We start from the raw sequence: 55,032 nt of genomic DNA, 5'->3' as shown, positions 1-55,032 counted from the left end.
TGCTCTGGTTTCCCAGGGCCCTGTCAGCCTGATAACATCATGCGGACACACCTGAACACATACACCGCAACCGGCGCAGAGTTCACCCTTTGAGTCAAGGATGATCGATTTACCATCCCGGACCTTGTAGATCTTTTCAGTTGACACCGGATCTACCGTGTGAAGTTCCAATGCGTCCACAGGACATGCAACAACACAATTGTTACAGCCGGTACAATGTTCTCTGTTAATATGCACTGCAAATGCCATGAGTTCATGCACCAGCTATGATCGATTCCAAAATCGATTATCAAAAGAGTGGTGGAAGAATCTAGATAAATGTTCTGAAATTTATCGCGGGGAACCGGCTATTTTATTCTTTTTTTTCAAGGTTTGTTCATATGCTCCCTGGCTGTGTTAAATATATATAGTATACTTTTCGGTCATGTTCCTGTGCGCTCTGATATCTACAGAATTGAATGGGAAAATTTATTCAGTAATAATTAAGGTACTGTTGTTATACCGGAGGTTATGTTATAATGGAAATCAACGGCGTTAAAATCGACAACACCTACGCAGAAGCATTCCCGACATGGGTCTGCCGGGTGATTATTACGGCAGTGACAAAAGACTGGGCACTCAAGGCAGCGACCGAGGCAACCGGATTTGCGACATCTGCAATTGGATGCCCGTGCGAAGCAGGTATCGAGAGCGTCCTTTCCGGCAGCGAGACTCCTGATGGAAGGCCGGGTGTTGCCATCCTGATCTGCGCAAGCAAGAAGAAACTTAAAGAGCAGGTCGTTGAAAGGCTTGCCGAGTGCGTCCTGACTGCGCCGACAACGGCAGTCTTCAACGGCATTACCAGTGCAGAAGAGAAGATCCCGGTAAAACTTCACTTCTTCGGGGATGGGTATGAGTACCAGAAGGAAGTAGGCGGCAGGAAGTGCTGGGCGATCCCGATCATGAACGGCGAGTACATCGGCGAAGAGGAATTCGGGATCGTCAAGGGTGTTGCCGGCGGCAACTTCTTTGTCATGGGCGAGAACCAGATGGCAGCCCTTATGGGCGCCCAGGCCGCGTCGGATGCGATTGCGGGAGTAAAGGGCGTTATCACGAGTTTCCCGGGCGGTATCGTGGCAAGCGGTTCCAAGGTCGGCAGCCTGAAGTACAAGTTTATGGTTGCATCGACAAACGAGAAGTATTGCCCGACGCTCCGCGAGAAAGTGGCAGACAGTAAGGTCCCGGCCGGCATCAAGGCAGTCTACGAGATTGTCATTGACGGGGTGGACGAGAAGAGTGTTGCCGCTGCAATGGGAGCCGGCATCAAGGCCGCAGTCCAGGTGCCGGGCGTGAAGTTTATCTCGGCCGGTAACTTTGGCGGCAGTCTCGGACCCTTCAAGCTTGAACTTGAGAAGGTTCTTTAAAACTTTTTTTATTCAGTAATTTCTGCAGTCATGGAATCCTATAAATACATTTATTGCCGAATAGTTTGTTAACGAAATTTTCGGCGATAACATGATCACGCTTACACCCGATGACGTGAAGAAGCGGTTCGGCCCGCTCTTCTCAAAGAAATTTCTGGTGATGGTTGACGAAACAGCAGGACTCGCAGAGATCCTTGAGCAGTGTCATGCCCGTGGAACTATCGAGTGGGACGCGATGAACCGGCGTCGCGCCGGTGGTGTCGTGGCCACATGTGCAGTCGAGGGAAGCACGATGACAATCCGGGCACATCTTGGCACCCACCCGGCCAATTTCGGGGCTGCGGCCGATACGATTGGCGGGCAGGCGCTGGAAGCGGTGGAAGTAAGTGGCAACGAGGTGATCACGACATGGGCCGGCATCGCAGGTGCCGGTGTCGGTGTAGCGGCATGCCTCCCGCAGGCACCGGGTGTCATCCGTGCAGAATATCCCACCGAGGACGACCTCAGGATAGGCGGCGCCCTGACCAATCATGTCCGGATCGTTTCGCCCCGGTACGAGAAGGTCTGTTTCGGCATTGACGATACGGACACAAAGCAGGAAGGCGCTACCTGGGTCATGGCGCTTAAGTGCGCAGAGGCCTGCCATATTGAGGGTGTGGAATTCCTGAACATGCGCCTTGTCCAGCTCAACCCGGCGGTCCCGAACAAGACGACAAACTGTGTAGGTTCCGCTCTCAACTTTGCCGCCCGTCCTGGCAGCATCGGAGCGCTTCGGGAGTTTGTCTGCACGTTTGTCGAGGAGCATACGTTCTCAAAGGATACCGGTATCGCATTCTGTCAGGGCATTGGGACGGTGCAGGATTCCCCGGTGGCGAAAGCAGTCAAGACCGAGATCGTGACCCTTGAGGAAGCGGAACGCGAGGCCCGGCGGCTTGGTATCGAGTACCTTGACCACACCGGGCGGAAGGGCAGAATCGGTGCGCTCGGGGCGGTGCTCTGGGGCAACCGGGGAATCGAGGCAGCAGGTCTGTATGGTGAGCATCTCTGATCCGTATGTCATCAGGTACCCGCAGATCGTTGCGGTTGCGGACGAGAGCGGAAGCAAGGTTGAGCTGATTGAATTCTTCGACTGCGTCGGGGGAGCGATGTGGACGCAGCATCATTACGCGCAGAGTCCGATTGTCGAGAGTGTCCGTGGTGTGGGATCGACGACCCGTTTCCTGCTCCGCCCCGGTGCCGTGGATCTGGCGCTTGAGGGATCACGCTTCCCTGCCGGGATCTCGGGTGTATCAGTAACGGAGCATGAAATCGCGGTGACCTATATCGGCATGGGAGGCGGCGGCGTAGGTGCGACCTCCTGCCGTGCTGCAGCAAAAGGAGTACTGCGGGAACGCTGCGATCCTGCCGGCGGGGGAAAAATTGCCGGTGCCACGATCTGGCTTCCCCGGCGCCAGCGGGTGCTGATCGGAGTAGACGACACCGATACCTGTGAGGAAGGAGCGACGTGGACGCTTGTCCACAACATCGCAAAAGCCGTTGAGGATGAACATTCGGTCTACCTCTCTCACACGATCGTCCAGCTCTTTCCTGTCGCATACCGGACGAAAAACTGTGTGAGCCTTGTCGTGGAATTTGCCACGACAGAACCGGGCCGCCTGACGGAGCGGTTCCACGAACTGCTTGAAAAATACACCCTTTCACAGAAGACCGGGATGGCAGTATATACCGGTTTTACCCCCTCTGAGGCACTTCTTGAGTACGGGAGGAACGTGAAACGGGGGGAAGTGGGACCGGATCTTGTATGGAACATTAACGATCCCTGCCTCCGTGTGATTATGGCCGGGAGGGGGATTACCGGGGCGGTGGCGGCCCTGCCCTTCTATACACAATACGAGGAGGCACTGGAACTATGCAGTGGAAAGACTTAAAGGCCCGCCTGCTGTCAGCAGGTTCTGCCCGGATCAGCGGCGAACCTGCAGACGATTTTATTGCAAAATCTACCGCAGGCCCGGGTGCCGGAGGGAAGGGTTCGGTTTTCTTTGCTATGGGCAGCCATAGGGTCAAGCTTGCGATCAATCCGTCATCTCCAGTCGAGATTGCCCACCGTGGCAGCGGTGTTGCTGACCTGTATTTTGAAGACCAGCAGATCCCAGGCCGGCTTATCCAGCCGGGGCTCCACTGCCCGGACCAGGCGTTTATCACGGTAACAGAAAGCTGCATATTCTCCTGCCGCTATTGTTCGGTTCCCAGTCTCTCCGGGAAACGCAAGACTATTGAAGAGATCATGAATCTCGTTGAATCGGTCCGGCACCGGGTCAGCGCAATCTCACTCACGAGCGGCGTTGCCGGGAGTATTGAGGATGAAGAGGCCTATGTCTGCGAAGTGATCCGGCACCTCTCTTTCTTTGACCTGCCCATCGGTGTCTCCATCTACCCGACTGACCAGACCCCGGACAAACTTCTTGCTCTCGGAGTAGCCGAGGTGAAATTCAATATCGAAGCTGCGACCCAGGAACTGTTTGCGGCGATATGCCCCGGTCTTGATTATGACCTGCTCTGGCGGGTGCTCGACCGGTCCGTTGAACTCTTTGGAAAGAACCGGGTTTTTTCCAATGTCATCATCGGACTTGGGGAGACCGATGCGGAAATGGAGACCTGTATCAACAAGCTCACGTCCCATGGTGTGATCCCGGTCCTGCGCCCGCTCAACCCGGTTGCCGGGTTTACCGGCACACCGCGCCCGTCAGCGGAACGGCTCAAAACCCTCTATACCATGCACGCCCGGGCGATTGCTGCCGCAGGACTTGACCCATCCGGTGCCCTTACGATGTGCACGAACTGCGCAGGGTGCGATCTCGTGCCCGGGAGGGACGAATGAAGGGCGTGGAGGCTCTTGCTGAAGCGATCTGTGCCTGTACCGACCGGCAGTACACGGTTCCGGGCTTCCCGGTAACGGAGCTTGGTGCGCTCACCCTGGCCGAGATGGTCATAAACGAGAAAACTGCTCTTGAATATGCGCTTGGGGACTCCCTGTCCGGGAAACGGGCAGCGGTCATCGTAAAGAACGTGGGCGTCAATGCCTGCGCCGATCCTCTCTGCGGGGCAACGGTTCAGGGTCTTGTCGGGGGCATTCTCCTTGTCGTGGGAGATGACCCCGGTTCGAAGGGTTCCCAGACCGCCCAGGATTCGAGGTATTACGGGGAACTGGCAGAGATTCCGGTGGTCGAACCGGACGAATCTTCATGCTACACCGGTGTTGAGGCAGCACTTGAGGCATCGGAAGAGTTTTCCCGGGTCGCCATGCTCCGGCTCACGCCGCAGTTGCTGGATGCTGACGTGACCGGAAGCGTTGTCTCCCGCAGCGACAGGAAAGGCCGGCTTGCAGAACGGGGATGGACGATGCATGGCCGGGCAATGGCGGCTGAAAATCTGTACCGGAAGATGTTTGCCTGGTCGGCAGCATCCCCATTAAACCGGTGGAAACGCGAACCGCTCGGCGCCGGGCCGGCACCGGGAGAAAGCGGGGTCGTAACTGTCCACCCGCTGCCTTCCCGTGCCGCGGAGGCTCATGAAGTGCACGAGCACGGCCGGCCGTTTGTCCGGGATCACCGGGGTATTCTGCCCCCGGACCTGCAGGAACCGCCAGAATCGAGGAATGTGCGGGGATTCTACAAGACTTTCTGTGCAGCGTGTCCCTTCAAACCGGTACTGGGCATCCTTAAAAAACGTGACATGCCGGTCATCTGCGATGCCGGGTGCTCGGTATTCTGTCTGAATCCTCCCTATGAACTGGGCGTGGCCAGTTACGGCATGGGTTCGAGTATCGCGGTTGCCGCACGGAGCACGCACGTGGCGCTCATCGGGGATTATGCGCTGCTCCATTCTGGGTTAAACGCCCTGATCGATGTGTATGAAAAGAGACTTCCGCTCCTGTGCATCGTGATGAAAAATCACTGCACCGCGATGACCGGTGGGCAGCCTGCCAGCGATCCCGTCCCCTACCTTACCTGGGCCGACCCGGTCATCTGCCGTGCGGAAGATGAATGCCGCCTCCGCGAGGTCATCTGTCACACGGATGCACCGGTAACCGTGGTTGTGGAAGCGAAATGCCCGCAGGGGGCACACCATGAAACCGTGGAATGTTGAGATCTGCGATGTAACGTTGAGAGACGGGGAGCAGACACCAGGGGTGTCGTTCTCCTGCGAAGAGAAGGTGGATATTGCCCGGACACTGGATGCCATCGGCATCGAAGTGATCGAGGCCGGGTTCCCGGCAGTCTCCGGGAACGAAAAAAGGTGCGTGAAGGCCATCGCAGATCTCGGGCTCGATGCACGGATCTGTGGATTTGCCCGGGCGCGGGAACCGGATATTATGGACGCCGTTGACTGCGGTGTCGATATGGTTTCTATCTTTATCCCGACTTCGGATCTTCACATCCGGCTCAAGTTCAAGAAACCCCGCGAACAGGTGCTTGATGATGCCCTTTCCATAATTGATTTCGCCCGGGATCACGGGGTCAAAGTACGGTTTGCTGCTGAGGATGCCTCACGGACCGATCCGGTGTTCTTAAAAGAGGTATACCGAAGGGCGGCTGAGCACGGTGCCGTCCTGCTCAGTTTTGCCGACACGGTGGGCTGTCTCATCCCAGACGAGATGCGCACGATCATGACTGACCTTGTCTCATCGGTCGACCGGCCGTTCTGCGCCCACTGTCACAACGATATGGGCTGTGCGGTTGCAAACACGATCACCGCGGCGCAGGCCGGGGCGTTCCAGCTCCATACCACCGTGAATGGTATCGGTGAGCGGTCGGGCAATGCCTCTCTTGAGGAGGTGCTCGTCATCTTACGGCAGAAGGGTGGTATCGACCGGTACGATCTTTCATGCCTCACTGCTCTCTCCCACAAGGTTGAGAAATACTCCGGTATTGCACTCCCGAAAAACAAGCCGGTCACCGGGGAGCTTGCGTTCTCGCACGAGAGCGGTATCCACATCGCTGCCATTCTTCAGGATCCCGCCACGTACGAGTATTTTTCCCCGGCACTGGTGGGCGGCGAGCGGCACTTCCTCCTCGGTAAACATACCGGGAGAAAGGCGCTTGAACATGTTGTGGCCACGCTTGGCTGCGACCTTTCTGAAGCGCAGATCTGCCGGTTGCTTGACCTTGTCAAGGAACATTCCGAACAGAAGTGCAGTATTACGCCCGAGGTTTTACAAAAACTGATCGGACGGGTACAGCAGGAGACAACCGTATGAGTACGCTCTCGGAGCGGATTCTCGGTGCTGCCGCAGGGGAGTATGTCGACCGGAAGGTCGACAGGGCATATGCCCATGACGGGACGGGTGTTCTCGCACTTGAAGCCTGGAATGCCATGGGGGGCGACCGGCTGGGGAAAGACTCTGATTACTATATCCAGTTCGACCACATCGCCCCGGCCAACAACAGCACAACGGCGACCCTCCAGCACGAGCTGCGGGAGTTTGCGAAACGTTCGTTCATGCACTTCTCGGATATCGGCTGCGGGATCTGCCACCAGCTGATGAGCGAGGGGATTGTCCTGCCCGGGGAGATCGTGGTCGGTGCCGACTCACACAGTGTCACGCCCGGGGCATTCGGGGCATTTGCGACGGGCGTCGGTGCGACCGATATGGCGGCAATCTGGCTGACAGGAGAGACGTGGTTCCGGGTCCCCGAATCGGTGGGTGTTAACCTCACCGGGAGGTTCACCGGTGCGGCCGAGGCAAAGGATCTCGCGCTTACTTACGTGGAAAAACTCGGCATGGATGGCGCGACCTACCGGGCGCTCGAGTTTGTGGGCGAAAGTGCACGTAATCTCTCTATCGATGAGCGTCTCGTCCTCTCAAACCTGTCCGTAGAAGCCGGGGCAAAGGCCGGTCTCTTCTATGCGGATGACGTAACTGTCCGCTACTTAAAAGAGCGGGGCCATGATGTCGCTCCACAGGTGCCCGAGTCCTGCACATACCGGCAGGAACTCGATATCGATCTTGCCGATGTCGTGCCGCTTGTAGCCATGCCCCACCGGGTTGACACGGTTAAGCCCGTGGAGGCATTGGCGGGTCTCCCTCTCGATCAGGTATTTGTCGGTACCTGTACAAACGGGCGGTATTCCGATCTCGCCCGGTTTGCCCGGCTGGTCAAAGGTAGGAAAGTGGCCGTGCGGACCATTGTGATCCCTGCCTCTGCAGCGATCCTTGAAAAGGCAATCCGGACCGGGGTACTTGCCGACATCGCCGAGGCGGGCTGCACCCTCGGGACGCCCGGCTGCGGCCCCTGTCTTGGTTATCATATGGGGGTGCTCGGCGAAGGCGAGGTCTGTCTCTCGACCGCCAACCGGAACTTCAAAAACCGCATGGGTGTCGGTGGGGAGATCTACCTTGGCTCTGTTGCTACTGCCGCAGCAAGCGCTTTAAAAGGCGAGATCACATCCCCGGAGGCGGCCTAATGCAGGGCAAAGGTACAGCGGTCTGCCTGCCGGCCGACATTGACACCGATGTTGTCATCGCCGGCCGGTACCTGCGGACAAAGGACCGGAGTATCTGGGCCACCCACGTCTTTGAGGATCTCGACCCTTCCCTTGCGGCCCGGCTGAAGGGATCGGTTATTGTTGCCGGAAAAAATTTCGGGTGCGGATCATCACGGGAGCAGGCAGCGATTGCGATCCGGGAGGCCGGGGTCGTCGCCATAATCGCACCATCGTTTGCACGGATCTTCTTCCGGAACGCGATCAACATCGGCCTTCCGCTTATCGAATCGGATCTGACCTGCAAAGAAGGAAGCACGGTCGTGTTCGACCTTTCACAGGGCTGGGTCGAAACTGAAGGAAAACGGCACACGATCCGCCCGTTGTCTCCCCGCATGAGTGAGATCCTCACGGCCGGCGGCCTTGTCGAATACTGGAGGGCTCACCGGTGATCTTCCCGGAGCACTGTAAAGTTGTCGGGCTTGCCTCGACAAGGCCCTGTGGCGACAAGGTCTATGCCCTGAGCCGATATCTCCTGCGGGAGACTGAAAGGGGATATGAACTTCTTGAGATCGCCCTTGACCCCGCGAAAAAAACCGTCATGCGGGATATCGTCTCGTCCTGTGTCCTTGCGATACCTGATGAGGTCTGCCATTACCCTGAAAAAGTGCAGCTCAACGACAGGACCCGGCTCGTAAGGCTTGCTCTTGAAAGCGGGTACCGGTGCACGGTCTTTACCGGGCTTGAAGAGAACATGACGTTTGTTCTCGATCCTGACATTTCGGGATTTCTTACCGTGCATGTCTACGATGTCATTCCTCCCCGGCCGACTCTCTCGGCAGCCTTAAAGGAAATGGAGGTGATTGGGCTCTTTGGGGAACTCTCGGTGCTCTTCGATCACCATATCCGGGACATCACCACGGTGCATGCCGATATCTATCCCTGCCGGGCTGCCGGGTATACGCGGACACTGGATGCCGACCCGATGCAGGGTGGCGAACGGGTGGCCGGGTGTCTTACGGCAACGCAGTTCTGCACGGAGTGCTACGGGACGAATTTCACTCTTGAGAACATCTGTCCGTTGGAACAGATTAAAGAAGAGCCGTTTATTGCCCGGTGTTGCCGGGCCGAGCGTGAAGGGGTCGGAACCTGGAACGGGAAGTTCGGGGCGATCGTCCACTGGGGTGCCAGTCCCGCAAAAATTGCCCGTTCGGTACAGGAACTGGTAAGTCAGTGGAGGACGAGATGACGCGGATCGCGATCGTTAAAGGCGACGGGATCGGTCATGAGGTGATCCCGGCCGCACAAAAAGTTCTTGCCGTGCTCCACCCCGAGTACGAGTACTTCCCGGTCGAATTGGGGTACCATCGCTGGGAGCAGACCGGCTGTCCCTGTGCAGACCGCGATATCGCGATGCTCAAAACTGCCGATGCCGTCCTGTTCGGGGCGGTCACGACCCCGCCGATGAAAGATTACCAGAGCGTTGTCCTGCGGATCAGGAAGGCACTCGATCTGTACGCAAACCTGCGCCCGGTCAAAAGCGATGGTTTTGATATCATGATCGTGCGTGAGAACACCGAGGGGATGTACTCGGGGATTGAAGAGATCGGTCCGGACCGTGCGACGACACTCCGGGTGGTGACCCGTGCGGGAACCGAACGGATCGTGAGAGCGGCGATCCGGCTTGCCCGGCAGCGGAAGGGAAAACTCACCATCGGCCACAAGGCAAACGTGCTCAAGTCCGATGTCCTCTTCCGCGATATCTGCATAGCGGAGGCAAAAAAGGCCGGAGTGTCATATAATGAAAAGTTCATCGATGCCCTCGGTCTTGACGTCCTCCAGCACCCGCAGGCATACGACGTGATCGTGACGACAAACATCTTTGGCGATATCCTCTCCGATGTTGCCTCATATCTTGTCGGGGGACTGGGTCTCGTGCCAAGTGCAAACATCGGCGACCGGTACGCCCTCTTTGAGCCGGTGCACGGCAGTGCTCCTGATATAGCCGGCAAAAACAGTGCAAATCCAATCGCCACCCTCCGGAGCGCTGCGATGCTCCTTGAGCATCTTGGCGACGCGAATGGGGCCGTGCGGGTGGAATCTGCAATCAGACAGGTGCTTGCTTCCGGTATCCGGACCCGGGACATTGGCGGATCGGCCGGGACCCGGGAATTCGGTAATGCGGTTCTTCGGGTTCTCGGGGAACCGGAATGACTCAGACCCTCTTTTTATGAAAACCGGTTGTACTGTGTGGGTCCGGCATGGTTTTTTTCACGCCTTATTGCATTGAACGGTTTCAACAGGGATTGTTACAGGCATTGTCCTGACCCCGTCGCATGCATTGCGATTATCCGGGAGGATCGGTATCGATCCGGGTTATTCCGGCAGTCCTGTCTTTGTTGTGGAATCAGCCAGAAGATGGAAGAGATATCCAAGGGCAAAGCAGGAAAGTCCATAGACAATGGATGCATGGGGAATAAGCGGCGATGGCAGGAGACTAATTGCCGCAGTTATACCAAAAATTCCTACCATGCATTTCAGCGCTCGTTTGCTGTGGAATATTCCCCGGTGTTTCCAGCTGGTCGGCGCTTCAAGGATATCCGGCATTATTGAACCGGTGGCCACTGTGAAAAATCCGAGGACGAACGTTTCAGTGGTGGTCTCACGTATGAGGCCGAGTAGGTACGCGTAACCAAAAAATGCCAGTATCCCTATTACGAGATGCACACCTTTCCTCATTCAGGTATGGTGTGATCGTTGTACGGTGATAAGCACCGGCCGTGCATGGTGAAAGTATCTTGTGGCCATTCTATCGTTGGAGTATTCTCAGGTTTTGGCTCATTCAACACTTCACATTCTGATATCCAGGTCCTCATTCGTTTCGTGCAAACTGCGGATCATTTCCGCAAGTTATACAACCGATCCGGTTCGACTATTATGGTTAGGAGCGTCACGACGCATGGATATAGGTACCTTTTGGTCAGCAGCGGCGATACCCCTCCTGATCCTCATCGCCCGGATCGCTGAAGCAAGCCTTGAATCGGTCAGGACGATCTACATCAGCAAGGGGCATTCGAACCTCGCAGCATACGTCGGGATCGTCAAGACCGGTATCTGGTTGATCTCTACCGGACTTGTACTCACCAGCCTCACGCAGTACTGGAACCTCTTCGCATACCTCGCAGGCTACGGTATCGGGACAGTGCTCGGCATGGCGATCGAGAACATCATCTCGATAGGCTACGTGATCGTCAGGCTTATCACTCCCGCTGATCCGCAGACCATCATGTCCCGTCTCTCCATGCTGGGCTATGGCATGACCCGGATAGAAGGCACCGGCAGTTTCTCCGGTTCGGTCAGTATCATCTTCATGATCGTTCCCAGAAAAGAACTCTCCCGGCTCCTCTCGATCATCTCCCGGGAATACCCGGATCTTCTCTATACCATCGAAGATGTCAGGAATATCAAGGATGGGGCGAGGATCTTCTATAAGGATCCGAAACGTCGTATCCTCGGTTTCTTTGGGATGTGACATCCCGTTGTCTATATCAGCATCAGAAAGTCTATCATCCGCTGCCCCCATCAATCAATGAGGGGAGAAGACTCCAAAATGAAGTATGGAACGTCACATGCCTCCGGTGAGGCCGGTACCATCACCATCTTCAACCCGAAAACCGGCCGTGTGGAAGATGTAGTTCCGATTGTAAAGACCGACGCCGGGTGGCAGGAACAGCTGACGCCTTTGCAGTTTGCGATTGCGCGAAAGCGGGATACGGAGTAGCATTCACCGGCAAGTATCATGACTGCAAGGCACATGGCATCTACCAGTGTGCCTGTTGCGGTACGGCGCTCTTCTTATCTGAGACCAAGTTCGATTCCGGTACCGGCTGGCCAAGTTTTTCTGCACCGGTCTCTTCACTCAATATCCGCATGAGTATAGACAGATCAAATGGCATGGAGCGTACTGAAGTCCTCTGTGCCCGGTGCGGAGCACATCTCGGGCATGTATTCGATGACGGTCCCCCGCCCACAGGCAGACGCTATTGCATGAACTCGGCAGCTCTTGTACTCCGGCAAACGCCCCTGGCGACGGACCCGGCGGGCTGACCTGGATCTGCTTTACCCTAAAAAAAAGTCAATCTGGATCTCACGGTCTTTGTTTTTCTGAAGTACGTAATCATCAGGCTATGTATTTTGGCCTGGAATCCCGTGGTTTTTTGGGAATGCCCGCCCCAGATTAAAAGTAATTCATGGATCTTTTCACCAGCCTCCTTATCGGAATTGGACTATCGATGGATTGTTTTGCGGTGTCGCTTGCGATCGGCACGACAACACGATCACAACTCCGGAAAACCGCACTCGTCATTGCAGCCAGTTTTGGTTTTTTCCAGGCAGGAATGACCATTGTCGGCTGGATTGCCGGCACATCCCTCTACACTGTAATATCTGCGTACGATCACTGGATAGCATTCCTGCTTCTCGCCGGTATCGGGATAAAGATGATCCACGACGGGATGAAGGAGGAAACCGGGACACACTTTACAGGTCTCCATGTGATTCCGGTACTTCTGTTGTCGGTTGCGACCAGCATTGACGCTCTTGCCGCTGGTGTCTCGTTTGGAGTATTGGGATATTCGGTGTTGGTACCAGCGATTGTGATAGGCCTGGTCTGCTTCGCGTTTTCTTGTACCGGAGTGATGTGTGGTATGCGGCTCGAAAAAATTCTCGGGAACAAGACAGAAATCGCCGGTGGTGTGATCCTTATTATGATCGGTGCTCAGATCTTATCAGAAATTTTCCCCGTCTGACGCGGTTGCTGCATGCCTGGGCGGCATCCGTCCGTGGTCTTTATGTGGTTATCCGCTAACGGATGAGTGGAAATTATGGAAAAAAAGGACGATCTGAGCGGGATCGAGACGATCATCGGGTACCATTTTTTTGAGCGGCAGCATCTGATCCGGGCCCTGACCCACCCGGCCTATGCAAACGAACTGATCCAGAAAAACCGGATCTGCCTCACTCAGGATGCCTACAGTACGCTCGGCGACGCGGTGCTCAAGACCAGCCTCATCCTGTTTTTAATGGAGAAAGGCCTTCAGGACAAGGGCACTATTACGCAGGCAAAGGAACAGCTTGAGGATAACCGGAGCCTTGCCAAAATCGGCCGGCGCATGAAGATCAAAAGGTTCATCCGGCTCGGGCGCGGGGAAAAGGACCTTTGGCAATCCGGGGAAGATACAATCCTTGCCGACACCATGGAAGCCATTATCGGCGCGATCTACCTGGACAGCGATGCCGGCCTGGGGGTGGTCAGGCAATGCATCGGGACATGGTTTGAACCCGAACTTGCGCGGATAAAAAGGGAAGAACTCCCAAAAAAGAAGATTAAACCTCCTCTTTCCTCGACTTCCAGACGTGCACGACCCAGATGAATGACCCGGCAGTCGCTACGATCGTCGACCCGATGAGGAGCGGTACGTACCACCACTGTGCTGCCATCTGCCCGGCCATGATCCCGCTCCCGGCGATGGTTGCGATGGTGTTGGGGACCAGAAAGGCGGTGCCGAGCACGGTCAGGTAAGCGGTAACAAGGGCAAAACGGTTGTTGAGGCTCTGGAGCTGGTTGTTGTAGATGCTCTGCATCACCTCAAGACCCGAGGCGAGCACGTTTGACATCTGCTCGGAGAGCTCGATATGGCGTTCGATGTTGTCCGAGAGGATCCCGATCCGGCCCAGCAGTTTCTCATCGTTTGTGATCAGGTCAGCGTCCCCGTACTGGAGCGAGTTTATCACGTCTTTTGTCGCCCAGAGCACGTTGAGGTAATCGATCAGCACGTGTTTCATACGGTAGATACTGTGGGCGAGCTGCCTTTTTGCGATGTTCTCCTCGATAAGGGACTTGCTGATCGCATCGCCGTGCATTTCGATCTCTCTGAGGTACTCGAAGTTACGGTCGTTATTCTCGTCGATGATCCGCTCAAGCATTAGGGTGATCTTGTCGCATGTGCACTCGGAACTGATGCGCTTAAAAAACGGCTGGGCATACCGGGAGAACCGGAGCAGGCGATTAATATCCTCGGAATGGACTGTCAGGATAAAATTTTCGCGGATCAGGACAAAGAGCGGGTGGACCGTCATATTGTCGCTCTTCATGGTCACTGACGGGAGCATGATGCCAAGTTCGGTATCATAGTCCTCGTATGCTGAGTAGAAACCCGTGGAGAGCTTGGGGATCGGGAGTTTCGTGAACCCGGCAAGCTGGGCGATCTGCTCGATATTCAGTGCATCATCCTTCGTGCTGTAATCGATCCATGCGATACTTGCACTAGGAATTGCCGCAAGGTATTCCTCCAGCGGGCAGTCGATGAGCCGGTCGATCCTGCCATCTTTGGACAAAATAATGCAAAAGTTGAGCGGAATCGGACCTGCAGCCTGCGGGGACGATGCTTTCTGGGGATCTTGCGGGGACTGGGGGGTGCTCTGCATCTTCGTGGTGGCACATCCTTTGAATATGACCGGTTCACCGGTCATTCCTGCGATAGCTGTTATTGCGAGTGGGAGTGTATAAACGTAGCCGGAGACCTACGAGACGTCCGAGCAGGCCCCGCCGTCGCAATGCGAACACTCATATCCGATGCCTGCACTACGGGTGGTACAGGTGGCATGATGGAGCAGCAGCCCATGATCCGGCCCGGTGGGCCGGCACGGAATTTCTCGCTTAAGGATCAGAACGACAGGACCTTTGATCTGTATGAGCAGTCGGGAAAGAGGGTTCTTGTCTCGTTTCACCCGCTCGCATGGACGCCCTATTGTGCCGCCCAGATGCAGTCGCTCGAGGAGAACCGGGCACTTCTCGCATCGCTGGATACCATCGCGGTCGGGATCAGTGTCGATTCTCTCCCGTGCAAGAAAGCCTGGGCAGAAAGTCTTGGGATCACCCATACTCCTCTTCTGTGCGATTTCTGGCCACATGGCAATGCTGCCAGGACGTACGGGATCTTCAGGGAGGCAAACGGTTTCTCCGAACGGGCAAATATCGTCATCGATGGGAACCAGAAGGTTGTCTTTGTGAAGATCTACCCTGTTCACAGCGTCCCCGATATCAAAAAAATCATTGGGTTCTTACAGCAGTCGAGAACGGCGTGATTGTCAGGCCGCATCCCCGGTGTACCTGTACTTGTCGCAGGAATTGCATCCTCTTTATGGTGGACTATCCCACAGGGGTGTCACTAGGTATATCCGTTCAGCAGGTGACATTCCGTCCATGAAAATCATCCGGATTATGTGTTCCTGCCTGATGGTTTTGCTTGTTCTGATCTGCGGCTGCATGGCTCCTGTTGCTTCTCCTCCAGATTCTCCCACTTCTCCGGCAACCACGTCCATTTCGACACTGGTACCTGCGGCAGCTGAACATTTTACCCTCACCGTGGACTCGGTCGCACCCGGTGCCACGCTCCCTCAGGAATTTACCTGCACCGGGTCGTCCCGGACGCCCGGCGTCTCCTGGGAAAATGCCCCGGCAGGTACCAAGAGTTTTGTCCTGATCCTTGACGATCCGGATGCACCGTCTGGGACGTTTACCCACTGGCTCGTTTACAACATCCCCCCGGATGCCATGAGTATCGATCCGGGTCAACCTGACGGGAAAGTGCTGTCCGACGGGGCCCAGAACGGTGTCAACAGCGCAGATTCACGCGGGTATTACCCGCCCTGTCCCCCGCCCGGGAAAACCCACCGGTATATTTTCCGGCTGTACGCGGTTGACATGATCATCTCCCAGCCGAACGCTGACCGCTCTTCCATCGACTGGGCACTTAGTGGTCACATGCTCGGGGAAAGTCATGTAGTTACGACCTTTAAACGATAACAATCTACGGTGCCTGACCTTCATTTTTTGGATCTGTACCCGCCGGTTCGCGGACCGACAGGATAAATATAGCACAGACTATGAGTGCGAGTATACAACTTGCAAAAAATCCCGCGATATATCCGACCATAGTGACAATAATCCCGGTTAAGAGCGGTCCACCGGACTGGCCGATATCCATGATCGATGAGAGAGCACCCATGGACGCCCCGATCTGTTCTTTCTCTGCAACATCCGCGACATATGCGCTCGTTGCGACCGTGGAAAGCGACATGCCAATACCAAAGACAGCGCTGACAAGGAAGAACTGGGCAAACGATACAGCAAGGGGGATTCCTGCGACAGCACCACCGGTAATGGCGAGCCCTGCAACGATCTGGATACGTTTGTCCACCCGGTCCGCGATCCTGCCAAAGAACGGCTTTGTCCCGGCAATGAAGACTACCTGTGCAGCAAAGATGATACCCGTCTGGTACGCACCGATTCCCAGACTGAAAAGATAGAGCGGGAGGAAGGTTTCGACAGCCCCGAACGCGAAATAGGTCGCCATGTCAACACAAGCCGTGCCCCGGAGCCGGCGGTTGGAAAAGAACGTGACAAAACTCTCGCGGAAAACACAGAACGGGAGGGTATCGAGCGGGAGCGACTGTTTTTCCGTATAGAGCAGCGTCATGATAAAGACCGGCACCGCGGCAAGCGCTGCGGCGATATACACAACCCGGTACGGCAGCAGTCCGGGGTACATGGCGAAGTACGAGATGATGGCGCCTCCTGCAAGCGGTGCAAGCGCCCGGCCGACGAGCGTTGCGGAAGAGTACTGTCCGAGCATCTCTCCCTTGGTCACCGGGAACCGCTCGGCAATAACTGCGGAGATGACCGGCCCGAGGATCGCTGTTGCCGTCCCGTGGAAAAACCTGACCGGGATGAGCCAGAGCGGCGCTGTAATAAACAGATACAGCACCGGAGCGATAAGAAATACCGCGCCTGATGCGACAAGCAGCCGCTTTCTTCCGATATGATCGGAGATCACACCTACAGGAAACGAGAAGAGGATGCCGGCGAGCGGGGAGAATGCCGCGATAAGGCCGATGATAGTACTGTCGGCCCCGATTGCCTGCGAGAAAAGAGGCAGCACCGGGTTTTTCGAGATGGTCGTCGAGAATATAGAAAAAAAGCCCAGCAGGAAAAGGTAATACATCATCCTTCGTTCAGGGACAAAGGCACGTGCCACCGCGGTATCACGCAGATTCATTGCTACCGTGAGTGGTTGGGTGCACCGTCATCATAAGGGTGTCTCTTGCGGCTCATAATCCAAAGAAGCGCCTGTGTTATTTTACTGATATAACAGGAAATAAAAAAGAAATGCTCACGGCCGGGGCTGCTGCTGGGTGGCGCAGTGGAATGTCCCGAATCCCTCGACCATCGCACGGGCATTTACACCGGTTACAGTCCGGTCCGGGAAGATTTCCTGGATGATACGGAGTGCCTCCTCGTCATGGGAGTCGTCAAAGACCGGCACTATCACCACGGTGTTCCCGATATAGAAGTTCGTGTAACTTGCCGGGTACCGTTCATCGTCACTGATAATCGGGGCAGGCATCGGGAGTTTTATAATAGTGAAGGGTTTGTTCTCCTGATCGGTCGCCCGGGTCAGGATCTCGTAGTTCTCTTTGAGGGCCGCGTAATTCTCATCTGCAGGATTTTCTTCGTACGCACAGACAATGGTTGATGGTGAAACAAACCGTGCGATATCATCGATATGGCCATCCGTATCATCGCCGGTCACACCGAGGTTCAGCCAGACGATCTTTACCGCTCCGAGATATTCTTTGAGATAGTCTTCGAGATCTTCCTGTGTGAGTTTCGGGTTCCGGTTCGGGTTGAGGAGGCAGGCGCGGGTGGTCAGTACCGTACCCCTGCCGTTGGTATCAATTGAACCGCCTTCGAGAATAATTCCCGGCCGGAAAACGGGCAGGTCAAGCCACCGGTTCATATCCTTTGGGACATTTCCATCGGCGATCTGCTCTTCGTATTTCCCGCCCCACGCGTTAAACTCCCAGCGGACCATCGCAGTTTTTTTCAAGGCCGGGTTCACCACGAATGTCGGGCCGTAATCACGGATCCATACATCGGAATAGGTGATTGTCCGAATTGTGACCCGGGACAGGTCGATACCTGTGCTTCTTAACCGTGCCTTTACCATCCTGTTTATCATGGGGTTGGGGACAAAGAGCTCGACACGTTCGGATGGCGTGACTGCAGCAATAAATCTGATATACCCATCCTCCACCTCCTTAAGGTGAGGGAATGTGTTTTTGTTATGTGGCCATGATAGCCATACGGCATCGTGCGGCTCCCACTCCGCAGGCATGAAAAAGCCCAGTTTTCTGGGGGTATCTCCTTTGCGGGGAATGGGTGCCGTCGCATCGTGTTCCGGCACCCGTGAGCAGACGGTGCCGTAAGTATCGGGACGGCGGTTCCTGAAAAACCCCCACGAGTCCCTGATTGCGGTGTTCATCCCCACATCGATATGGGCGACAACAGTCTCTTCCGTATCTCCGGCATGGGCAAGCAGTTTTCCAAACGCATCGCAGACAAACGATCCCCCGAAGAACCGGATATCTCCTTCCTGTCCCACCCGGTTGACCGCAGCTACATGCACGCTGTTTGCGATTGCATGGCTGCGCTGGATCAGTTCCCATGCCTCCTGCCAGTCTCCTTCTCCCGGTGGTTCCGTACAGAGGTTTCCGATCGCTGTGGGGTAGAATATCATATCCGCCCCGTCAAGGGCCACGCACCGGGCCGCCTCCGGGAACCATTGGTCATAGCAGATGAGGACAGCGATGCGCCCGTACCGGGTGGCATGCACTGCATAGTAATCTCCCGGATAGAAGTAGCATTTTTCAAAGAATCCCGGATCCTGCGGGATATGGACCTTGTGGTAGGGTGCATGAAGGCTTCCGTCGGCATCGATCACAACCGCTGTATTGTAGAACCGTCCGGATGGGGTTCTCTCGAAAACCGGGACGATGATGACTGCTGCATATCGCCGGGCGAGCCGGGCAAATGCCTCTGTCGATTCACCGGGAACGCTCTCGGCAAACTGATCCGCAGGTATCCCTACCTGCTGCGGGAAGTACCTGGTACGGAACAGTTCGGGCAGGCAGATGATCTGTGCCCCGTTCTGTGCAGCAGTCTCCACACGTGCAAGCGCCGTTTTAAGGTTCTCATTCATGTCCGGCCTGATCTCCATCTGGATGAGCGCGACCGTAAGAGTGGTGTGATCCATGCGCGTATGCTCTTGCTCTAGAGGGTTATTGCTCCATAAATATCATGCTATCCAAAGATGACCATTTCGCGGGCTTCCTCTCGTGACGGCAGGGCATCAGTTAAGGTTATATGGTATCGCCATTATCCGTCTTCTGCGAGGTTGACTTCCTCTTCTCGAGCCACTCGGTGAACTGGCCCATGAGGGAGAGCACAGCCGGCATGATGAAGATCGCGCCGATGAGGGAGAACCCGACCGCGATCAGGGTTGAGACCCCAAAGTTACTTGTGATGGGGAAACTGGCGAGGCAGAGTGCCGAGAACCCGAAGAAAGTAGCGAGGCCCGAGACCGTAATCGCGGTTCCGATTCTGTTTACACTTTCCTGGATTGCGGCAACATGGTCGTGGAGCCGCTCCTCCTCCTCGCTGTACCGTTCCATCACGAGAATGGTATACTCAGCAGCCACTCCGATGGTCATGGAGCCGAGAGTTGCAGTCAGCGGAGAATACGAGATACCCAGAATATACATCGCCACCGAGTTCCAGCCAACGACCAGAACGATCGGAATGAGCGGCGAGATTGCGTGGATATGCCGGTACACGAGGGCAAGGAAAACAAAGATCAACCCAAAGCCGAGATAGGTCATCTCATCCTTGGAGGATGAAAGACCCCCAATCAGAGTGGTAAAGAGATCAAAGCTCCCCACCGGCTGGACAGTGATGCCCGGGAGCGGTTGGAGGAACGAGATATCATTCACCATCACTTTCTTGAGGTTCTCCTCCTGGGGAATCTGGAGATTGATCATTCCAAACTGGATGACGCCCCTCATCGAACCACTGAGGTATTGGTCTTTCACACTGGAAGGTATTTTATCAAGCGCGGCATCCAGCTGGCTCTGGGTCTGGGGCATCTCCCCGCCATTGTAAGCGAGGATGTACGTGACGATACTGGTCGATGAGGTCAGTTCCGCGTGTCTGGAAAGTTCATAATCCTGGAACGATTTCATCCATTGTATCGTATCGAGGTCCGTGACCCTGCCACCCTGGACGTAGAAATCGGCGGTACTCATTGCACCGAGGACACGTGTGACTTTGTCCATCTGGATCTTTGCCGGCATGTCGCTGGGGACGAAATTGTTCTGGTTAGCCTCAATGGCGATGAGCGGGTCGAGCTGGAACCCGATTGCTGCGATGAGCGCTGCAATAAGGAGAATCGGGACCGGGTTTTTTGCGATCTTGACGGAGGTGCTGGTGAGGAACTGGCCATATGACCAGGATTTCTTCTTCGGGGCCGGGAGCGTATCGCAGGCCTCCTCGCCGACTGCATAGCAGACCTGTGGAGCCTGCTGCTTTGGCTTGTAGTGGATAACCTGGGCGACGGCCGGTATGCCCACGAGCGAGATGCAGTAACAACTCATGATCCCGATCATGGCCACCAGCCCGAACGACTGCACCATGGGAACGGTGGAGATGAACATTGCCGTAAATCCGAGCGACGTGGCCAGCATGGCGTACATCACGGCCGGCCCGGTGCGGGTGATGGTCATATAGACCGCATCATCCAGCGAACCTTTCCGGGACTCCTCGTCCAGCCGGGCGTGGAACTGGATCGCGTAATCAATCCCGAGTCCGATCATGACCGGGAACGCCCCCATCACCGCCATGTTGAGCTGGATGCCAGCCAGGCCCATCAGGCCAAGGGCTGTGCTGAGACCCAGGCCCACAAAAACGACCGGCAGGAACCGGTAGCTGACGTAGGAGAAGAGCAGGCCCATGACGATGACCATCAGAATCATGGCGGCACCGATCAGGACCCCCATCTGGGATCCCATCGCCGCTTTCATCTGGGCGGTGAATGCAGGACTCCCCGAGACTGATACTTTCACGCCAGCCGGTGGCTGGGAGTTATCGACAAGGGACTGGATATTGTTGAGGGTGGCAGTTTTGGTATCATCCGAGAGGCCCTCACTCATTGGGATCTGCACGAGTGTCAGGACGTTTGAGGGAACGGCAACCTCCCGGGTCGCTTCGGGCATCTGCCGGACGAGTGCATCGATCTCCCCTTTCGACTGGGGAAGCACGCCGTTATTCTCACTTTTAAGGATATCCACGACGCTGGATGCGCTGGCAATGTTTTGCTGCTGCCGGATATCTCCTTCCAGCCGGTTCATGTAGTTGAGCACGTCAGGATTCAGGGGATCGCTGGTCTCGACGATCAGGATAAGGGAATCTGCTGCAAACGTATTGGTGTACTGGGTGTTCGCGATGCCTTCCGGTGAATTCTTGTCCAGGTAGGTATCGTTGCCGGTCGCCATGGTGATCATGGTCATGCCAACAAGGGCAATGATGAAAACCACACCGATGATACCGACCACCAGTCTGGGCCGGTGGTTGACCGTTCGCGCAATTTTATCAAAGATCTGATCGATCATGGTAGTCCTGTTTTATGGGGGGTTACCGGTCTTCCGGAACTCGTTATCTTCTCCCGTGGTATCATGGGAATATACCTGTACCAATTTTTCCCCGGTGGAGCCAGTGTAGAAAAGGTGTTACTGGGGTTTGAACCGCTTTGTGTAGATCAGGTAACCAGCAGCGGCAAGCACAACCAGGATGATCGCGATAATAACCGGCAGGCTGAACAGGTCAGTAACACTTTTTGCCGGGACGACATGAACGTTGACTTTCATAGGGTCGGAAGTAAACTGGTTATTAAGCGAATCGCGGTAGATAACCTCGGAATCCAGCCCGTACTCTTTTGCCGTTGCACCTGCATCGACCGAGACATCAAACGCCGCTTCGCGGATGTCGCCAGGAGCCATCGTCCCTAAAAAGGCGGTATCGTCATTGCTCGTGAACGGGTCGACAGCGCTGATCCGGGCCTGCGCGTTATAGGCAATCGCCCCGCCGGTGTTCTGGTACTGGACCGTGAGCACGGATTTATCCCCCGGAGAGATGGTGGTCATTATTGGGGTAACGCTGAAGTCCACTTTTTCACCGACCGGAACCCCGACGGTCTCGATCGCGGAATCCACGTAGTCTCCTTCAGAATTCTTGTAGTTTACCAGCACATCGAGCGGGTACGTCTTCTGCTGGGCATCGCTTGATACCATGACCCGGAACCGGCAGTCGGTAACAGCGCCAATGGGGAAATCCCCGATATAGACGCTCCCCTCCGTTGGCGTAACCGGGCTCTGGCCGTTTTCCTGGATCCGGACTACCGCGTTCTGGCCATCTTCATACCCGACATTCTTTACCGTTAAATTGATGTACCCCTCGTTCCCCGCGTTCAGGTTCTCGGTTTCAACATCAGGAACCGCAATCTGGACTTCGGCTTTTATTTTGATCGGGATGCTGACACTCTCGTTAATATTCTTGTACTGATAGGTGAGCAGGTCGGTGCCTTCCTGTTCTGCCTGGTACAGGTAGGTGTAATTCAGAACGACCGGGATCTGGTAGGTTCCTGCAGGGGCATCCTGGTTGACCTTGATATGGAACGTCGCGGTGGCGCTGGTGCTTGCCGGAAGATCCCCGACGACCTGCGGGTCAGCCTTGACAACGAGGGGTGCATCGGCCGCACCCAGGGTCACCGTCAGCTGTTTTGCCGTGTTGGAGAGGTCGTTGGGGTCGACAATCCCGGACTGGACGATCTTGAACTGGTTGAGCCCCGTGTTCTCGATGACGACCTGCAGGTTGATATCGTCGCCCGGGGAAAACTCGTTGGTCCCGGAGATATGCGCGTTCAGCTCAGGGCTGCCGGCCATGTATTTTGTCCCGGCAAGGGCCGGGGTGACCGCTAGCACTGCAAGAACGATCGATACGAGGCACAGAAACCACAGGGCGCTGATGCGGCCCCCCGAAGAACGACTTCCAGTTCTTGCAACATCCCTGTTACCGGGAGATATGTATCCGTTTATTTCACTCATGCCGATCCTCGAAGAGGTTATACAAATCTTAGTGCAGTTTGAAATTCTTACCATATATATCCCGATCCTAACCTATACATTTATCATCAGAGATTTCTCCTGGCACGCAGTTTATACCATAAATTTGTCTTCCTTTAGCTATTTTTTGGGTATCGCATCCGTTAGGAAAATCCGGTATACGATCCTTGGTATCCCTGTAGAGTGTCTTTTCCTGTGCTTCCTCCAATTTATTCGAGAGTGCGTCTGAAAGTGACGATTCCTAATATGATCATTGCCGTTGAAAAGATCAAAAGGGCAATGAGATCGTTCCCGATCACGTTGAATCCCTGGTTCCTGAGAATGATGCTTCTCAGGGCATGGATGCCGTAGTATTCGGGGTTGATGATCGTAATCCAACTTAACCAGCCCGGCATCCCGATCACCGGGTAAAAAGCACCCGAGGTCATGAACAGGACCATGTTGAGGAATGCGATGACCGATGCGTACTCCTGTTGGGTTGCGAACCGGGATGCAAAGGAAACAACAAGGCTCGTCACCCCAATACAGGCTATCAAAATCACCAGCAGGACCAGCAGAAAGTCCTGAAAACTCTGGAGGATGATGCCGGTGATCAGCAGATCGATCCAGAAGATGGTACACCCCGCGATGAAGGCCCGGACGGTGCCGCTTAAAATGATCCCCATGATGATACTGGAGCGTTTGATCGGAGTGACCAGGTAACCTTCGTGGATGCCGTTCTCCCGGTCCTTGATGAGCGCGATCCCGCCGCCGAACATGGTCGCGCTAAAAATTGCCATCATGATCACACCCACGCTAAAGAACTGGATATACTTGATATCCCCGTAGATCTTGTCAACAAGGACAGGGTTATGAGCCCCAAGACCCAGCATAACCTGGTTTACCGCCGCTTCAACAAGCGCGGGTGTTATGGAGTCGGAACTATCGAGGTAGACTCGTACAGCATTGTCGTTTGAAACCGATGAGGGAAAGACGATCACTGCCGATAGTTTCCCGTTATCCAGATCCTGTTTGGCCGCGGCCTCGTCTGCATAAACGGTGACATCCAGCATTTTCTCGGCATCTGTCTGGTCGATATGGTTGAGCTGGTATGCGGCGCTCGTAAAGAGCGGCGTGTCGTTGTAGGGTGGGACTTCCTGTACCACCCCGACCGGGATGTGGGTGATGGTGCCGCCCATCGCATTCCCGAAGATGACCAGGTACATGATGGGCATAAGGAGCGTCATCATGATGATGAACGGGTTGCTCAGGAACTTCTTGAAGTCCCGTTTGAAGATCGCAAAAGCGCTTCGTAGCATCATGGGCATCACGGTGATCGCCTCCTGCCAGTACCCGGCGTCTCGTTTCCATCGCCGTTGCCGCTGTCAAGGCCCTTACCTGTCAGATAGATGAAGATATCCTCAAGCGAGGGAGAGTGGATCGAGATCGAGATAATGGGGATGGCGTACTGCTCGAATGCGGCAAGTATGGCGGGGATCACCCGGCTGCCGTTGGTCGCCGAGATCTTCACATTGTGCTCGACGACCGATACCGCATTGACGAGGTTGATTTTCCGGATCGCTTCTTCTGCCAGCGGGTCCATGTGATCTACACTGATCTCAATGAGGTCGCCGGCCGGGATCAGATTCCTGAGGTTTTCCATGGTGTCAAGAGCGATGAGACTGCCGCGTTCGATAAAGGCGATCCGGCCGCAGAGTTTTTCCGCCTCGTCCATATAGTGGGTGGTGAGAATGATTGTCGTATGCTCTTTGTTGAGCAGCATGATCTGCTGCCACACCTCCCTGCGGGCCTCGGGATCGAGACCGATGGTCGGTTCGTCCAGGAAAAGGATGAGCGGGCGGTGGATGAATGCCCGGACAATCTCGAGCTTGCGCTTCATACCCCCCGAGAACGTGCCAACCGGCATATATGCCCGATCGGCAAGACCGGCCATTTTTAAGAGTTCCCAGATCCGGTCCGGGAGGATGCTGTCCGGGACATTTTCGAGTTTTCCGTAGAACTCGAGATTGTCGTACGCGGTCAGTTCGGAGTCGCTGGTGTAGTTCTGCGCGCAGACGCCGATGATTTCCCGGATCTTCTCGGGATCTTTGAGGATATCGTAGTTGTCCACGAATGCCTGCCCCGACGTCGGGGAGAGGAGGGTCGTGAGGATCCGGATAAGCGTACTCTTTCCTGCGCCATTTGCCCCAAGAAGCCCGAAAATCTCTCCCCTCATGACCTCAAAGGAAACGTCGTTTACAGCAATCACGTTTTTTGTCTTGCCGGTAAAGACCTTGGAGAGGTGATCGATCCGGATGATAGCTGTACCGTCAGCCTGCTCACCTCCCTCTGATTCTACCGGTGTGCTGTATAGAACACCCTCCGGTCTGTTCAGAGTCCCGTTGTGATTTTTTCCATCGGGAACAGGATCTTTTTCGTGACCGAACAGATGCACTTCGTCACCCCTGCTGGAGTTTTGTAAGGATCTGGTACGCATCTTCAAGTGCCGTACATAGTTTCCCGATCTCGTGGTCATCGAGATTGGCTAAGCTTTCTTTGAGATCCTTTTTGGACCATGAAATCAATTCTTTGAGATATTTTTTACCCTTCTCTGTTATTGCGAGATTGATCACCCGGCGATCGGTTGGATCGGGCCGGCGCTCTACCAAACCGTCAGCGATCATCAGGTCGGCTAGCCGGGTCATGTACGGCCGGGAGATATAGAGGTGGCTTCCGATCTCCGACATTGGCATTGATTTGCATTTCATGAGCACCCCGAGCGTATGGAGCTGTGCCACTTGAACCCCGGTGATTGTATGCCTCTGTCGCATCACGTTCTTGTAGTAGAGGGGAATAAGGGCAAGCAGCGCATCCGCCGCCCGGTCCCGGATATCTTCCGCCATATCGTTTCAAATCCCGGAATAGTTTTGCCACTTAATAGTTTAATAAGTGAACTATTCTACCAGTGAAGTATCTGCAAAAAAACGGACGGCTCGTGATCATCGATATCATGGCGCTGCATGATACACCAGAACCTGGAAGAAAATAGATGCACCAGAGAAGCCCCCGGTGGAGGGGCAAAAACGAGCGCGGCTCCGATGTCACACGAGTTACCTTGTCACGATCAGTGTGGCAATCAGCACCACACCGAACGCGGTGATCACGAGACCGGCGAGCCGGTTGATCAGATGCAGTCGCTCTCTTGTAAGATAACTTCGCATGGAACCCAGTGTCCCGCACAGGAAGATCCACCAGCCCATTTCTCCGATAAATACTCCGACCACAAAAATCGCGGGGGTTACCCAGGTACTACCGCTGATCACCACACCGAAACTTGGGATAATGATAGTAAAGAAGAGGATGGTGAGCGGGTTTGCCAGCGTGAAGGCAAGCATCGTGGTATAATCGGCAAGGTATGACTCCTTCTCGGGATCTGTTGTAACCTCCGGGGGCGCGGTAAAGACGATACGGAGACCCACCACAATAAGAGCGAGTCCCCCGAACAGCCGGAAGAACCACTGGCGGGTGAGCAGGAAGTCAGAGATGAGCGCCAGGCCAAACGCTGTTACCGCTGCATAGAAGGCATCGGCTGTGGCGATCCCGAGGCCGGAAGTGATGCCGTGCAGGTGTCCATGGGCGAGCGAGCGCTGGATGCACACAAACGCGATCGGGCCGACCGGCGCGGCAAGTGCAATGCCGATGATGATGCCATGGATGAACAGTCCGGTCTCCACTTACATGCACCTTTTTTAGCACTGCCTGTTGCCGAAGTTGATATCACAGCAGGGACGGCGCACGAGCGTCTTTGAGAAGCGGGCATGTCTGGGCACCGGATTTTTGTCCCTGCATGGACATTGTACCGTTACTTGTTGCATGTCCCCCATCATCAATATGTTACATGCGGGATGCCCTTTTTGTACCGTGTCCTGTCCCCGGAGCGGCAGATAAATAAAAAGCGCGGGCACCGGTACGGCTGCGGCGATTTTATTTCAGAAGAAAGCGCCACGCAAGACCGGCGATGCAGATCGCCGAGCAAACCACGATGAGCGCAATGTTAACCGCTTTCTCGCGCCCGGTCATATCAGACCAGCGGGACCGCTGCTGCTTCATGATGTACCCGATGAAAAGGCCGATTGCGGTACCTGCCAAAAGGCCGATAATGGTAACCATGGCAAGGGACAGGAAATCAGTGTACATATGATCATCGTTGGTTTGTGCTGCAGGGATATAAATCACCGCGAGGGGATGCAGGTTCCGCCCTCTCCCGTACATTCACCCCCAAACGGGGGGAAACCTGTTTTTCTCCCAAAAAAACCGGTGGATACAATGGCATTGTACTGTCGGTGTGAGAGTTTATGATGATTTAAGGTGAAATAATACAAGCATACGATCCCGGGTCTTTACCGGGAAAGGAGAAACTATTATGATCTCACTGCGGTTTTACCGCATCTATGATATCGGCCGGGAGATCGATATCGACTGGCTGGAGAAGTCTCTGGCCCGGAATTACTTTACGGCCCGTACCAGTTTTGTCAGGGTCAAGCCGAAATCCATTATGATCGAGTCGGTCCCGCTTTTGATCCGGATGCTGCCGGTCACGGTGGAACGGGAGGGGCGCTCGTACGAGTTCTCCGCGGTCGCCCGTGTCTACGATATCGGCGTTATCAGCCTCTGTTTCATCTACGATGACGAGAATGCCGACCACCGGGAACTCGAAGATATCGCGTTCCGGTTCGCCGGCCAAGAAGGGCTCTCGGACTTCTTCCTCCAGTATCTCAATACCCTCGGGGAGATCATCAAGCCGCACATCAAAAATTTTGCCATTGACCCGGACTTTTACGAGGATTACACGATCTACGTGACCGACCGGCGGGACGACTCGATCGACCCGGTACCCCTGCTCCTTGGGGACCGGACCTGCGTGTCTCCCCAGATCCGGGAGGATATCCTAAAAAATTCCCTCAGTTACTCAAACGAGGATCTTGCGCTTATTTCCTGGGACTCGGCCCTGCTGTGCGGCCCCGAGAGCCCGACCGATATCATCGATCTGATCGAGTTTGCAAACGTGCAGGTGCTCGAGCTCCGGTACTATGACCGGGAGCTGACTCGTGAAATGGCGCGGATGTATGACGATATCGAGCACGCGGATCGTCTCTCATGGTTCAGCAGGAGCCGTCAGTACCATGCGATCATGAAACACCAGATGAAGATCTCTGCGGAGATCTCGGAGACGATAGAAAAGGTTGACAACCTGATCAAGGTGACCGAGGACATCTATTACGCCCGGGTCTATGCGACGGCGTTAAAGATCTTAAGAAGCGGGCAGTGGAGCGAGAGCGCGAGCCGGAAGATCGCGGTGATCCGGGAGAACTACTCAATGTTGTCTGATGAGGTGCGGATACAGCACTCGAATTTCCTGGAATGGGTGGTCATCATCCTCATCGCCTTTGAGATTGGGGTGATGCTCTGGCAGAGTATCCGGTGAGGGTCAAACGCCAGCATGCCCTTTTTTGCAGTATGTCTTGGTAAGCCCTCTCTCATTTCTGTTTCAACCCTTATGAAACACCTCACACAGCACACTCGCTGGTTTCTCTCCAGACCGACACCTTCATGTTCCTGAAAATCCTCGGAACAATTATGGTTCCTCGCACCTTTCGCACCTGGCTCCTGCCCCTGCTCTGCATCGCCCTCCCCCTTATCGTAGGGATCGTCGGCTCGTTTTTTACGGCGGGAAGCATCCCGGGCTGGTATGCCTCGCTCAACAAACCCGCGATCAACCCGCCGGGCTGGATCTTTGGTCCGGTCTGGACCGTGCTCTACATCCTGATGGGGATCTCGCTCTACCTTATTCTCCGCGATGGTACGGAGCGCGCCCCGGTCCGGCAGGGTGTCATTCTCTTTACCGCCCAGCTCGCCCTCAACCTCCTCTGGTCGATCGTCTTCTTTTACGGGCACGCAGTAGCGGCCGCTCTCGTGGTGATCCTGCTCCTCATTGTCCTGATTGCAGCAACTGCGATCTCGTTCAGGCGCATTTCAGTACCGGCTGCATGGCTGCTTGCCCCGTATCTCGCATGGTGCTGTTTTGCCGCAGTACTCAATGCACAGATCTGGCTGCTCAACGGATTTCCAGTGTGACGTGCGGGCGCTATATCCCGGTGGTAACAATGGCACCCGGCCCAATACAGGTTCAGACCCTGCGGTATGGAGGCAGCGGAGCGCTAAAAACACATCATCGGATTACGGATGATCTGATATGGAATGTCTTAAAAAAGAGGAAATAATTATAGGGTTATGTACTTAGAACCGGGGTTTTCTGTGTTTTGGCAGGCATTCCTGACAATACACTGGCCTTCCTTCGGTTGGCTTAAACGGTACTTCGCACTCTTTTCCACAATCGGAACAGGTGACCTTTGTCATTTCACGTGGGCCGGAGTCTCTGGGACCGCGACCGCCAAAATTGGATGATCCATACATAGCTTTCACATACAGTCAAAAAACTGTGATAGTAAACATGCTGTCCCGGCTTAAGTACTTCTGTATGGTAGCACAGGAAAAACCGGTGAATTTGAGCGCAAGGAATGCACGAGGACATTCCCCAACGAGGATCTTTTGGAAAAAACCAGCGTGATCGTCAGGTCTGAGGCTGCCGGGGCTTCTGGACACTGCAGAGCTGGCCGATGTTATTGATACTGTATGATGCGAGAATCATCTCATCGCTCATGCTCCGCTCCCCGATTCCGATTCGGGTCAACCGGTCGCGGATCAACCGGATCTTCTTCTCGTTTGTCAGCATAGATGAGAAGATACTCTGCCGTATGAGACGATGAAACAATGGTTTGCCGGCACTATTTGCCAGTGAATATGTGAATAAAAAAAACAGCAGCGGATTAGAGGTACCGGTTCTTCCGCAGCCAGTCCACCTGGGGCGGCAGGTACCGGTAAATAATATCGCACTTATCGTCCTGGAAACTCCACGGGACAATGATCAGGGTATCCCCTTCCCGGATCCAGACGCGCTTTTTTATCTTTCCCTTGATCCGCCCCATACGGGTGACCCCGTCAAAACAGCGCACCCGGATATGGTTTGCCCCCATCATCAGGTCGGCGGAACCAAACATCTCGTTGTTCCATTTCTTGGGCAGCCTGACCCGGACAAGTGGCGTCCCGTCAGGATTTACTGCATTGGGATCGAACTCGTTGTTCCCCTTTCTATGGTTATTATCGGTGATGCCAACAACTCCGTATATATTAACGGCGTCAGGAATCATTAACATATCCATCAGGGTCCCCCCAAATGTCCCAGTCTGTGTTTTTTTCCTTGAGCCGGATACCCGATGCCGGTTCCGTGCTGAAGTCCCGTATATTTTTCCCGTTGTACTCCCTATAAAAAAAGTATGTCCGCACAATCTACTCCCACTTCTGTTTCTCATGACACTATAATATCAGTCCTTTCGGGACTTTTTGGGGGATTTCTTGGAGTGGCAGCTGCTCTTGCTCTCGCGCTTTTCATCGTTCCTTCCAGCCAGTACCTGTCATTCGACAATTATCTCCAGATTATCACGGCGTTTACAGGAGCGGCCGTATTCCTCTGGCTCTATTTCCGGCACGGGCGCGGGACCGGCCTGCTCTTCGCTGCCGGGGCGTTGGCCCTCTGGGGCATCGCAGATGTTGCATGGTATACAGCCGTGCTTCTCGGGGCAGGGAACATCACCTTCCCCAGCCTCATCGATATGGGTTTTGTCGCCGCGATCCTGCTCCTTTCCTCGGCTTACAACCGCATCTACCCGAGAAAGCAGGTCCGGGGACTGATCCTGCTCGCGGTTCTGCTCCTGATGCTTGTCGTGCCGCTCGCCATCCTCGCCACGGGAGGCATCACCCGGCAGGCGCTGATGATCCTGCTCTACTTCTTTGCCTGTGGCTTGCTCATCATTACGGGGCTCAACCACTCGCTTCCCGATCACCCGATGGCCCTTGCCGGGACACTCCTCTTTGCCCTCGCGTTCATGGTCTATCCCATACGGGAGACGTTCTTTGCCGGCAACCCGTATCTTTCCATCATCGGGGCGTTCGTGGCTGCCGGGTTTTCCCTGATTGTCCTGGGCATCCTGACGTCAGCAACATGTGTCTCCCAACCGGAACCTGCACAGGCAGAACCGCCCCTCGATCCCTGAACGGTACGTGCAGCGGGGAACATCCCCTTCCCCGGATATCCCTGTCACCTCCTATTTTATAATCTCAGTTTTTCCCACTCCCCATCAGGTTCCCCTTCCTGTATCCCGAAGTCTCCCGTATCAAAAAAGCACCTGCTGCCGGGTATCCGGCTTCCACAACCCGGAGAGCCGGAGGCCGAGCCGCCGGATCTTCCTGCCATCATAGAGTTCCCGGAGAAGTTCATGCGCACAGCCACGGATCGTGGCCTCGTCGTTATGATTATGAGGCAGGGACTTTGCCTTAGTTTTTGTCACAAATCCTTCGTACCGGATCCTGACTGTAACGGTTTTAAAATAGAGATTTTCTGCGGCAAGAGACCGGTACACCTCCCCAATGAGTGCCTCCATAGTGGCGACAATCTCACCTGAATCACCGGTATCCTGCCCAAAGGTCGTCTCCTTTGAGATGGATTTTATCCCGTCGGGCTCCACGACTTCGCTCTCATCAATGCCAAGAGCCGCTTCGTGTAGTGCCACTGCGGAGCGTCCAAAGCGCGCTAGCAGGCCCTGCACGTCGTATGCGGCAAGGTTGCCGATGGTCTGAATTCCCAGGGCATGCAGTTCCATCTCTGTTTTGTTCCCGATCCCCGGGATCCTGCGGACCGGAAGCGGTGCAAGAAACGCCGGCACATCCCCGGGTTCGACCACGGTCAGGCCATCGGGCTTGTGGAAATCCGAGGCGATCTTTGCAACAATCTTTGTCGGGGCAATACCGAGCGAACAGCTGATCCCGCATTGGATGCGGATCTCGTGTTTCATCTCTTCAGCCCGTTTCTGCGCCGCAATAAAATTGCCGAGAGGGCTTACGTCCAGAAATGCCTCGTCGATACTTACCTGCTGGAACCGGAACCCTGGCGACCGTAGGATCTCCATGATCTCTTCGGATACCTGCACGTACCGGGTCATATCCGGGCGGATGAAAACGGCGTCCGGGCAGAGTCGGTAGGCCTGCGATATGGGCATGGCAGATCGGATGCCGAACGCCCGGGCCTCGTACGAGCAGGTGGAGACAACCCCCCGGCCTGTTCCCCCCAGCGGGTCGGCGCCAACAATAACCGGTTTTGCAGCATATTGAGGGTGGTCGCGCATCTCGACTGCTGCATAGAAACAGTCCATATCCGCATGCAGGATAATCCGGGGGGACGTGATCCCCGCATCGTAGGTCATGGTATTCTCCCCCTCCCTATGAGTGTGCCCCCGTCCTGCTTGACCAGATCCATGTCTCGGTGCAAAGGTACCGGTTGCCGGCCCGCGTTTAACCTGCGGATACGGCGAAATCGCTTAAAGTGCACTGCCGCTGTTTAATACTCTCCTGGAGCAACGTGGTCTCTGTGATGAACCGCTGCACCGGCAAGGTGAACCGTTCTGAGATATGCGCGAGGGCAGACCGGATATCCTCGAACTCGGTTGCCGGTTTACGCATTGCGCTCCTGACATTTTCCCGAACATTGAAAACGCCCATGGGCACATAACCGGGCAGCGCCTCGCGCAGGATAATGGCGCCAGCCTGCCGGTGCTCCTGTGCAAGCGCTTCGAGTACCGCCATCTTGCAGGAATAGTAACACCCGCCAAGGGGCGAATAGCCGGTTTTGCCTCTGAATCCCTCATGATCCGAGAAGACATATTCCTCGTTTCCGAGCACGTGCAGGAACGCCTCGGTCCACTCGTACTGCCACGCGGTCGGCATCAGGAGCACTGCGTACCGGTTGTGCAGGCTGGAAAACTCGTGGAGCCGCCAGGTATCGATCACCGGGCACTTTTTCACTTCGGACAGGTACCGGTCTCCAATCATCGTGTCGCAGGCAGTGATCGACCATCGGGTGGGAACGAGGCGGCGGTTCGGTCCCCGTCCCATCGTCCCGGCCGAGAATGCTTTCTGGATGCTGGAGAACGGGAGCCCGGTGCGGTGCAGATCGAGAACAGCATTGCGGGCAGTCAGGTCCGTATCGTAAAAAACTTTTTCAAGGGAATGATCCCAGTTTTTTGCCTCGATCTCGAAACGTTCGAGTGGGGCGCTCGGTCCAAACGGGGCATGCTCTTCTGAAAATGAGTGACCGACCGGTGTGCTTTCAAACGCCGCTTCGCTCTCTATTGAGCCATTGGCAAGGACGATCTCCTGGAGTTTCTCGACAAACCGGTTGTCGAGATCACAGGCATTGGTCATGCGCTTGCCCCGGACAAGGTTCATCCGGTACCCTATGATCTCTTCCTGGGTCCGGTGGCCGGAGATCCACTCCTCGGGCCGGTCTAGGATCCTGGTATCCCCGTGTATGGGGGCGATCATCGGCCCGGCGTATACATCTGGATAGTTCCAGCTACCGATAAAGACTGAAGGCGGGGAGCTGCCGGTCATCTCTTTTCCCACTTCAACCGACTTCATCTGCATCGTTGCAGCGGTTAACTGCTTAAGATACGCCCCTTTGCCAAGGATCATAGGTTATGGACTCATCGGCGCCGGGGTATTAAAGAAGGAGGGTGCGCGGGGAGAAAGTGAACGATGCCCCCCTCCCCAGATGTTACCTGACAAACATTTATGTGCGCCGCGTACGGGATATCTTGTATCCCGTCCCTAACCTGTCGGGATCTTCCAGAGGCTCATCGTATGTCTGGCATTCTGTTCCCGGCGACATGGTCGCCCTATGCAGCCGGCGTCGGTATCGGTGTCCTTGTCTGCCTCTCGTTCCTGTTGTGCAACCGGCCCCTTGGGGCATCCTCTGCCTACGTGAAGGCCCGGGGGCTGCTCGAAAAAGCTGTCGATCCACATGTCGAAGAGAAGAAGGAATATTACCGTGAGATCGCGCCCCGGGTCGACGGGGTGCTGATGATCCTGCCTGGCATCGTTATCGGTGCATTTATCTCGGCCGTTCTTTCCGGTCAGTTCCATCTCTCATGGGTACCCGGCCTCTGGTCGGCAACGTTTGGCGATAACGCCATCGTCCGGGTTCTCGCTGCGTTCGCCGGTGGTATCATCCTTGCGTTCGGGGCGCGGTGGGCAGGCGGATGTACGAGCGGCCACGGCATCAGCGGTACCAGCCAGCTTTCGGTTGCAAGCATCGTGTCCGCGGCCTGTTTTTTTATTGGGGGCATCGCTGCAGCATTCGTAATATTCCATGTTGTGGGGGTGTGATGCTGCCATGCCTCTATTGACCCGGCTTCACCAAAATGGAAGGGCCCAGATCGTGATCGGGCTTGGTATTGGAATTGCGTTCGGGTTTTTCCTCCAGAAAGGCGGTGTGACAGATTACAATGTGATCATCGGCCAGCTGCTGCTGGAAAACTTTGTCGTGGTAAAAGTAATGCTCTCCGCGGTCATCGTTGCCATGATCGGGGTCAACCTGCTGGTTCATATCGGTTACGCACAGCTGCATGTCTCCCCGGGTTCGCTGGGGTCGAACATGATCGGAGGGCTCATCTTCGGGGTCGGGTTTGCCCTGCTTGGTCTCTGCCCGGGAACGGTGGCAGGGGCGGCCGGCACAGGGGCGCTCGATGCGCTCTTTGGCGGTATCATTGGGATGCTTGTCGGTGCAGGGCTTTTCGCAGATTTCTACCCAAAGATAAAAGCCCGTTTCCTTTCCTGCGCCCCGCTTCCGGCGCAGACGCTCCCCGAACTTCTGCGCCTGAACCGATGGGTGGTGATCGGCATCGCGGAGATCGTCATGATTGGCATCCTCCTCATGCTTGCATACCTTGGCTGGTGAACACGTCCGGAGTTTACGGGTACATATCGGGACACCTCCTCTTTACCCGTGTATCCCCGTCTTTTTTATGGCTGATTTCTGGTAATTACCATAGTAGGTGAGGATGTCTGTGACCGTCCTGTTGATAGTACAAGCAGTCGTAACCTCGGTGTCAGTCGTGACATCTGTCCACTGCGTTCCTGGTTCAAGGGCAATCGTCTGGTTATGGTACGTGAGGTACATCGTACCGTCAGAGGTGAACCCGTTAACCGTAAGATTCCCTGAGGTGTGCGGCATGGCATAAATCCCGGTGAGCATACCGGAACTCCCATTACCGTAGTCCCCCGACAGGCTCGTGCTCTCCCCATAGATGAGGAGAAGGGAGTCGTTTACCTCAAAGGGGAATATTCCTTCAAGGCTCCCGGTCTCCGTTTCCAGGCGGTACGTGGAGAAGTTGATCACCGCAGGGTAACATTTTCCGTTCACCAGCGTACCGCTATAGTACGTATGGTGGTCGAGAAACGCGTACTGGTCAGCCTGCGGTATCCCCGCAGGCCGCTGCTGGGAAAGGACACAGCCGGAAATCCCGACAAAAGCCAGTGCGATAACCATAGCTGCATATGCAAGGGATCGGAAACCCGGGCCGCTTTTCATACCCATACATTATGCAGAATGCCACATCTCCCTTGTGCTCGCAGGCTCTCTCCTTTTATCAACCCTTAATCCCAGATAAAATAAATGAGATGCCGGAATGATCCCGATTTCCGACGGCCTGGTCGTCATCGCACTTTACGCGCTCGCCAACAACGCCGTGTTCTGCCTGTACGCGTACGATAAACACGCGGCCCGCACTGATGGGTGGCGGATTCCCGAGCGCATTCTTATTGTGGCGGCGCTGTTCGGGCCGTTTGGCGCATACGGGGCGATGCTCTTGTTCCGGCACAAGACGCAGAAGATCAAATTCTGGCTCGTGCCGTTCTTCCTTGTCCTGCATATCGCAGGAATCATATACATCACGGTCCGCCTGCTTCACATGATTTCCTAAAAGTGACGGGTGTCCAAAACCGGAACCATGCCACTTTAATACCGGGCTTTGCCATAATTCTTTGATGCGGACCAACAGGCACCAGTATTTTCTTGATCTCGCGCAGCGGTGCGCCAACCAGGGCACCTGCCTGCGGCGCAACTTCGGTGCGATCATTGTTGATGAATACAATACGATCGTGTCCACCGGCTACACCGGCGCGCCGCGCAAGCAGATGGACTGCACGGAACTCAACCGCTGCTGGAGAAAAGAACACAATATTCCCTCCGGCTCCAACTACGAGAGATGCCGGAGCGTGCATGCTGAGATGAATGCGTTACTCCAGGCAGGAAAACTCGCCCGGGGCTGCACGCTCTACCTTGCGGGGTTCGATGTTACCACCGGCGAACTCACCCAGATCTGGCCGTGCTTTTTATGCTCGAAGATGATCGTCAACAGCGGGATTACGAATGTCATCATGCGGACGACCCCCGACGAGTACAAAGAGATGGACCCGATGGTGCTCTACCAGATGCGGAGCAGAGAGTCGCTTGGGGAAGATTCCCCGTCGTAATCCTCCCTTGGCACCCTGAATCCTGGCCCAGTGCAGGAGCACCGACCCCCCCCTTCTCCCACTTCCAATGCCCTGATGGAGGGGGGGCCCCAATCCCACAAAAACTATGCTCCCCCGCACCCCATATTTCCCTGATAATGCCCTCTCAACCCATCCCCGTCGTCCTCGTTCACGGCTGGAAGAGTCATCCCGGCATCTGGAACCGGCTCACCTCACGGCTGAACGAGGAGGATATCTCCTTCTGGAGTTTCGATTACACGTCCCTCAACGGCGCCTCCATGGAAGAGATCGCAGGAGCCCTGCGGGACTACACCGCTACGCAGCGGGACGTGCAGGGATATGCCGGCAGCATCGATGTGGTGTGCCACTCCATCGGCTCCTGCATCGCCCGCTACCTGCTTGAAGTACTGGACGGCAGTGCCCGGCACGAGCAGGTGCGCCAGCTCATAGCGATCGGCCCGCCCAACAACGGTTCTTCCCTTGCCGAACTTTTCTGCGACCCGGTGATCGGGCCGGGGATCACCGGTAGGTTGTGCGGCACTTTCGTTCCCCGGAACTTCGATCCGGCAGCCGATGTCATCGTCCAGGCCTGTCGGCCGGGAAGCATAACCATGGCCGCTCTGCGGAAGGCCGGCATCCGTCCCGATATCAGGTACCGGGTCCTCTGCGCGGAAAACATCACCCGTACACCTTCATTTTTTCCCTGCTTTGATGGAAAGACCTGTGAATTGCAGCCGGACGGCAGCTGGTGCATGACGTACGCCGGCGACGGCATCGTGCCGCTTGCCGACTCAGTCCTTCCCGGTGCGGTTATTGAGGTCCTGCCTGTGGATCCCGCGACGTTTGACGGGGATGCCGCCCAGTACTGCCATATCCGGCTGCCCCGGGCACCCGAAGTCGTGGACCGGGTCGTGGAGTATCTGCGCCACGGGCCCATCAATATGGGATGATGTGTTCAGGCACTTCTCTTTGCCTCGTTGTAGAGCGACACAAGCGAGATGCTGATCAGGTTGAGCGTGGTTGCCGCGTACCACAGGTACGCTTCCGGTTGCGTCAGCTGCAGGATCCAGCCTGACCAGAGCATGAGACAGATAATCGAAAAGGAGAGCAGCGTATCCACCGCGAGAAAGACCATCGGGCGGCGCACGAGCCGCCCGAGTTCAGCAAGCGTGCAGTATTCCAGCGGGGTGGGGATATGCAGGAGGTCTCCGGCTGCACGCACAGCGTTCATGGTAAAATCAATGGACGCCCATGCAATTACACACCACCCAAAACCTGCGAGAATGGGATTTGACGGAGTTCCGACACGGATGGCGGCGAGACCAAAAAGCCCTTTGAAGATGCAGAACGGGATGCCAATCGTCAGCGTGAGAAAGAATGGTCGGATGAAGAATTTCTGGATGCGGTCGGCTGGATGAAGGACTGGGCAGGTTTCCCCGTAATTCTGTTCCGGGTTCTGTTCTCTGGTCATGAGTGCGGGACTATTGAGATTAGCAATATCCGATTTTACAAAATCTGTGGGGCCTTGTCGCTTTTCCACACCGGATCCGGGTGGGAGTCATCGTGTATTCCGGTGAGCATTAGGTCGGGGAAGAATAAGAAGGATTTTGGTAAACAAAAAACGAGTACCGGTCACGCATGAGAACACCGGTCCACTTGTATCTGCAGGCTGGTATGGGCATGGCTTTATTACTCCACAGCGATGAAACCTTGGCTATGTCACCAGCACGCAAGCCGGTACCCCCCCATAAAAGCGGCCCTGCCAGCCCGGACAAGAGCCGCCATGCCGAACACCATGAGCACCACCCTGTGGCAGCTCCTGCCGTCCATCCCCCCCATCACCCACAGAAAAAGGCTGTCCTTACTCCCCGGCACAACCCCCACACCGGGCCGGAAAACAAGGCCTTGAACCAGGACCACGGAACGCACGAGGATCGGCCACGGCCCGGGAAGATTGCAAAGAAGGGAGATCCCGACAGATCCAAAAAAATGAAACAGTAATCGCATAGCGGTGCGATCACTGCACATTGCCATGTTTCCTGTTCCGGGGGAGGGGATGGGTTATGAATGGATTATCATACCTGCCTGTTTCCGGGGGTATCCCTGCCGGATTAAGCGCGTCTAAAAGAGGAAAACTTACCGGTGCCGTGCTGCACAGAGCGCTGCCCCAAGTGCAATTATGACGATGGCGGTTTCCACCGGTACCATGGGTGTCGTGGCGGGTGTGGTGACCGGCACGGTGACTACTGTCGTTTCTGGTGATGTGGGAACCGGGCTTTGCGTCAGCGTCGGTATGGTTGTAGGCGGGACGGTTGGTTTTGTCGGCCGGGTGTCAATTGCCTCGATCGATATCAAACCTCTGGTTACCGTTGTATCCCCGCGCTGCACCAGGAGCGTCTCGTTGTTGATCGATGTGGGGTTTTCGACCCGGACGGAATACGAGCGCAGGGCAGTATTCATGGATGTCCCGAATGCTACAACCGCCTGTCCTGATGCATCGGTCGTGACCAGCGCGTAATAACTGGTTTTGGGCAGAAGTGACGAGGACGGCGCCACGTCATCAAGGATCGTACGGCCGCCCCCGTTATAGTACTGGTACGAGCCGATCGTATACGGCCCGTTCTCCGGGTCCTGCTGTACATTCCACTGGTTGGCGACAACCACCGGTGGCTGATCGCCTGCCTCACCCGACAGCGGCCAGGTGCCGGTCAGCCAGATGTAATATGCCGTGTTTGGTCTTCCCGTGATATCAACGATGAACTGGTGACCCCGCACCAGCGAGCCCCCGAGGTCTGATGTCGTATAGATCGCCAGCGCGGGTACCGCAAAAAGGCACATACAGCAGGCTGACAGGATAAGGATAAAAACAGCAGACTTTACCGACATATCGTTACCCTGAGGTAGATTTTTTCCGGTGAGATGACGTTCTACCCTGTGCGGGATAAACATATGCGTTGTGATTTTTTAAAAGGGGGCACTGTCTCGCTAACGATCGTTTGCAGATTTTTCCTGTCGGATCCCTAACACGAGCTTTAAACATCACCTGCTCCTATCCGGGATCATATGCACGCAATAGAGGTTTCACATCTGACCAAGAAGTTCGGCGCCCTGACCGCGTTAAACGATGTGAACTTCTCGGTAGATGTGGGAGAAACGTTTGGTTTTCTGGGCCCCAACGGTGCTGGGAAGACCACCACGATCAGGATCCTGACGGGCATTTCTTACCCCACTTCTGGGACGGCGACCATCTTCGGCCACGATATCGGGAGCGACACGATTGCGGCGCGGCTGTCCATGGGGATCGTTTCCGAGACCTCAAACGTCTACGATGACCTGACCGCGTGGCAGAACATGATCTTTTCCGCAGAGCTTTATCATGTGGGCCGGGTCGAGCGGGAGAAAAAAGCGGCCGAATTGCTCACCACCTTTGACCTGTATGAGCGGCGCAACGACAAGGTGCATGGTTTTTCCAAGGGTATGAAACGGCGGCTGACGATAGCCATGGGGCTTGTCAACAGCCCGCGCCTTCTTTTCCTTGACGAACCGACATCAGGTCTTGACGTCCAGAGCAACCTCATTATCCGCGATGTGATCACGGGTCTTATTCATGAGGGGGTGACCGTATTTTTGACAACCCATAATATTGAGGAGGCAAACCTGATGTGCGATCGGGTGGCAATCGTCAACAGGGGACATATCGCCGCCATTGACGCCCCGGAACGGCTCAAGAAGACGATCCAGAGTGCGCAGTCAATTGTGGTCTCATTTGACCGCGTATCTGCCAGACAACTCGAAGAGGTTCGCAGCCTTCCGATGGTCAATGATGCCATAAAGGAAGGGGACAAGTTCCGGCTCTATACGGAAGATCCTGCAACGGTCATTGAATCGGTGATGGAATATGCCCGCACAAGAAATCTCCGGGTGATCAGCATCTCCACCCTGGGACCAAGCCTTGAGGATGTGTTCATAAAGTTAACCGGCCTGCAGAGAACGGGAGGGGCGATCCATGCCATCGACTGAGGAAGGGAAAGCCGGCGCATGGTTTGCGCGGGTCAGTCATGAGATCTCCGCAGCATGGGCGATCTCGCGCAAGGACATGATCACCTACTACATCAAGCCCAACATTATCGTGATGGGGATCCTCTTCCCGTTCTTTATGTTCCTCGCGTTTGCTATTGGGAAGAACGCCCCGCCCGGCACCCTGATCCCGGGCCTCATCGCGATCACGCTGCTCTTCTCGGCATCCTCGATCGAGCCGGTATCGATCCCCATCGAGCGGCGGGTAAAAACATTCGACCGGTTGCTCTCGGCACCAATTTCGCTTCATTCACTGGTTTTCGGTGAGAGCCTCAGCGGTTTTCTCTATAGTCTCGGTATTGCATGTTTCCCGCTCATAGTTGGGATCATCCTGTTTGCCACGCCGATTGAACATGTACCGGTTCTCGTGATTGCGATGGCACTGACTGCGTTCTGCTTTGCGACACTCGGAACCCTCTTTGCCGCGTACCCCACAGAGAACGTTGGGGAAGTGATGTCGATGCTCAACACGGTCCGGCTGCCGCTCATCTTCATCTCCGGTGTCTTTATCCCATTATCCGCCATGCCGCAGATCGGTCAGGATATTGCACTTCTCTCCCCGCTCACGTATGGAAATGACATGATCGCGTACGCGTATACCGGCACGTCGCTCTTTTCGCCACTGCTGGATATCCTCGTGCTGGTGATCTTCATTTTGATCTTCCAGTTCGCGGCAAACCGGCTCTATAAGAGATTCAATGAATAAGCAGGTTCTTATCGGTGGGGCACAAAAATACGGAATCCTTCAGATCCGAACGTGAGGCAGAGTCGAAACGAACAAAAAAAGATGGGGTGTGTGATACGGTCACATCTTCGACTGGTCAAAGGTAATGTTTGCCCCCGCTGGGACGTTCCTCTTTTTTCCCTTGGCGTCCGGGAAGAATCCCTTGGATTTTTTAGCCTTGTGAGTTTTCCGGTCGGTATCCTCCTGCTTTGCGGCTTCCTCTTCTGCATGGATGCCAAGGAAACAGTCCACCGGGTTTTTCCCGCCCTGGCAGAGATTATTCTTTTTGTCCTCGCATTCGCTGCACCCGGGAACATGGGACGGGAGAATATGGGGGAAGTGGATCTGCCAGAGGTTGGGATCGATCTTCCCCTCTTCGAGGAATTTTTTTATGTGCCGTGGCGTATACTTCATGGTTCGTACTTATTGTACCAAGGGTATTTTATCAGTATCTCAAAAGCCGGATGCCGGAAGCCAGGTTTGCCAGTTATTATGATCTGGTTTGCGGTACCGATCCGGGGAGGGAGCGGATGCCCGGCGTTATTTTGGTTTTTACCCTATCCTCTGCAGAAATTCAGAAAAGTTTTCCGGTCAGCGCAAAGACCGAGAGATTTGCATGAGTCTGGGCGAGATCCCGCGCACTCTTCTCTATAACAGGCTGGAATTTGACACGGTTCTTGAAGATCTTCTGCTGGATTGTGTGCAGTTTTTCAATACCGATTAAAAGTTCGCGCTCCACCGGCCGGATCTTTGGCTGGAACGTATGGATCAGACCCTGGACATCGGACGCGGAGACACCTTTTTTTTCGTCATAGATAAACCAGCTTTCCTGCTGCATTCGCCAGTTCATCAGTTCATTGGCAAGGACACTGTCAAAACCCGGGATGCTCATGATCTTGTACGGGGCGATATCTGCTGCGGTCTCGATACCAAATGACCGGAGCGCAGCCTTCCGGTTCTCGCTTAATCTGGGGATGGTGCAAGTGTCGATAAAACAGTTCTCCAGGAATTTCTTCTGCTGGCGCTCCCGTGACGTGTGCTGAAGGGTACCAAGCGCGTTCTTGTATTTCCGCTCGATCGCCTCGTACCTGCCTTTGAGGGCGGTGAGCGCCCCAAGCTGGGCGGTAAATTCCGCATCTCCGGCCTCGGCTTTCCATTTTCTCTCCCAGAGCCGCCAGCTGTACCGGGCGTCTTCAAACTCTTTTTTCCGGCGTTTCTTCTCTGCCGTGTCCTGTCCCGGGTACATCAGGAGAATACCGGCAATCGCTGCCGGGACAAGACCTGCAAGGTCTTTGGTACTATAGGTTCCGGACCACAACCACCACGTGAGACCGGCACTTATGGCCAGAAGCAGGGCAGCCGCCGCCTGCCGTACCTTCCTGAACCTGAGCGCCCGTGCAATCTCCGGGGTGAGCGGTGCCGGCAGACACCGGTACTTCCGCGGGCTGATCTCGGGGATGGGACCCGGGGGCTTTATCGCCAGCACCTTCTGCCACTCTGCAGCAACATCGATCTTCGTGATGGTATCCGAACTCAGAAAGAGCAGGATACCGGAACTGTTTTCGAGAGTGCACCACGGGCAGGCGGTAAGATCGGTATAATAGGTGTGCACGGATTCCGTGGGGCACTTTTTGAGCCGTTTTTCGAGCGCATCGAGCACATTCCACCAGTCGTTTGCACTCGGGCGCCCCCATGACTGGAGGCCCGATTCGGTAAACGCCTGCTCAAAGAGGCTGGAGACCTCTCCTGGCACGATGGAGAGTCCGACGGAGTTTGGCGGCGGCGACATCGCCTTGAGTGCTGCACTCCTCCCAAACGCAAACCGGTGCTCTGCAATCGCCCGTTCGATCGGCATATCGTCGGTTCCCTTGTAGACCCCCGAGAAGGGATGCCTCCCCATAAAGAGCAGCAGAAAGATCAGGATGGCAAGCCCGAAGTTATCGTGATTCTGCGTACGTAGCATCTTGAAATCCCTTGACTTCTGGAGTTCTGGCGGCGTGAACTGGGCGACCCCTACTTCGCAGTGGTAGATTTTGTCACGGGTCTGTACCTGGAACGAGTCGCAGTCGATCAGCCGTACGCATGCCTTTTTTGTGACGAGAATGTTTCCCTCGTTGACGTCCCCGACCACGTACCCGTACTTGTGGATGATGTAGAACGCAGCAGCGAGGTTTTTGGCGGTTCGTATAAGGAATTTCCAGTCTGCGTTCGGGAAGGACTCTTTCCGGTGCGAGGGACCGTACACCTTATGGATCGGTTCGCAATCGGTGATCCTCGGCATGACAAACCCGCAGACCGGGCCGTTCTTGCCGGTGTGGAGCAGGTCGAGCGGCCATGCGGCAAATTCCTTTAAATCATCGTTGCAGCCGCTCACCATCAGCCGGAGTTTTTCCTGCCTTTCCGTGGTAAGCGGCTTGTGGTAGATCTTGGCGAGCACATCCATGCGGTGGGGTGCAATCTCGTAGACGTCACCTTCGCCACCGCTCCCTACTTTTTTTCCGAGTAAAACGTGGTTCCCCCGGCTGTCAAAGAGGTTGTGGTGCGGCGGCTGGCTCATGGTTTTTTTCAGCTCACTTGCACATTTACCGCGAGGATCAGGGTCTTGTCGTCATCGCTTCGTGCATTCACATCGTCCCGGGAGAGCAGTGCGGTCAGGTGGGTCGTGAGGTCAGCAAACCCGTTATCGGGTTTTTTCCTGAGCGCGGCAAACAGGGGCCGGAAGAATCCGTCGTGCACGGTCCGCGTGGAAAACGAGAGCACGAGGTTCTGGAGGCCATCGGTGAAGAGTGCGATCTCTTCAGGTGCGGCCTCGTAACGGTCGATCTTTATGTGCGCGAGAAACGTGTCGTCTGAGATAAAATAGGTCGAGTTCGCATATTCGCCCTGCTCCGGCCAGAAGATGGTGCGGTACCCGGTACCGTTGCTGGTCACGATGCAGCCATCGCCGATCTGGAAATAGAGCGCCTGGTCGCTTGTGGCAACAACACCGATGAGGGTGCAGGCGTAGTCTTTTATCCGCTTTCCATCGGCCTGTGCCCGAGTGGCGATCGTCTCCCGGGAAGCGGTGACCCATGCCCTTATGTCATCGTCTGTGATGGAAGAGATATTGTCTCCTTCGCGGATCACGGAAAGGATCCGGAGGTACAGTGTTTCGCAGGCGATCTCCGCGCCCACGCCCCCGTGGGTGGTGCTCCCCGCCCCGTCGGCAGCAAGTCCGATGAAAAAATCGCGGTCAGAGAACCGGAGTGCGCCGGTACGACAATAATCCTGGCCCGGCTCGTTCCTGTCACTGTGCGATTTTCCCGTGACCGACAAAGAGAGGTGTTTCCAGGTCATATCTCGCTCCACCCTGACGGTGGAGAGAGCAGGATCCTGTCCCCCGGGTTACTGCGGGAGGCAGATTTCATGGAATTGGAGAGCCACTGGAAGAATTCGCGGAACCTGAGGCCCTGGAGTTTGAGCGGCTGCCGTACCGTGATCTGCCGGAGGACGGACATGTCCGCGTTCTGGACGCCGACCGCAAAGAAGGCAAAGGACTTCGAACTCTCGCCCTCCCGGACCGCTGCCGCCGCACGCTGCCACTCGTCTGTCGGTGAACCGTCGGTGATTAAAAAGATCCAGGGCCGGTAAAAGGAGATCCCGTTTGCCCGGTACTCGTCTTTGCGTTTCCTCACCAGATCGATCCCCTGGAGTATGGCCTCGCCAAGGGGCGTGTCGCCTTCGGCTTCGAGCGTGGGGTCGAGGAAGAAATCCGCGGTGTTGAACTCGGAGATGACCCTGACCGGGCCAAAGGAGACGAGCGCCACCTCGACACGTTTTACTGCGAGCGAATCGCCCTGGAGTTCCTCGTAAAAGGATCGCAGGCCGGCGTTGAGTTCTGCGATTGGCTTTCCCGACATGGAACCGGAAGTATCCAGCAGCAGGAGGCAGGGACACCGGGGTTCGGGATTTTCTGCGAAGGTAACTGGCCCCAGCGGTTGCTGGTCAAACATGGTGTCGTCGCTCATCTGGTGTCTCCTGTTTGTGTACTCATCATATCAACGATTAACTGTATATCTTTGTTGAGGTATTTTTGTATCCCGGGACGGTTTTTTAATGAACGTCAGCAACCTCATTCTATATCGTTGGATGATGTAAGAATGCCCTCGTTATCAGATCCGTTGGAATTTCCTATTTCCCTGGTGCAGTTGGGCTCATGATGACTACGGGAATTTTTGCAGTCAAATAAATCCATAAATAATTACGGGTTGCACCATGAACCAGATATTTGTCTGGAGTGAATTGTATGAATTTCCCACTTACTTTTATGGGCATGGGCATCCTCTGCCTTGCCGCACTTGTTGTTGCCGGGTGTATTGGCACCGGTTCGCAGAACCCATCAGGACAGACGCCGACATTGACGGGAACGCCCGTTATGGTGGGGCATGTTGTTGCCACTGAGAGCCAGAACGGGGCGACGGTGTATGTGAACCGGACCACGGATATCACGCTCAAACTTAAAGAGAACCCCACCACCGGCTACCAGTGGAACCTGACCGTAACCCCCGGTCTTGTGATCACCAATGATACGTTAATACCATCGGATACCACCGGCAAACTGGTGGGTTCGGGCGGCACCCGTGTCTGGGAGATAAACGCAGCCAGCACCGGAACGCAGATGATCCACGCAGTGTACATACGATCATGGGAACCGGTCACCGGTAATGAGACTGCGTTTTCGATGACAGTGATCGTGCAGTAGGCAGTATTTCTGGTGCTTGAGAGATCCCATCAAGGGATCAGCACCTTCCTCTTTTCTGCATATGTGGCGTATTACTTTCCACATTCCTGTAGTATTCGTCTGATAGAATCTGTATCTTAGTGGCCTGTATCAGAAAGAACCCGCTCTCTCTCAAAAATCCGCAGAACTGAGCCGTTGAAAAAAAATTGATTACCGTTATTTGTTGATCTCCCGACCGTGAACATTCATGGTGAGGATCGCTTAAAAACAAAGGGCCGGTCAACTCCTGCCGCACAGGGTAATGCCGGCAATAACTCCACAGCCAATGAGTGCAGAGAGAATGTCATACCCCGGTGACTTTGTCGTTGGGGATACTGTGGCCACTTCAGCATTTTGCTGTGCAAGCCATGTATCAACCGAGGATCCGGTTGCAGTCCGGGCAACCGTGATGGCATAAGTTGGCACAAGGGGTGTCACGGTCTGTGCCGCATTCACTGATATAAAATTGGTCTTTGTGGCAACATTGCTGCCATCTGCATTAATGGCAGTGAGGGTGACAGTGTAGGTTCCTGCAGTCATATACGTATGCCTGGGGTTCTGGATTGAACTTGATTGCCCATCACCAAAGTCCCAGCTCCACGAGGTAGGAGACCCGGTAGAAGTATCCGTAAACTGTACCGTGAGCGGTGCAGTACCTGATGTCATGTCGCTTGTGAAGGCTACGGTTGGCCCCCCTGAGGTCACCGTTATAGTGGTAGTCTGAGTGCTGGTATTGCTGCCACCTGCATTAATGGCAGTGAGGGTGACAGTGTAGGTTCCCGCGGTTGTGTAGATGTATGACGGGCTCTCGGTAGTATTTGAATTTCCGTCCCCGAAATCCCAGTCCCATGATGTAGGTGAATTAGTGGAGGTGTCGGTGAACTGAACGGTGAGTGGTGCGGAGCCCGAGGAGATATCGTTTATGAAACTGGCGACCGGCACGTCTGAGGTCACCGTTATAGTGGTAGTCTGAGTGCTGGTACTGCTGCCCGCCGCATTTGTTGCAGTGAGGGATGTGGTATAGGTTCCCGCGGTTGTGTAGGTGTATGACGGGTTTTGTTCAGAACTGGTACCTCCATCACCGAAGTCCCAACTCCAGGAAGTGGGGGTGTTTGTAGTGGTGTCGGTGAATTGAACGATGAGTGGTGCGGAGCCCGAGGAGACATCTGTTGTGAAACCGGCGACCGGTACCGTCACCGCTGCATTCACCGTTATTGTCTGGGTGTAGGTAGTGCTGCTGCCCGCCGCATTTGTGGCAGTGAGGGATGCGGTGTAGGTTCCTGCGGTCGTGTACGTGTATGACGGGTTCTGTTGAGAACTGGTACCGCCGTCACCGAACGTCCAGCTCCAGGATGTGGGTGAATTGGTGGAGGTGTCAGTGAACTGAACAGCTGTAACGATGGATACTGAAGTTGGAGTTGCCGTGAATGCGGCCACCGGTACTACTGCAGCCATTGTAGTGGTTGTGGTCACCGTCACTGTAGTTGCCACGGTAGTAGGAACGGTAGTCGATGAAGTAGTTGCCACGGTTGTTGTGTTGGTACTACCATCCGCGGCAACCGGAATAACGATGCCGGCGATAAAAACCAACATTATACATCCTGTGAGGAGTATGAGACATTTGGTCACGGGGTATCACCAGTGATTTCATCTTTCATTCAATGCTCCCTGATCAAGCGGACCATAATGTTTGCATCCTTGTGCGGAAGATCTGACACATACCCGGGGATACATACGGATGCTGGGAAGCAGCGGTAACTACCATTTGTGGGGGGGGCATGGTCTCTTTCCCGCACCTTTTTGTCATTCAAACATTACATTTTGTACTATAAACATTCTATGGATCAGGATGTTTAAATGCCGTCGGTCCTCAACCGGTAGTCTAAAAGGAGGACACCTGACCCCCTCCTCTCGATCATAGAGATCCAGAGGACGCATCAACCTGCAGGTTCAACCCAAAAAACCCAATTCGGCAGGTGCGCGCCCGACATCAGGTGCTCACAGGTACCGGCCAAATTTCCTGCATGCGCGCTGTTTTTTTTATTTTATACTTGTATATTGAATATTATGCCAATCCGGCAAATTGATCATCTTTTTATACCCCTTTATTTCCACTGGAGATAGCGGCAATTCTTGCCCTGTTTTATTTATAAAGTCCAGATCTTCGTTTCTTTAAATAGGGTTTAAATCTGGATCTACCTGAAGATACGGGCCGTGTCAAGTGCATGTTGGGGTATGCGGGATTGTATCCGGTTGTACTTATAAACAATTTTGTGTTAATGGAAGTGGCAGAGATGGTCTGGTCAAATCGCAAAAGTGTTTGAACACCTGCGAGCTCCCTTTCCTGAGGTACGTGAATATTCGCCCGTCGAAGTGGGTCCAGATGGGTGATGATACCATCCGCGGGCACCTGCTCTCATACGAGCTCCCCCATCCAAACATTAACAAAAACACCCGACACAGGTTCTCTTACTAAAAAGTGGTACCTGTGAAATATCCCTTTCTCATCTCTATTCCCCACGGTGGTGTTGAGGTCCCGGTAGAGGTTGCCAACCGGATCGCTCTTTCTTACCAGGAACTCCACTGGTACTGCGATCCAGCGACCCGGGAGCTCTTTAATTTCGGCCGGTCCGTTGAAGCCACGATCGATACACCTGTATCCCGGATGGTCATCGATCTCAACCGCCCGCCGCTGCCACTTCCTCCAAAAGACCCGGATGGAATCATCAAGGTACGGACTATCGATGGCCGGGATGTCTACCTGCCGGGTCAACTGCCGGACCTGCCGTTTATCCACCGACTGATGATGAAGTGGTATTTTCCCTATCACCAGCGCATCGACGAGCTCATCGACCGGTACCCCGTGCGCATAGCCTTTGACTGCCATTCGATGCTGCCGTATGGATCGGCAGAACAGAGCGATGCCGGGAAACGCCGGCCGCTGATCTGCCTGGGAAACTACGGAGACCGGAACGGACGGGTAAAGCCCGGGAGCATTACCACGTGTCCTGCTGACTGGATCGTCCGTCTCGCAGATGCGTTCAGGGAAGAATTTCCCGGGGCTGATAATGTGGCGATAAATACCCCTTTTTCCGGGGGTTTTATTTCGAACGCCCATTACTGGCGTAAAGGCATCCCGTGGATCCAGATCGAGGTGAACCGGACGCTCTATGAACGTTGCGGCACGCCGACCCGTCTTCCAGAAGTGATGGAAGAACAGATCCCGGCGTTGCGTAACAGGATTTGGCCGGTGCTGGCCCGGTTCTGGGATGGGATCGCCGCTGCCGCACCCTTTGATGGTGGTGAGTCTATGGGATCGTATGAATGACGATATAACCGATGGATTCCCATCTTTCAGGAGGAATCCCGATGACTGCACTGGCCATGGAAAAAGTCGGCAGTACGAACTTTGACGAATTTGTAAACCTTATCGAAAAACTGGCGGAATACGAGAAACTTTCCCCGCCCGATGCCGGTGCCAAAGAGCGGCTCGCGGCCGATGCTCAGGGTGAAAATCCGAAATACGAAGCGTACCTGGGAAAAACCGGTGATACGGCGGTCGGGTACATGACATTTTATTTTACGTATTCCACGTTTCTTGCCCAACCGACCCTTTTTCTGGAGGATATTTTCGTACGCGAAGAATACCGGGGACAGGGTCTGGGCCGGCAAATGCTGGATTTCTGCCGGAAGGTGGCACGGGACCGGGGGTGCGGGCGGATGGAATGGATGGTTCTTGACTGGAACCTTCCTGCGATCCGGTTTTACGAGAAGACCGGGGCCCGGCGCCTTGCCTGGTACGTGTACCGGCTCGACCACGATCAGCTGTGACTTAGCCTGGTTAACCAGGCCCGTTTTTCCGGGAATGCCACGTCCGGGTGGGTAAATCGTCAAAGGGGGAGGGTCTGGGCGCCGTGCGAGACAAACAGGCTTGGAAAAGAATTTCAGCTCATGATCAACGCATGGCTTGATGACAAGTGGTCTCTAGTCTCACGTATCGGCACATGGGTTGTCGTGATGTCCGAGGTACCCAGGAAACCCGCGCCTGCCCACCTTATCCACCGGGCAGGTAACTGACCAGTGTATCCATGAACCGCTCCATGGCTGTGTGCGGGATCGCAGGAGTCCCATATCCGATTGAAAGTGTGAGCCGGTCCTTAAACGTGGTCACCCCCAATGCAACCCCGGGGGGATCGATCACGATACCGGCCACAAATGCGTTTGTGACGGGAATGTCCTGCGAGAAGGCCACGATCTCTTCAGGGATGATACCAATGTTTCCCAGGAAAGGAGGGTTTGCGTGGCAGGCAGCGTATGTGGCTTTCATCATCTGCACCCGCTCGCAGATGCGGGTGAACCCTGTGTATCCGAACGTTTCCATGTCGATAGCAGAGGCAATGCCCGGGTTATGGGCCTTGTACGCCTGCATCGCATCGCGTACACATGCGATCATCCCGTCATGTGACCTCATGTCTGGTTTCATCATAACCGCAAAGGCTACCGACTGATTGCAGATCGTGTTGTTCGGGGAAACGGATCGGGAACCGTTGAGATACCGCCTGAGGTCAATGGAGACCATAACGGGCACCGGACAGCCCGGTGAGGGGCCGATTGTGGTGCAGAGCGCCACAAAATATGCCGCAAGAAGGACGTCGTTCACTGTGGCCCCCTGCTGTTTTCCGGCATGTTTTATCGCGTCGAGACGGGATGCAGGAAGCGTCCGTATCGCAAAATCACGGGTACAGCAGTCCCCGGGCCCGACGGGAAATGCCCATCCGGCCGGTGGATCTTCCGGTGCGGGCCGATCGCAGAGGAGTACCGTCTCCGGGAACTGTGCAAGTACCGTGGCGAGAGAGCGGTCTATTGTTTCTGTCGGCGGGAGAGTTTTGTAATCGGGGTTCCGGTAGCACTCTGCCAGTAGCCGGGTGCAGGCAAGCAATCCGTGGGCGTCCATTACCGCGTGATGCACGGTGATACAGAGCGTATCGCTGCTTTTGGTGCGGATCAGGTGGATACAGATCTGCGGGCCAGCTGCTGAATCAACCGGTATGGCAAGAACCTTTGGAAGATCCTGGTGTGGATCAACGGATGGATGGATACAGACGAGTGTGTCGCGGTCAGTTTCGGGCAGGAGTTCCCAGTACGGTGCGCCGCAGTCGACAAACCGTGAACCAAGCACGGGGATTTCGGAGAGCACCGTTGATGCGGCCTCCTGCAGGCGCCTCTCATCGAGCATTCCCTCGAATGCGATCACCATGTGCATGGACTGATCTCCGAGGGCCTGGAGCGCGTAGTTAAACTGGTCCATCGGGGACGCGGGAATGCGGCAGGGCGAGGGATTATTCATGGGTGGGATCCTCCTTTAGCAATCATATATCCAAAAAAACCCTGAAGACCGGATCCCGGCAGATCGCGGGTGACCAGCATTAAGGAGATGTGAAAAGATCTCGATGTCCCGGCTCAAATGCATGGCGGTGACCAGGTTTTTGTACCCGCCCCAAAAGAACGCGGTGAGCCGGTGTCAGCCCCACATTTTATCACCCTCACGCACAATAACCACACATCATGATCCGTGAAACGCCGCAGGAGTTCCTGGATATCCTCAAATCCTATGTTCCCGACCCGCAGAAGCCGGTCGGGGTGGCCCGGCAGGAGTTCTCGGAATTTTTTGCAGAATTCCAGACCGATGAACGCCCGGCAGTGGAACAGATAGCGATACGGGATGATCTGCAGGGGGTATGGTGCTCGGTGCCCGAGGCAGTGCCGGATCGGACCCTTCTTTTTTTCCATGGTGGAGGTTTCACTGTAGGGTCAACGGCTGACCACTTGGGACTCTGCGCAGAGCTCGCACGAGTCGCGCAGTCCCGTGTCTTCTCAGTCGATTACCGGCTGGCACCGGAGCATGCCTTCCCAGCGCAGGTTGAGGACGCGGTTGCCGCGTACCGCTACCTTGCAAGCCACGGATATCCGCCACACCGGATTATCCCGGTCGGTATATCTGCGGGTGGCACGCTCGTGCTCGACCTGCTGCTCACGCTCCGCGATCAGCACCTGCTGATGCCCCCGGCAGCCGTCTGCATGTCGCCGATAGTGGATCTGGCGTTTGGCGGGGAATCGGTTACAACAAACCGGGACAACGACTGGCTCACCGCAGCCCGCCTTGCTGCAATCCGAACCCTGTATCTCGGTGGCAGGGACCCCGATGATCCCCTCGCCTCTCCGGTCCATGCAAACCTGTACGGGCTTCCCCGTCTTTATATCCAGACCGGGACCGGCGAACTCATGTATGACGATATTTCAGCATTTGCAAAGAAGGCAAAGTGGGCAGGGGGACAGGTTAGTTTTGAGATCTGGGAGGGCATGTTCCATTTCTGGCAGATATTTGGCAAACAGGTGCCCGAAGCCCGTGCAGCGGTTGCTCATGTGGGAGCATTTGTACAGGAAACGTCTGGCCGGTAAGGTGGGCCCTGGCGTGGGATCTTTATTTAGTGCCGTCGTAAATGGATCCTGGATATCCAGTTTTATCCGGAAGAATCCTCTTGTTGCTCCGGTGCGCGACGAACGTGCCGGGATCAGCGTCTTTTTTTAGTACACCTTCGCTCGCCGGTGACCCCCTACGGCGGGTCAATACTAAAAAAACATTCATCCCTTGAAACTGCCAACACAAAACTATGTTCGAACGGATTATGCGTAGTTTCGAGCTGGTAAAGGCGAGCTGGCGGATCCTGATGGAGGACAAAAAACTCCTCGCATTCCCGATCATGTCCGGTATCGTTACCTTGCTTGTGATCGCAACCTTTGTTGTGCCGCTGATATTTACAGACGGTGCGTACTCGCTTGCCACCAACAGCGTCACCGGGATCATTCTTTTGTTCCTGTTCTATCTGGTCAGCTACTTTGTCGTGATCTTCTTTAACGTGGGATTGATCAGCTGCGTACATGCAAAACTGAATGGGAAGAGCATGACGGTTAGGGAGGGTCTCTCTGCCGCAGGCCGCCACATCGGCTCCATCTTTGCCTGGGCGATTGTTGCTGCGACCATCGGCCTGATCCTGCACATGATAGAAGACCGGGCCGGGTTCTTGGGCCAGGTTGCCGCCGCAATTGTCGGTGGGGTCTGGAGCCTTGTCACCCTGTTCGTGGTACCGGTGCTTGCGTTCGAGGACAAGGGTGTGTTTTCTGCGATGAAAGAATCGCTGGGACTCTTTAAGAAGACCTGGGGCGAGAGCGTTGTCGGAACGATCTCGATCACCCTGATCTTTGCCGCGATCGGAGTCGTCGGGTTGCTCCTTGTGCTCGGCACGCTCTTTATCGGCAACACAACGCTCTTTATGGTTGCGCTCGCGCTCTTTATCGTGCTTGTTGCCGTCCTTGCAATTCTTTCCTCTGCCATGCAGGGAATCTTCACCGTAGCGCTGTACACCTATGCAAAGACCGGCTCGGCACCGGGCATCTTTGCACCCGGTGTGGTCGAGCATGCGTTTGCCCCCGCAAACCGGCAGCAGTTTGGCCCGGGCAATATCTGAACAGAAACCTTACTTTTTTCTCCGCGTTTACACGGGAGAATGCCGTAACATGACGGCATCACCCTCATGGTGCTTCGCGCCGTGTAGAGATGATCACCTGTTACCAAGACTGGGCGCCGATATCTCTGGTCTGCTCCGGTGTTCAACCGGGACGGGTTTTTCCCTAATCCCGCAAACAGGCTTTGCATCAGTACGGGCACTGTTTACGGATTGAGAAGGTGTTTTTCGAAATGTCCGTCAGTGTAGACCATAACGGTGACCGGTGCTCCCTTCCTGTACTGCCTCATGTGGTCATCGTAGATTTTCTGGACATGCCGGAGCCGGTGCTGGGTAAAATATTCATGGAGGCATTCGAGAAACGCAATCTGGTGGGCAAGGAACGCGTGCTCGTATTCCATGGTTTCGCGGGCGATGGCAAGGCATTCCCCATCCGTGATCTCCGCACCGTATTCACCGTGCCGGTCAAGACCGGATATCTGGCGCCAGTCCACTTTTCCTCTTTCATCGGGTTCACGGTGGAGCATGTACGGGTAGATGCGGCAGATAGCAAACCGCCGGTCATAGATCCGGCACCTGTCGTTTTCAAGAAACCAGCACGACCCCTTCGTATCGTCTTTTACCCGAAGCGCATAACCGGAGACATAGAATGTACCGTTCTGATCGCAGAACTCAGGATCCGGGGCCGGCTCGAGCGCCGTAGGATCGATCTCCCGTACTGCGGATACATCCCGGTCGAGCAGGAAGACATGGCCGTTGAACGCCCGGGTACAGCACTTCGCGCAGGTGGTGCACCGGAACCCGACGTCCCTGATCACATCAGCGAGACGTTCTATCGGGTACTCAAAAAGGGCGTGCTCTTCCAGCGTGAGTGCGGCAATGCGGTAGGGGATAGCGATGAGGGAAACGATAACCACCGGTATGTACGAAAGGGTAGGGCGGCACGGAATATTGTTTTTATGCCATCTCTCCGTGTTCTGCCGGTATTTCCTGTTGATTCCGGTACGGGGTTAACTCCCGTCCGGCGCACAAAATTACAGTCACTATGGTGGAGTCTCTCAAGAAAATAACGGGGATCTAAACAAAAAACACTACCCGGAAAAAGGACAAACCAATTGTCTAAATTATTCCAATAACTCTGATAAATTTTCCCGGCAAAAATTTTTCAATCGGGTTTTCAGATCACGGTACGTAACGCGGCGATGTTCTTTTCCAGTTTTGCGAGGATCTTCTCGCCGGACCGGTTCCGGGGGGCCTTGGTTTCTGCGATGACGTTTTTATCCAGTCCGAATTTCACAAAAACTTCACCTTCAGTGCTGACATAAATATTATTGAGGATCTGGGGATCACGCAGGTGTTCAAAATCCGTGATCCCTTTCTGGTTCAGGATCTCACGTATTCTTTTTACTTTTCCGCGTTCGTACGCACTTAGATTCCGTGAGCCTTTTGGTCGTCCTCGTGGCATGTACAAAAAGTTTTATCTGGATCTATATATAGGAATAGGGTTCTTTGAGGGGGTAAATG

Annotated in this window: 61 protein-coding genes (1 of these 61 only partly in view); 33 read left to right on the top strand and 28 right to left on the bottom strand. The window is 55.1% G+C overall.

The genetic code is table 11. The features are described 5' to 3' along the window. Positions 1-249 carry the 5' portion of a 4Fe-4S binding protein gene (locus QZN75_RS08405; protein WP_292427326.1) on the bottom strand. Its footprint begins 18 nt before the window's first position, so only the first 249 of its 267 coding nucleotides appear in the window; its start codon is at positions 247-249; its stop codon lies off the left edge, out of view. 269 nt (positions 250-518) lie between these two features. On the opposite strand from QZN75_RS08405, the gene fhcD reads away from it, so the two are divergent. The 10 genes from fhcD to QZN75_RS08355 all read left to right on the top strand — a co-directional run bounded on the left by fhcD (position 519) and on the right by QZN75_RS08355 (position 10,100). Then, positions 519-1,403, top strand: coding sequence for a formylmethanofuran--tetrahydromethanopterin N-formyltransferase (fhcD, locus tag QZN75_RS08400; RefSeq protein ID WP_292427324.1), 885 nt, complete (start codon positions 519-521; stop codon positions 1,401-1,403). Between the two features lie 91 nt (positions 1,404-1,494). After that, positions 1,495-2,451, top strand: a complete 957-nt coding sequence (locus tag QZN75_RS08395) for a tRNA(Ile)(2)-agmatinylcytidine synthase (protein ID WP_292427320.1) — start codon at positions 1,495-1,497, stop codon at positions 2,449-2,451. Beyond that, the gene (gene mmp11, locus QZN75_RS08390) at positions 2,435-3,331 is read left to right on the top strand and encodes a methanogenesis marker protein 11 (RefSeq protein WP_292427317.1); all 897 of its coding nucleotides are present in this window, start codon (positions 2,435-2,437) and stop codon (positions 3,329-3,331) included. Before QZN75_RS08395 ends, mmp11 begins: the two co-directional genes overlap by 17 nt. Further along, positions 3,313-4,281, top strand: coding sequence for a radical SAM protein (locus tag QZN75_RS08385; RefSeq protein WP_292427314.1), 969 nt, complete (start codon positions 3,313-3,315; stop codon positions 4,279-4,281). The genes mmp11 and QZN75_RS08385 overlap by 19 nt, the downstream gene beginning before the upstream one ends. Beyond that, positions 4,278-5,549, top strand: coding sequence for a thiamine pyrophosphate-dependent enzyme (locus QZN75_RS08380; protein ID WP_292427311.1), 1,272 nt, complete (start codon positions 4,278-4,280; stop codon positions 5,547-5,549). Before QZN75_RS08385 ends, QZN75_RS08380 begins: the two co-directional genes overlap by 4 nt. After that, the gene (locus QZN75_RS08375; RefSeq protein WP_292427308.1) at positions 5,530-6,660 is read left to right on the top strand and encodes a homocitrate synthase family protein; all 1,131 of its coding nucleotides are present in this window, start codon (positions 5,530-5,532) and stop codon (positions 6,658-6,660) included. Before QZN75_RS08380 ends, QZN75_RS08375 begins: the two co-directional genes overlap by 20 nt. Then, on the top strand, positions 6,657-7,868 hold the full coding sequence (locus QZN75_RS08370) for an aconitase/3-isopropylmalate dehydratase large subunit family protein (protein ID WP_292427305.1): 1,212 nt from the start codon (positions 6,657-6,659) through the stop codon (positions 7,866-7,868). Before QZN75_RS08375 ends, QZN75_RS08370 begins: the two co-directional genes overlap by 4 nt. Further along, positions 7,868-8,338 (top strand): 3-isopropylmalate dehydratase, encoded by a 471-nt coding sequence (locus QZN75_RS08365; protein ID WP_292427302.1) that lies wholly within the window; start codon positions 7,868-7,870, stop codon positions 8,336-8,338. Before QZN75_RS08370 ends, QZN75_RS08365 begins: the two co-directional genes overlap by 1 nt. Then, positions 8,335-9,135 carry a hypothetical protein gene (locus QZN75_RS08360; RefSeq protein ID WP_292427299.1) on the top strand — a complete coding sequence of 267 codons (801 nt, stop codon included), beginning with the start codon at positions 8,335-8,337 and terminating at the stop codon, positions 9,133-9,135. Before QZN75_RS08365 ends, QZN75_RS08360 begins: the two co-directional genes overlap by 4 nt. Continuing rightward, the gene (locus QZN75_RS08355) at positions 9,132-10,100 is read left to right on the top strand and encodes an isocitrate/isopropylmalate dehydrogenase family protein (RefSeq protein WP_292427296.1); all 969 of its coding nucleotides are present in this window, start codon (positions 9,132-9,134) and stop codon (positions 10,098-10,100) included. Before QZN75_RS08360 ends, QZN75_RS08355 begins: the two co-directional genes overlap by 4 nt. Positions 10,101-10,262: 162 nt before the next feature. On the opposite strand, the gene QZN75_RS08350 is transcribed toward QZN75_RS08355, so the two are convergent. Beyond that, positions 10,263-10,613, bottom strand: coding sequence for a metal-dependent hydrolase (locus tag QZN75_RS08350; protein ID WP_292427293.1), 351 nt, complete (start codon positions 10,611-10,613; stop codon positions 10,263-10,265). Between the two features lie 232 nt (positions 10,614-10,845). Here QZN75_RS08350 and QZN75_RS08345 point away from each other — a divergent pair, with 232 nt between their 5' ends. The 5 genes from QZN75_RS08345 (at position 10,846) to QZN75_RS08330 (ending at position 13,318) form a co-directional block, all read left to right on the top strand. Beyond that, the gene (locus QZN75_RS08345) at positions 10,846-11,418 is read left to right on the top strand and encodes a DUF2179 domain-containing protein (protein ID WP_292427290.1); all 573 of its coding nucleotides are present in this window, start codon (positions 10,846-10,848) and stop codon (positions 11,416-11,418) included. A 78-nt stretch (positions 11,419-11,496) separates the two neighbouring features. Beyond that, the gene (locus tag QZN75_RS10040; protein ID WP_394339497.1) at positions 11,497-11,667 is read left to right on the top strand and encodes a hypothetical protein; all 171 of its coding nucleotides are present in this window, start codon (positions 11,497-11,499) and stop codon (positions 11,665-11,667) included. Continuing rightward, the gene (msrB, locus tag QZN75_RS08340; protein ID WP_394339496.1) at positions 11,607-11,993 is read left to right on the top strand and encodes a peptide-methionine (R)-S-oxide reductase MsrB; all 387 of its coding nucleotides are present in this window, start codon (positions 11,607-11,609) and stop codon (positions 11,991-11,993) included. The genes QZN75_RS10040 and msrB overlap by 61 nt, the downstream gene beginning before the upstream one ends. 143 nt (positions 11,994-12,136) lie before the next feature. Next, a complete protein-coding gene (locus tag QZN75_RS08335) occupies positions 12,137-12,694 on the top strand; it encodes a manganese efflux pump MntP family protein (protein ID WP_292427287.1) in 558 nt (185 codons plus the stop codon). Positions 12,695-12,769: 75 nt separating this feature from the next. Beyond that, complete coding sequence (locus QZN75_RS08330; RefSeq protein WP_292427285.1) at positions 12,770-13,318, top strand: ribonuclease III domain-containing protein; 549 nt, start codon at positions 12,770-12,772, stop codon at positions 13,316-13,318. On the opposite strand, the gene QZN75_RS08325 is transcribed toward QZN75_RS08330, so the two are convergent. Then, positions 13,272-14,417, bottom strand: a complete 1,146-nt coding sequence (locus QZN75_RS08325; protein WP_292427283.1) for a CorA family divalent cation transporter — start codon at positions 14,415-14,417, stop codon at positions 13,272-13,274. The genes QZN75_RS08330 and QZN75_RS08325 overlap by 47 nt on opposite strands. A gap of 132 nt (positions 14,418-14,549) precedes the next feature. Between QZN75_RS08325 and QZN75_RS08320 the strand changes: the two genes are divergently transcribed. Both QZN75_RS08320 and QZN75_RS08315 read left to right on the top strand, forming a co-directional pair. Next, complete coding sequence (locus QZN75_RS08320) at positions 14,550-15,032, top strand: redoxin domain-containing protein (protein ID WP_292427280.1); 483 nt, start codon at positions 14,550-14,552, stop codon at positions 15,030-15,032. Between the two features lie 118 nt (positions 15,033-15,150). Then, complete coding sequence (locus tag QZN75_RS08315; RefSeq protein WP_292427277.1) at positions 15,151-15,753, top strand: YbhB/YbcL family Raf kinase inhibitor-like protein; 603 nt, start codon at positions 15,151-15,153, stop codon at positions 15,751-15,753. A gap of 4 nt (positions 15,754-15,757) precedes the next feature. Here QZN75_RS08315 and QZN75_RS08310 read toward each other — a convergent pair whose 3' ends face one another. The 9 genes from QZN75_RS08310 to QZN75_RS08270 all read right to left on the bottom strand — a co-directional run bounded on the left by QZN75_RS08310 (position 15,758) and on the right by QZN75_RS08270 (position 27,137). Beyond that, positions 15,758-17,005 (bottom strand): MFS transporter, encoded by a 1,248-nt coding sequence (locus tag QZN75_RS08310; protein ID WP_292427274.1) that lies wholly within the window; start codon positions 17,003-17,005, stop codon positions 15,758-15,760. Between the two features lie 114 nt (positions 17,006-17,119). Further along, entirely contained in the window at positions 17,120-19,042 is a 1,923-nt protein-coding gene (locus QZN75_RS08305; protein WP_292427271.1) for an agmatine deiminase family protein, read from the bottom strand. A 106-nt stretch (positions 19,043-19,148) separates the two neighbouring features. Further along, positions 19,149-21,452, bottom strand: a complete 2,304-nt coding sequence (locus QZN75_RS08300; protein ID WP_292427269.1) for an RND family transporter — start codon at positions 21,450-21,452, stop codon at positions 19,149-19,151. A 117-nt stretch (positions 21,453-21,569) separates the two neighbouring features. Beyond that, complete coding sequence (locus QZN75_RS08295; RefSeq protein WP_292427266.1) at positions 21,570-22,943, bottom strand: COG1361 S-layer family protein; 1,374 nt, start codon at positions 22,941-22,943, stop codon at positions 21,570-21,572. 227 nt (positions 22,944-23,170) lie between these two features. Continuing rightward, positions 23,171-24,262 carry an ABC transporter permease gene (locus QZN75_RS08290; RefSeq protein WP_292427264.1) on the bottom strand — a complete coding sequence of 364 codons (1,092 nt, stop codon included), beginning with the start codon at positions 24,260-24,262 and terminating at the stop codon, positions 23,171-23,173. A gap of 5 nt (positions 24,263-24,267) precedes the next feature. Then, a complete protein-coding gene (locus tag QZN75_RS08285; protein WP_292427262.1) occupies positions 24,268-25,395 on the bottom strand; it encodes an ABC transporter ATP-binding protein in 1,128 nt (375 codons plus the stop codon). Positions 25,396-25,399: 4 nt separating this feature from the next. Continuing rightward, positions 25,400-25,843 carry a MarR family winged helix-turn-helix transcriptional regulator gene (locus QZN75_RS08280; protein ID WP_292427260.1) on the bottom strand — a complete coding sequence of 148 codons (444 nt, stop codon included), beginning with the start codon at positions 25,841-25,843 and terminating at the stop codon, positions 25,400-25,402. A gap of 207 nt (positions 25,844-26,050) precedes the next feature. Beyond that, positions 26,051-26,674, bottom strand: coding sequence for a LysE family translocator (locus QZN75_RS08275; protein ID WP_292427258.1), 624 nt, complete (start codon positions 26,672-26,674; stop codon positions 26,051-26,053). A gap of 250 nt (positions 26,675-26,924) precedes the next feature. Then, positions 26,925-27,137, bottom strand: a complete 213-nt coding sequence (locus QZN75_RS08270) for a hypothetical protein (RefSeq protein ID WP_292427256.1) — start codon at positions 27,135-27,137, stop codon at positions 26,925-26,927. Between the two features lie 226 nt (positions 27,138-27,363). Between QZN75_RS08270 and QZN75_RS08265 the strand changes: the two genes are divergently transcribed. Further along, positions 27,364-28,425: a hypothetical protein gene (locus tag QZN75_RS08265; protein WP_292427254.1), complete on the top strand. Its 1,062-nt coding sequence runs from the start codon at positions 27,364-27,366 to the stop codon at positions 28,423-28,425. A gap of 152 nt (positions 28,426-28,577) precedes the next feature. After that, entirely contained in the window at positions 28,578-29,075 is a 498-nt protein-coding gene (locus QZN75_RS08260) for a TspO/MBR family protein (protein WP_292427252.1), read from the top strand. A gap of 162 nt (positions 29,076-29,237) precedes the next feature. On the opposite strand, the gene QZN75_RS08255 is transcribed toward QZN75_RS08260, so the two are convergent. The 3 genes from QZN75_RS08255 to eif1A form a co-directional block, all read right to left on the bottom strand. Continuing rightward, positions 29,238-29,414 carry a CxxC-x17-CxxC domain-containing protein gene (locus QZN75_RS08255; protein ID WP_292427250.1) on the bottom strand — a complete coding sequence of 59 codons (177 nt, stop codon included), beginning with the start codon at positions 29,412-29,414 and terminating at the stop codon, positions 29,238-29,240. A gap of 157 nt (positions 29,415-29,571) precedes the next feature. Further along, complete coding sequence (locus tag QZN75_RS08250; protein ID WP_292427248.1) at positions 29,572-29,733, bottom strand: hypothetical protein; 162 nt, start codon at positions 29,731-29,733, stop codon at positions 29,572-29,574. 94 nt (positions 29,734-29,827) lie between these two features. Continuing rightward, entirely contained in the window at positions 29,828-30,220 is a 393-nt protein-coding gene (eif1A, locus tag QZN75_RS08245) for a translation initiation factor eIF-1A (protein ID WP_292427245.1), read from the bottom strand. Between the two features lie 198 nt (positions 30,221-30,418). Between eif1A and QZN75_RS08240 the strand changes: the two genes are divergently transcribed. Beyond that, positions 30,419-31,111, top strand: a complete 693-nt coding sequence (locus tag QZN75_RS08240; RefSeq protein WP_292427243.1) for a hypothetical protein — start codon at positions 30,419-30,421, stop codon at positions 31,109-31,111. Between the two features lie 120 nt (positions 31,112-31,231). Here QZN75_RS08240 and dinB read toward each other — a convergent pair whose 3' ends face one another. Further along, positions 31,232-32,317: a DNA polymerase IV gene (gene dinB, locus QZN75_RS08235; protein WP_292427241.1), complete on the bottom strand. Its 1,086-nt coding sequence runs from the start codon at positions 32,315-32,317 to the stop codon at positions 31,232-31,234. Positions 32,318-32,405: 88 nt separating this feature from the next. Further along, positions 32,406-33,584: an Nre family DNA repair protein gene (locus tag QZN75_RS08230; RefSeq protein ID WP_292427238.1), complete on the bottom strand. Its 1,179-nt coding sequence runs from the start codon at positions 33,582-33,584 to the stop codon at positions 32,406-32,408. A 168-nt stretch (positions 33,585-33,752) separates the two neighbouring features. Between QZN75_RS08230 and QZN75_RS08225 the strand changes: the two genes are divergently transcribed. Both QZN75_RS08225 and QZN75_RS08220 read left to right on the top strand, forming a co-directional pair. Beyond that, entirely contained in the window at positions 33,753-34,277 is a 525-nt protein-coding gene (locus tag QZN75_RS08225; protein WP_292427236.1) for a YeeE/YedE thiosulfate transporter family protein, read from the top strand. Between the two features lie 7 nt (positions 34,278-34,284). Beyond that, complete coding sequence (locus QZN75_RS08220; RefSeq protein ID WP_292427233.1) at positions 34,285-34,848, top strand: YeeE/YedE thiosulfate transporter family protein; 564 nt, start codon at positions 34,285-34,287, stop codon at positions 34,846-34,848. A gap of 42 nt (positions 34,849-34,890) precedes the next feature. Here QZN75_RS08220 and QZN75_RS08215 read toward each other — a convergent pair whose 3' ends face one another. Beyond that, positions 34,891-35,481, bottom strand: coding sequence for a hypothetical protein (locus QZN75_RS08215; protein ID WP_292427230.1), 591 nt, complete (start codon positions 35,479-35,481; stop codon positions 34,891-34,893). Between the two features lie 97 nt (positions 35,482-35,578). On the opposite strand from QZN75_RS08215, the gene QZN75_RS08210 reads away from it, so the two are divergent. The 3 genes from QZN75_RS08210 to QZN75_RS08200 all read left to right on the top strand — a co-directional run bounded on the left by QZN75_RS08210 (position 35,579) and on the right by QZN75_RS08200 (position 37,375). After that, a complete protein-coding gene (locus QZN75_RS08210; RefSeq protein ID WP_292427227.1) occupies positions 35,579-35,872 on the top strand; it encodes a DUF1294 domain-containing protein in 294 nt (97 codons plus the stop codon). Between the two features lie 64 nt (positions 35,873-35,936). After that, the gene (locus QZN75_RS08205) at positions 35,937-36,425 is read left to right on the top strand and encodes a deaminase (RefSeq protein WP_292427223.1); all 489 of its coding nucleotides are present in this window, start codon (positions 35,937-35,939) and stop codon (positions 36,423-36,425) included. 137 nt (positions 36,426-36,562) lie between these two features. Next, the gene (locus QZN75_RS08200; RefSeq protein WP_292427221.1) at positions 36,563-37,375 is read left to right on the top strand and encodes a triacylglycerol lipase; all 813 of its coding nucleotides are present in this window, start codon (positions 36,563-36,565) and stop codon (positions 37,373-37,375) included. Between the two features lie 5 nt (positions 37,376-37,380). On the opposite strand, the gene QZN75_RS08195 is transcribed toward QZN75_RS08200, so the two are convergent. After that, a complete protein-coding gene (locus QZN75_RS08195) occupies positions 37,381-37,896 on the bottom strand; it encodes a hypothetical protein (protein WP_292427217.1) in 516 nt (171 codons plus the stop codon). 245 nt (positions 37,897-38,141) lie between these two features. Here QZN75_RS08195 and QZN75_RS08190 point away from each other — a divergent pair, with 245 nt between their 5' ends. Next, positions 38,142-38,426 (top strand): hypothetical protein, encoded by a 285-nt coding sequence (locus QZN75_RS08190; RefSeq protein WP_292427213.1) that lies wholly within the window; start codon positions 38,142-38,144, stop codon positions 38,424-38,426. A gap of 135 nt (positions 38,427-38,561) precedes the next feature. Here the strand turns inward: QZN75_RS08190 and QZN75_RS08185 are convergent, their stop codons facing one another. Beyond that, on the bottom strand, positions 38,562-39,311 hold the full coding sequence (locus QZN75_RS08185; protein WP_292427211.1) for a hypothetical protein: 750 nt from the start codon (positions 39,309-39,311) through the stop codon (positions 38,562-38,564). 177 nt (positions 39,312-39,488) lie between these two features. Here QZN75_RS08185 and QZN75_RS08180 point away from each other — a divergent pair, with 177 nt between their 5' ends. Together QZN75_RS08180 and QZN75_RS08175 are read left to right on the top strand one after the other, a co-directional pair. After that, the gene (locus QZN75_RS08180) at positions 39,489-40,445 is read left to right on the top strand and encodes an ATP-binding cassette domain-containing protein (RefSeq protein ID WP_292427208.1); all 957 of its coding nucleotides are present in this window, start codon (positions 39,489-39,491) and stop codon (positions 40,443-40,445) included. Beyond that, positions 40,432-41,208, top strand: coding sequence for an ABC transporter permease (locus QZN75_RS08175; RefSeq protein WP_292427205.1), 777 nt, complete (start codon positions 40,432-40,434; stop codon positions 41,206-41,208). Before QZN75_RS08180 ends, QZN75_RS08175 begins: the two co-directional genes overlap by 14 nt. Before the next feature lie 99 nt (positions 41,209-41,307). Here the strand turns inward: QZN75_RS08175 and QZN75_RS08170 are convergent, their stop codons facing one another. The 4 genes from QZN75_RS08170 to QZN75_RS08155 form a co-directional block, all read right to left on the bottom strand. Then, entirely contained in the window at positions 41,308-41,640 is a 333-nt protein-coding gene (locus QZN75_RS08170) for a hypothetical protein (RefSeq protein WP_292427202.1), read from the bottom strand. 160 nt (positions 41,641-41,800) lie between these two features. Continuing rightward, complete coding sequence (locus QZN75_RS08165; RefSeq protein WP_292427200.1) at positions 41,801-43,783, bottom strand: helix-hairpin-helix domain-containing protein; 1,983 nt, start codon at positions 43,781-43,783, stop codon at positions 41,801-41,803. A gap of 8 nt (positions 43,784-43,791) precedes the next feature. Continuing rightward, on the bottom strand, positions 43,792-44,562 hold the full coding sequence (locus QZN75_RS08160; RefSeq protein WP_292427197.1) for a PP2C family serine/threonine-protein phosphatase: 771 nt from the start codon (positions 44,560-44,562) through the stop codon (positions 43,792-43,794). Beyond that, complete coding sequence (locus QZN75_RS08155) at positions 44,559-45,233, bottom strand: VWA domain-containing protein (protein ID WP_292427194.1); 675 nt, start codon at positions 45,231-45,233, stop codon at positions 44,559-44,561. The genes QZN75_RS08160 and QZN75_RS08155 overlap by 4 nt, the downstream gene beginning before the upstream one ends. A 278-nt stretch (positions 45,234-45,511) precedes the next feature. Here QZN75_RS08155 and QZN75_RS08150 point away from each other — a divergent pair, with 278 nt between their 5' ends. Then, positions 45,512-45,967 (top strand): protease inhibitor I42 family protein, encoded by a 456-nt coding sequence (locus QZN75_RS08150; protein WP_292427192.1) that lies wholly within the window; start codon positions 45,512-45,514, stop codon positions 45,965-45,967. A 258-nt stretch (positions 45,968-46,225) separates the two neighbouring features. On the opposite strand, the gene QZN75_RS08145 is transcribed toward QZN75_RS08150, so the two are convergent. After that, entirely contained in the window at positions 46,226-47,578 is a 1,353-nt protein-coding gene (locus QZN75_RS08145; protein WP_292427190.1) for a PKD domain-containing protein, read from the bottom strand. Positions 47,579-48,473: 895 nt separating this feature from the next. Between QZN75_RS08145 and QZN75_RS08140 the strand changes: the two genes are divergently transcribed. Beyond that, the gene (locus tag QZN75_RS08140) at positions 48,474-49,313 is read left to right on the top strand and encodes an N-formylglutamate amidohydrolase (protein ID WP_292427185.1); all 840 of its coding nucleotides are present in this window, start codon (positions 48,474-48,476) and stop codon (positions 49,311-49,313) included. Between the two features lie 41 nt (positions 49,314-49,354). Then, a complete protein-coding gene (locus QZN75_RS08135; RefSeq protein WP_292427183.1) occupies positions 49,355-49,816 on the top strand; it encodes a GNAT family N-acetyltransferase in 462 nt (153 codons plus the stop codon). A 223-nt stretch (positions 49,817-50,039) separates the two neighbouring features. Here the strand turns inward: QZN75_RS08135 and QZN75_RS08130 are convergent, their stop codons facing one another. Beyond that, positions 50,040-51,332: a hypothetical protein gene (locus QZN75_RS08130; RefSeq protein ID WP_292427181.1), complete on the bottom strand. Its 1,293-nt coding sequence runs from the start codon at positions 51,330-51,332 to the stop codon at positions 50,040-50,042. Between the two features lie 218 nt (positions 51,333-51,550). Between QZN75_RS08130 and QZN75_RS08125 the strand changes: the two genes are divergently transcribed. Together QZN75_RS08125 and QZN75_RS08120 are read left to right on the top strand one after the other, a co-directional pair. Continuing rightward, positions 51,551-52,444, top strand: a complete 894-nt coding sequence (locus QZN75_RS08125) for an alpha/beta hydrolase (RefSeq protein ID WP_292427178.1) — start codon at positions 51,551-51,553, stop codon at positions 52,442-52,444. 212 nt (positions 52,445-52,656) lie between these two features. Then, positions 52,657-53,511: a DUF6159 family protein gene (locus tag QZN75_RS08120; protein ID WP_292427176.1), complete on the top strand. Its 855-nt coding sequence runs from the start codon at positions 52,657-52,659 to the stop codon at positions 53,509-53,511. 203 nt (positions 53,512-53,714) lie between these two features. On the opposite strand, the gene QZN75_RS08115 is transcribed toward QZN75_RS08120, so the two are convergent. Both QZN75_RS08115 and QZN75_RS08110 read right to left on the bottom strand, forming a co-directional pair. Beyond that, positions 53,715-54,425: a YkgJ family cysteine cluster protein gene (locus QZN75_RS08115; RefSeq protein WP_292427173.1), complete on the bottom strand. Its 711-nt coding sequence runs from the start codon at positions 54,423-54,425 to the stop codon at positions 53,715-53,717. Positions 54,426-54,685: 260 nt separating this feature from the next. Then, a complete protein-coding gene (locus tag QZN75_RS08110; RefSeq protein ID WP_292427170.1) occupies positions 54,686-54,973 on the bottom strand; it encodes a hypothetical protein in 288 nt (95 codons plus the stop codon). Positions 54,974-55,032: the final 59 nt, after the last annotated feature.

Origin of the sequence: Methanoregula sp. (assembly GCF_003170075.1) — an archaeon.
In the GTDB taxonomy this organism is placed as follows: domain Archaea; phylum Halobacteriota; class Methanomicrobia; order Methanomicrobiales; family Methanospirillaceae; genus Methanoregula.
This window is presented reverse-complemented; position numbering and strand designations above follow the sequence as displayed.

What these genes read in the sequence shown, in the direction of transcription:
- fhcD (WP_292427324.1), top strand. Translation starts at nt 519, where the DNA reads ATGGAAATCAACGGCGTTAAAATCGACAACACCTACGCAGAAGCATTC.
- QZN75_RS08395 (WP_292427320.1), top strand. Translation starts at nt 1,495, where the DNA reads ATGATCACGCTTACACCCGATGACGTGAAGAAGCGGTTCGGCCCGCTC.
- mmp11 (WP_292427317.1), top strand. Translation starts at nt 2,435, where the DNA reads ATGGTGAGCATCTCTGATCCGTATGTCATCAGGTACCCGCAGATCGTT.
- QZN75_RS08385 (WP_292427314.1), top strand. Translation starts at nt 3,313, where the DNA reads ATGCAGTGGAAAGACTTAAAGGCCCGCCTGCTGTCAGCAGGTTCTGCC.
- QZN75_RS08380 (WP_292427311.1), top strand. Translation starts at nt 4,278, where the DNA reads ATGAAGGGCGTGGAGGCTCTTGCTGAAGCGATCTGTGCCTGTACCGAC.
- QZN75_RS08375 (WP_292427308.1), top strand. Translation starts at nt 5,530, where the DNA reads ATGAAACCGTGGAATGTTGAGATCTGCGATGTAACGTTGAGAGACGGG.
- QZN75_RS08370 (WP_292427305.1), top strand. Translation starts at nt 6,657, where the DNA reads ATGAGTACGCTCTCGGAGCGGATTCTCGGTGCTGCCGCAGGGGAGTAT.
- QZN75_RS08365 (WP_292427302.1), top strand. Translation starts at nt 7,868, where the DNA reads ATGCAGGGCAAAGGTACAGCGGTCTGCCTGCCGGCCGACATTGACACC.
- QZN75_RS08355 (WP_292427296.1), top strand. Translation starts at nt 9,132, where the DNA reads ATGACGCGGATCGCGATCGTTAAAGGCGACGGGATCGGTCATGAGGTG.
- QZN75_RS08345 (WP_292427290.1), top strand. Translation starts at nt 10,846, where the DNA reads ATGGATATAGGTACCTTTTGGTCAGCAGCGGCGATACCCCTCCTGATC.
- QZN75_RS10040 (WP_394339497.1), top strand. Translation starts at nt 11,497, where the DNA reads ATGAAGTATGGAACGTCACATGCCTCCGGTGAGGCCGGTACCATCACC.
- QZN75_RS08335 (WP_292427287.1), top strand. Translation starts at nt 12,137, where the DNA reads ATGGATCTTTTCACCAGCCTCCTTATCGGAATTGGACTATCGATGGAT.
- QZN75_RS08330 (WP_292427285.1), top strand. Translation starts at nt 12,770, where the DNA reads ATGGAAAAAAAGGACGATCTGAGCGGGATCGAGACGATCATCGGGTAC.
- QZN75_RS08325 (WP_292427283.1), bottom strand. Translation starts at nt 14,417, where the DNA reads ATGACCGGTGAACCGGTCATATTCAAAGGATGTGCCACCACGAAGATG.
- QZN75_RS08320 (WP_292427280.1), top strand. Translation starts at nt 14,550, where the DNA reads ATGATGGAGCAGCAGCCCATGATCCGGCCCGGTGGGCCGGCACGGAAT.
- QZN75_RS08315 (WP_292427277.1), top strand. Translation starts at nt 15,151, where the DNA reads ATGAAAATCATCCGGATTATGTGTTCCTGCCTGATGGTTTTGCTTGTT.
- QZN75_RS08310 (WP_292427274.1), bottom strand. Translation starts at nt 17,005, where the DNA reads ATGAATCTGCGTGATACCGCGGTGGCACGTGCCTTTGTCCCTGAACGA.
- QZN75_RS08305 (WP_292427271.1), bottom strand. Translation starts at nt 19,042, where the DNA reads ATGGATCACACCACTCTTACGGTCGCGCTCATCCAGATGGAGATCAGG.
- QZN75_RS08300 (WP_292427269.1), bottom strand. Translation starts at nt 21,452, where the DNA reads ATGATCGATCAGATCTTTGATAAAATTGCGCGAACGGTCAACCACCGG.
- QZN75_RS08295 (WP_292427266.1), bottom strand. Translation starts at nt 22,943, where the DNA reads ATGAGTGAAATAAACGGATACATATCTCCCGGTAACAGGGATGTTGCA.
- QZN75_RS08290 (WP_292427264.1), bottom strand. Translation starts at nt 24,262, where the DNA reads ATGATGCTACGAAGCGCTTTTGCGATCTTCAAACGGGACTTCAAGAAG.
- QZN75_RS08280 (WP_292427260.1), bottom strand. Translation starts at nt 25,843, where the DNA reads ATGGCGGAAGATATCCGGGACCGGGCGGCGGATGCGCTGCTTGCCCTT.
- QZN75_RS08270 (WP_292427256.1), bottom strand. Translation starts at nt 27,137, where the DNA reads ATGTACACTGATTTCCTGTCCCTTGCCATGGTTACCATTATCGGCCTT.
- QZN75_RS08265 (WP_292427254.1), top strand. Translation starts at nt 27,364, where the DNA reads ATGATCTCACTGCGGTTTTACCGCATCTATGATATCGGCCGGGAGATC.
- QZN75_RS08260 (WP_292427252.1), top strand. Translation starts at nt 28,578, where the DNA reads ATGGTTCCTCGCACCTTTCGCACCTGGCTCCTGCCCCTGCTCTGCATC.
- QZN75_RS08255 (WP_292427250.1), bottom strand. Translation starts at nt 29,414, where the DNA reads ATGTATGGATCATCCAATTTTGGCGGTCGCGGTCCCAGAGACTCCGGC.
- QZN75_RS08250 (WP_292427248.1), bottom strand. Translation starts at nt 29,733, where the DNA reads ATGCTGACAAACGAGAAGAAGATCCGGTTGATCCGCGACCGGTTGACC.
- eif1A (WP_292427245.1), bottom strand. Translation starts at nt 30,220, where the DNA reads ATGGATATGTTAATGATTCCTGACGCCGTTAATATATACGGAGTTGTT.
- dinB (WP_292427241.1), bottom strand. Translation starts at nt 32,317, where the DNA reads ATGACCTACGATGCGGGGATCACGTCCCCCCGGATTATCCTGCATGCG.
- QZN75_RS08230 (WP_292427238.1), bottom strand. Translation starts at nt 33,584, where the DNA reads ATGATCCTTGGCAAAGGGGCGTATCTTAAGCAGTTAACCGCTGCAACG.
- QZN75_RS08225 (WP_292427236.1), top strand. Translation starts at nt 33,753, where the DNA reads ATGTCTGGCATTCTGTTCCCGGCGACATGGTCGCCCTATGCAGCCGGC.
- QZN75_RS08220 (WP_292427233.1), top strand. Translation starts at nt 34,285, where the DNA reads ATGCCTCTATTGACCCGGCTTCACCAAAATGGAAGGGCCCAGATCGTG.
- QZN75_RS08215 (WP_292427230.1), bottom strand. Translation starts at nt 35,481, where the DNA reads ATGAAAAGCGGCCCGGGTTTCCGATCCCTTGCATATGCAGCTATGGTT.
- QZN75_RS08210 (WP_292427227.1), top strand. Translation starts at nt 35,579, where the DNA reads ATGATCCCGATTTCCGACGGCCTGGTCGTCATCGCACTTTACGCGCTC.
- QZN75_RS08205 (WP_292427223.1), top strand. Translation starts at nt 35,937, where the DNA reads ATGCGGACCAACAGGCACCAGTATTTTCTTGATCTCGCGCAGCGGTGC.
- QZN75_RS08200 (WP_292427221.1), top strand. Translation starts at nt 36,563, where the DNA reads ATGCCCTCTCAACCCATCCCCGTCGTCCTCGTTCACGGCTGGAAGAGT.
- QZN75_RS08195 (WP_292427217.1), bottom strand. Translation starts at nt 37,896, where the DNA reads ATGACCAGAGAACAGAACCCGGAACAGAATTACGGGGAAACCTGCCCA.
- QZN75_RS08190 (WP_292427213.1), top strand. Translation starts at nt 38,142, where the DNA reads ATGTCACCAGCACGCAAGCCGGTACCCCCCCATAAAAGCGGCCCTGCC.
- QZN75_RS08185 (WP_292427211.1), bottom strand. Translation starts at nt 39,311, where the DNA reads ATGTCGGTAAAGTCTGCTGTTTTTATCCTTATCCTGTCAGCCTGCTGT.
- QZN75_RS08180 (WP_292427208.1), top strand. Translation starts at nt 39,489, where the DNA reads ATGCACGCAATAGAGGTTTCACATCTGACCAAGAAGTTCGGCGCCCTG.
- QZN75_RS08175 (WP_292427205.1), top strand. Translation starts at nt 40,432, where the DNA reads ATGCCATCGACTGAGGAAGGGAAAGCCGGCGCATGGTTTGCGCGGGTC.
- QZN75_RS08170 (WP_292427202.1), bottom strand. Translation starts at nt 41,640, where the DNA reads ATGAAGTATACGCCACGGCACATAAAAAAATTCCTCGAAGAGGGGAAG.
- QZN75_RS08165 (WP_292427200.1), bottom strand. Translation starts at nt 43,783, where the DNA reads ATGAGCCAGCCGCCGCACCACAACCTCTTTGACAGCCGGGGGAACCAC.
- QZN75_RS08160 (WP_292427197.1), bottom strand. Translation starts at nt 44,562, where the DNA reads ATGACCTGGAAACACCTCTCTTTGTCGGTCACGGGAAAATCGCACAGT.
- QZN75_RS08155 (WP_292427194.1), bottom strand. Translation starts at nt 45,233, where the DNA reads ATGAGCGACGACACCATGTTTGACCAGCAACCGCTGGGGCCAGTTACC.
- QZN75_RS08150 (WP_292427192.1), top strand. Translation starts at nt 45,512, where the DNA reads ATGAATTTCCCACTTACTTTTATGGGCATGGGCATCCTCTGCCTTGCC.
- QZN75_RS08145 (WP_292427190.1), bottom strand. Translation starts at nt 47,578, where the DNA reads ATGTTGGTTTTTATCGCCGGCATCGTTATTCCGGTTGCCGCGGATGGT.
- QZN75_RS08135 (WP_292427183.1), top strand. Translation starts at nt 49,355, where the DNA reads ATGACTGCACTGGCCATGGAAAAAGTCGGCAGTACGAACTTTGACGAA.
- QZN75_RS08130 (WP_292427181.1), bottom strand. Translation starts at nt 51,332, where the DNA reads ATGAATAATCCCTCGCCCTGCCGCATTCCCGCGTCCCCGATGGACCAG.
- QZN75_RS08125 (WP_292427178.1), top strand. Translation starts at nt 51,551, where the DNA reads ATGATCCGTGAAACGCCGCAGGAGTTCCTGGATATCCTCAAATCCTAT.
- QZN75_RS08120 (WP_292427176.1), top strand. Translation starts at nt 52,657, where the DNA reads ATGTTCGAACGGATTATGCGTAGTTTCGAGCTGGTAAAGGCGAGCTGG.
- QZN75_RS08110 (WP_292427170.1), bottom strand. Translation starts at nt 54,973, where the DNA reads ATGCCACGAGGACGACCAAAAGGCTCACGGAATCTAAGTGCGTACGAA.